The 45,011-nt window shown below is 71.7% G+C and carries 42 protein-coding genes, 2 pseudogenes and 1 riboswitch (1 of these 45 cut by a window edge); of the genes and pseudogenes, 30 read left to right on the top strand and 14 right to left on the bottom strand.

What is annotated here, in order from left to right; genetic code table 11:
* Positions 1-170: 170 nt before the first annotated feature.
* Both ACZ7DL_RS33825 and ACZ7DL_RS33820 read left to right on the top strand, forming a co-directional pair.
* Complete coding sequence (locus ACZ7DL_RS33825) at positions 171-569, top strand: cytochrome c oxidase subunit 4 (protein ID WP_470780111.1); 399 nt, start codon at positions 171-173, stop codon at positions 567-569.
* A 158-nt stretch (positions 570-727) separates the two neighbouring features.
* The gene (locus ACZ7DL_RS33820) at positions 728-1,990 is read left to right on the top strand and encodes a L,D-transpeptidase (RefSeq protein ID WP_470780110.1); all 1,263 of its coding nucleotides are present in this window, start codon (positions 728-730) and stop codon (positions 1,988-1,990) included.
* A gap of 107 nt (positions 1,991-2,097) precedes the next feature.
* On the opposite strand, the gene ACZ7DL_RS33815 is transcribed toward ACZ7DL_RS33820, so the two are convergent.
* On the bottom strand, positions 2,098-2,499 hold the full coding sequence (locus tag ACZ7DL_RS33815) for a response regulator (RefSeq protein ID WP_470780109.1): 402 nt from the start codon (positions 2,497-2,499) through the stop codon (positions 2,098-2,100).
* A gap of 154 nt (positions 2,500-2,653) precedes the next feature.
* Here ACZ7DL_RS33815 and ctaE point away from each other — a divergent pair, with 154 nt between their 5' ends.
* From ctaE to ACZ7DL_RS33780, 7 genes are all read left to right on the top strand, one after another.
* On the top strand, positions 2,654-3,274 hold the full coding sequence (ctaE, locus tag ACZ7DL_RS33810) for an aa3-type cytochrome oxidase subunit III (RefSeq protein ID WP_014672235.1): 621 nt from the start codon (positions 2,654-2,656) through the stop codon (positions 3,272-3,274).
* Positions 3,275-3,336: 62 nt separating this feature from the next.
* A complete protein-coding gene (qcrC, locus tag ACZ7DL_RS33805) occupies positions 3,337-4,149 on the top strand; it encodes a cytochrome bc1 complex diheme cytochrome c subunit (protein ID WP_470780108.1) in 813 nt (270 codons plus the stop codon).
* Positions 4,146-5,204 (top strand): cytochrome bc1 complex Rieske iron-sulfur subunit, encoded by a 1,059-nt coding sequence (gene qcrA, locus ACZ7DL_RS33800; protein ID WP_470780106.1) that lies wholly within the window; start codon positions 4,146-4,148, stop codon positions 5,202-5,204. Before qcrC ends, qcrA begins: the two co-directional genes overlap by 4 nt.
* Entirely contained in the window at positions 5,201-6,838 is a 1,638-nt protein-coding gene (qcrB, locus tag ACZ7DL_RS33795; protein WP_470780104.1) for a cytochrome bc1 complex cytochrome b subunit, read from the top strand. The genes qcrA and qcrB overlap by 4 nt, the downstream gene beginning before the upstream one ends.
* A 119-nt stretch (positions 6,839-6,957) precedes the next feature.
* Positions 6,958-8,022 (top strand): anthranilate phosphoribosyltransferase, encoded by a 1,065-nt coding sequence (trpD, locus tag ACZ7DL_RS33790; protein WP_470780102.1) that lies wholly within the window; start codon positions 6,958-6,960, stop codon positions 8,020-8,022.
* A gap of 74 nt (positions 8,023-8,096) precedes the next feature.
* A riboswitch (SAM riboswitch) is annotated at positions 8,097-8,213 on the top strand.
* A gap of 129 nt (positions 8,214-8,342) precedes the next feature.
* On the top strand, positions 8,343-9,704 hold the full coding sequence (locus ACZ7DL_RS33785; RefSeq protein WP_470780100.1) for an aminotransferase class V-fold PLP-dependent enzyme: 1,362 nt from the start codon (positions 8,343-8,345) through the stop codon (positions 9,702-9,704).
* A gap of 85 nt (positions 9,705-9,789) precedes the next feature.
* Positions 9,790-12,048, top strand: coding sequence for a protein kinase domain-containing protein (locus tag ACZ7DL_RS33780; protein ID WP_470780099.1), 2,259 nt, complete (start codon positions 9,790-9,792; stop codon positions 12,046-12,048).
* On the opposite strand, the gene ACZ7DL_RS33775 is transcribed toward ACZ7DL_RS33780, so the two are convergent.
* Together ACZ7DL_RS33775 and ACZ7DL_RS33770 are read right to left on the bottom strand one after the other, a co-directional pair.
* Positions 12,045-12,326, bottom strand: a complete 282-nt coding sequence (locus tag ACZ7DL_RS33775) for an Lrp/AsnC family transcriptional regulator (RefSeq protein ID WP_361696811.1) — start codon at positions 12,324-12,326, stop codon at positions 12,045-12,047. The genes ACZ7DL_RS33780 and ACZ7DL_RS33775 overlap by 4 nt on opposite strands.
* Positions 12,323-13,117, bottom strand: coding sequence for a rhomboid family intramembrane serine protease (locus ACZ7DL_RS33770; RefSeq protein WP_470780097.1), 795 nt, complete (start codon positions 13,115-13,117; stop codon positions 12,323-12,325). The genes ACZ7DL_RS33775 and ACZ7DL_RS33770 overlap by 4 nt, the downstream gene beginning before the upstream one ends.
* Positions 13,118-13,269: 152 nt before the next feature.
* On the opposite strand from ACZ7DL_RS33770, the gene ACZ7DL_RS33765 reads away from it, so the two are divergent.
* The 5 genes from ACZ7DL_RS33765 (at position 13,270) to ACZ7DL_RS33745 (ending at position 18,605) form a co-directional block, all read left to right on the top strand.
* Positions 13,270-13,509, top strand: a complete 240-nt coding sequence (locus ACZ7DL_RS33765) for a hypothetical protein (protein WP_404069448.1) — start codon at positions 13,270-13,272, stop codon at positions 13,507-13,509.
* Between the two features lie 44 nt (positions 13,510-13,553).
* A complete protein-coding gene (locus ACZ7DL_RS33760) occupies positions 13,554-14,897 on the top strand; it encodes an NYN domain-containing protein (RefSeq protein WP_470780096.1) in 1,344 nt (447 codons plus the stop codon).
* A 212-nt stretch (positions 14,898-15,109) separates the two neighbouring features.
* Positions 15,110-16,141: a C40 family peptidase gene (locus ACZ7DL_RS33755; protein WP_470780095.1), complete on the top strand. Its 1,032-nt coding sequence runs from the start codon at positions 15,110-15,112 to the stop codon at positions 16,139-16,141.
* Positions 16,142-16,379: 238 nt separating this feature from the next.
* The gene (locus ACZ7DL_RS33750) at positions 16,380-17,390 is read left to right on the top strand and encodes a C40 family peptidase (RefSeq protein ID WP_470780093.1); all 1,011 of its coding nucleotides are present in this window, start codon (positions 16,380-16,382) and stop codon (positions 17,388-17,390) included.
* 27 nt (positions 17,391-17,417) lie between these two features.
* On the top strand, positions 17,418-18,605 hold the full coding sequence (locus tag ACZ7DL_RS33745) for a hypothetical protein (protein WP_470780092.1): 1,188 nt from the start codon (positions 17,418-17,420) through the stop codon (positions 18,603-18,605).
* On the opposite strand, the pseudogene ACZ7DL_RS33740 reads toward ACZ7DL_RS33745, so the two are convergent.
* Positions 18,586-18,840, bottom strand: a pseudogene (locus tag ACZ7DL_RS33740) (thioredoxin domain-containing protein); the annotation flags it as partial. The gene ACZ7DL_RS33745 and the pseudogene ACZ7DL_RS33740 sit on opposite strands and share 20 nt — an antisense overlap.
* A gap of 2 nt (positions 18,841-18,842) precedes the next feature.
* On the opposite strand from ACZ7DL_RS33740, the pseudogene ACZ7DL_RS33735 reads away from it, so the two are divergent.
* Positions 18,843-19,985: pseudogene (locus tag ACZ7DL_RS33735) on the top strand (MATE family efflux transporter); the annotation flags it as partial.
* On the opposite strand, the gene ACZ7DL_RS33730 reads toward ACZ7DL_RS33735, so the two are convergent.
* On the bottom strand, positions 19,946-21,181 hold the full coding sequence (locus ACZ7DL_RS33730; RefSeq protein WP_470780091.1) for a glycosyltransferase 87 family protein: 1,236 nt from the start codon (positions 21,179-21,181) through the stop codon (positions 19,946-19,948). The pseudogene ACZ7DL_RS33735 and the gene ACZ7DL_RS33730 overlap by 40 nt on opposite strands.
* Positions 21,182-21,301: 120 nt before the next feature.
* Here ACZ7DL_RS33730 and ACZ7DL_RS33725 point away from each other — a divergent pair, with 120 nt between their 5' ends.
* Positions 21,302-22,444, top strand: coding sequence for a glycosyltransferase family 4 protein (locus ACZ7DL_RS33725; RefSeq protein WP_470780089.1), 1,143 nt, complete (start codon positions 21,302-21,304; stop codon positions 22,442-22,444).
* A gap of 195 nt (positions 22,445-22,639) precedes the next feature.
* Positions 22,640-24,262: a GMC oxidoreductase gene (locus tag ACZ7DL_RS33720; RefSeq protein ID WP_470780116.1), complete on the top strand. Its 1,623-nt coding sequence runs from the start codon at positions 22,640-22,642 to the stop codon at positions 24,260-24,262.
* Between the two features lie 13 nt (positions 24,263-24,275).
* On the opposite strand, the gene ACZ7DL_RS33715 is transcribed toward ACZ7DL_RS33720, so the two are convergent.
* The gene (locus tag ACZ7DL_RS33715; RefSeq protein WP_470780088.1) at positions 24,276-26,072 is read right to left on the bottom strand and encodes an AMP-dependent synthetase/ligase; all 1,797 of its coding nucleotides are present in this window, start codon (positions 26,070-26,072) and stop codon (positions 24,276-24,278) included.
* Between the two features lie 337 nt (positions 26,073-26,409).
* On the opposite strand from ACZ7DL_RS33715, the gene ACZ7DL_RS33710 reads away from it, so the two are divergent.
* The 6 genes from ACZ7DL_RS33710 (at position 26,410) to ACZ7DL_RS33685 (ending at position 31,400) form a co-directional block, all read left to right on the top strand.
* A complete protein-coding gene (locus tag ACZ7DL_RS33710; protein WP_470780115.1) occupies positions 26,410-27,165 on the top strand; it encodes a metallophosphoesterase family protein in 756 nt (251 codons plus the stop codon).
* 120 nt (positions 27,166-27,285) lie between these two features.
* Entirely contained in the window at positions 27,286-27,729 is a 444-nt protein-coding gene (locus ACZ7DL_RS33705; RefSeq protein ID WP_470780086.1) for an SRPBCC family protein, read from the top strand.
* 44 nt (positions 27,730-27,773) lie between these two features.
* On the top strand, positions 27,774-28,946 hold the full coding sequence (locus tag ACZ7DL_RS33700; protein ID WP_470780085.1) for an ArsA family ATPase: 1,173 nt from the start codon (positions 27,774-27,776) through the stop codon (positions 28,944-28,946).
* Between the two features lie 55 nt (positions 28,947-29,001).
* Positions 29,002-29,493: a DUF5304 domain-containing protein gene (locus tag ACZ7DL_RS33695; protein ID WP_470780083.1), complete on the top strand. Its 492-nt coding sequence runs from the start codon at positions 29,002-29,004 to the stop codon at positions 29,491-29,493.
* Between the two features lie 67 nt (positions 29,494-29,560).
* The gene (locus ACZ7DL_RS33690) at positions 29,561-30,514 is read left to right on the top strand and encodes an ROK family glucokinase (protein WP_400134641.1); all 954 of its coding nucleotides are present in this window, start codon (positions 29,561-29,563) and stop codon (positions 30,512-30,514) included.
* A 127-nt stretch (positions 30,515-30,641) separates the two neighbouring features.
* The gene (locus ACZ7DL_RS33685) at positions 30,642-31,400 is read left to right on the top strand and encodes an endonuclease/exonuclease/phosphatase family protein (RefSeq protein ID WP_470780081.1); all 759 of its coding nucleotides are present in this window, start codon (positions 30,642-30,644) and stop codon (positions 31,398-31,400) included.
* Between the two features lie 65 nt (positions 31,401-31,465).
* On the opposite strand, the gene ACZ7DL_RS33680 is transcribed toward ACZ7DL_RS33685, so the two are convergent.
* Together ACZ7DL_RS33680 and ACZ7DL_RS33675 are read right to left on the bottom strand one after the other, a co-directional pair.
* On the bottom strand, positions 31,466-32,065 hold the full coding sequence (locus ACZ7DL_RS33680) for a hypothetical protein (RefSeq protein WP_470780079.1): 600 nt from the start codon (positions 32,063-32,065) through the stop codon (positions 31,466-31,468).
* A complete protein-coding gene (locus tag ACZ7DL_RS33675) occupies positions 32,058-32,837 on the bottom strand; it encodes an alpha/beta hydrolase (RefSeq protein ID WP_470780077.1) in 780 nt (259 codons plus the stop codon). The genes ACZ7DL_RS33680 and ACZ7DL_RS33675 overlap by 8 nt, the downstream gene beginning before the upstream one ends.
* A 102-nt stretch (positions 32,838-32,939) precedes the next feature.
* Here ACZ7DL_RS33675 and ACZ7DL_RS33670 point away from each other — a divergent pair, with 102 nt between their 5' ends.
* The 4 genes from ACZ7DL_RS33670 (at position 32,940) to ACZ7DL_RS33655 (ending at position 36,764) form a co-directional block, all read left to right on the top strand.
* Positions 32,940-33,677: a lysophospholipid acyltransferase family protein gene (locus tag ACZ7DL_RS33670; RefSeq protein ID WP_470780075.1), complete on the top strand. Its 738-nt coding sequence runs from the start codon at positions 32,940-32,942 to the stop codon at positions 33,675-33,677.
* Positions 33,678-33,705: 28 nt separating this feature from the next.
* Complete coding sequence (gene macS / locus ACZ7DL_RS33665) at positions 33,706-34,941, top strand: MacS family sensor histidine kinase (protein ID WP_470780073.1); 1,236 nt, start codon at positions 33,706-33,708, stop codon at positions 34,939-34,941.
* Complete coding sequence (locus tag ACZ7DL_RS33660; RefSeq protein WP_470780072.1) at positions 34,938-35,615, top strand: response regulator; 678 nt, start codon at positions 34,938-34,940, stop codon at positions 35,613-35,615. Before macS ends, ACZ7DL_RS33660 begins: the two co-directional genes overlap by 4 nt.
* A gap of 120 nt (positions 35,616-35,735) precedes the next feature.
* Entirely contained in the window at positions 35,736-36,764 is a 1,029-nt protein-coding gene (locus ACZ7DL_RS33655; RefSeq protein WP_470780071.1) for a 6-phosphofructokinase, read from the top strand.
* A gap of 16 nt (positions 36,765-36,780) precedes the next feature.
* Here the strand turns inward: ACZ7DL_RS33655 and ACZ7DL_RS33650 are convergent, their stop codons facing one another.
* Positions 36,781-38,652 carry an anthranilate synthase family protein gene (locus ACZ7DL_RS33650; RefSeq protein WP_470780069.1) on the bottom strand — a complete coding sequence of 624 codons (1,872 nt, stop codon included), beginning with the start codon at positions 38,650-38,652 and terminating at the stop codon, positions 36,781-36,783.
* Positions 38,653-38,754: 102 nt separating this feature from the next.
* Positions 38,755-38,811 (bottom strand): trp operon leader peptide, encoded by a 57-nt coding sequence (locus tag ACZ7DL_RS33645; protein ID WP_121791294.1) that lies wholly within the window; start codon positions 38,809-38,811, stop codon positions 38,755-38,757.
* 105 nt (positions 38,812-38,916) lie between these two features.
* Between ACZ7DL_RS33645 and ACZ7DL_RS33640 the strand changes: the two genes are divergently transcribed.
* Both ACZ7DL_RS33640 and ACZ7DL_RS33635 read left to right on the top strand, forming a co-directional pair.
* Positions 38,917-40,269, top strand: coding sequence for a class II 3-deoxy-7-phosphoheptulonate synthase (locus tag ACZ7DL_RS33640; protein WP_470780067.1), 1,353 nt, complete (start codon positions 38,917-38,919; stop codon positions 40,267-40,269).
* 118 nt (positions 40,270-40,387) lie between these two features.
* A complete protein-coding gene (locus ACZ7DL_RS33635; protein ID WP_470780066.1) occupies positions 40,388-40,651 on the top strand; it encodes a (2Fe-2S)-binding protein in 264 nt (87 codons plus the stop codon).
* Here the strand turns inward: ACZ7DL_RS33635 and bfr are convergent.
* Complete coding sequence (gene bfr, locus ACZ7DL_RS33630) at positions 40,648-41,127, bottom strand: bacterioferritin (protein WP_470780064.1); 480 nt, start codon at positions 41,125-41,127, stop codon at positions 40,648-40,650. The two genes, ACZ7DL_RS33635 and bfr, sit on opposite strands and share 4 nt — an antisense overlap.
* Positions 41,128-41,305: 178 nt before the next feature.
* Between bfr and ACZ7DL_RS33625 the strand changes: the two genes are divergently transcribed.
* Positions 41,306-41,938 (top strand): sulfite oxidase-like oxidoreductase, encoded by a 633-nt coding sequence (locus ACZ7DL_RS33625; protein WP_470780063.1) that lies wholly within the window; start codon positions 41,306-41,308, stop codon positions 41,936-41,938.
* Between the two features lie 23 nt (positions 41,939-41,961).
* On the opposite strand, the gene ACZ7DL_RS33620 is transcribed toward ACZ7DL_RS33625, so the two are convergent.
* The 3 genes from ACZ7DL_RS33620 to pknB all read right to left on the bottom strand — a co-directional run.
* Positions 41,962-42,510: a DUF4396 domain-containing protein gene (locus ACZ7DL_RS33620; RefSeq protein ID WP_470780113.1), complete on the bottom strand. Its 549-nt coding sequence runs from the start codon at positions 42,508-42,510 to the stop codon at positions 41,962-41,964.
* 75 nt (positions 42,511-42,585) lie between these two features.
* Positions 42,586-43,464 (bottom strand): deoxyribonuclease IV, encoded by an 879-nt coding sequence (locus ACZ7DL_RS33615; protein ID WP_470780061.1) that lies wholly within the window; start codon positions 43,462-43,464, stop codon positions 42,586-42,588.
* A gap of 57 nt (positions 43,465-43,521) precedes the next feature.
* A protein-coding gene (gene pknB, locus ACZ7DL_RS33610) for a Stk1 family PASTA domain-containing Ser/Thr kinase (protein WP_470780059.1) crosses the window boundary here: on the bottom strand, positions 43,522-45,011 show its 3' portion. It continues 439 nt past the right edge of the window; the window shows 1,490 of its 1,929 coding nt (coding positions 440-1,929); its start codon lies beyond the right edge, outside the window; it ends in the stop codon at positions 43,522-43,524.

Genomic DNA, 45,011 nt, shown 5'->3' with positions numbered 1-45,011 from the left:
CTGGAGTGGGCGACGTCCTGCCCGCCGCCGCGGCACAACTTCCTCACCCTGCCGCGGATCCGCAGCGAATCCCCGGCGTTCGACCTGCACCACCCTGAGATCGCCGCGCTCGAGCAGCTCGAGCACGCCGGTCACGGCACCGCCGTCGCGGGCAGCAAGGAGGCCGGCAAGTGAAGATCCAGGGTCGGATGTTCATCTGGCTGAGCGTCTTCATCCTGATCATGGCCATCGTGTATGGCGTGTGGTCGAAGGAGCCGGCCGGTACCACTGCGCTCTTCCTGGCCTTCGGCCTGTCCGTCATGATCGGCTTCTACCTGGGCTTCACCGCCCGGCGGGTCGACGCGGGCGCGCAGGACGACAAGGAGGCCGACGTCGCGGACGACGCGGGCGAGCTGGGCTTCTTCAGCCCGCACAGCTGGCAGCCGCTCGCCCTCGGCACCGGCGGCGCGATGGCCTTCCTCGGTGTCGCGGTCGGCTGGTGGCTGCTCTACTTCGCCGCCCCGATCATCCTGGTCGGCCTGTTCGGCTGGGTGTTCGAGTACTACCACGGTGAGAACCGCACTCAGTAAGGCGCGCTGAACGCACCGGGAGCCCGGGCCCTCCATCAGGGGGGCCCGGGCTCCCGCCTTTTCCGGGGCTTCGGCGGGTCCGTCCGTTGCCGCAGTGTCGTTCCCTCGTAAGGATTACCTGCCGTGCCGGTACGGTCACCGTCTCATAGCGTGATCGTATGAACCACACTCCGCGGACCCGCACCGTCGTCAGCTGCACCCTGCTGGTGACCGCCCTCGGCGCGGGCGTCACCGCTTGCGGTTCGGACGGCAACCCCCTGTCGGCCAGGCCGTACGACGCAGCGGGCCTGATCTCCTTCAACGGCCCCACCGATGCGCAGAAGCGGGCCGACCCGGACAAGCCCCTGGAGGTCACCGCCAAGAGCGGTGAGGGCCGCATCACGGACGTCATCGCCCAGGACTCCACAGGGCGCTATGTGGCGGGCGAACTGGCCGCCGACGGCAGCCGCTGGCACAGCACCTCCCCGCTGGCCGCCAACGCCCACTACACGGTCACGGTGAGCACCGAGGACGAGGACGGCGCACCCGGCCGGAAGGTCCTGGCGTTCGACACCAGGGGGCCCTCCAGCAAGAAGCGGCTGAGCGTCACCTTCGGGCCGAAGTCGGGCACCTACGGCGTCGGACAGCCCATCACGGCCCAACTCGACCACGAGATCAAGGACAAGGCGCAGCGCGCCATCGTGGAACGCGCCCTGCGGGTGGAGTCCACGCCGGCCGTGCCGGGCGCCTGGCACTGGGTGGACAACAAGGAACTCCACTACCGGCCCAAGGAGTACTGGCCCGTGAACGCCACCGTCCAGGTGCACAGCAACCTGGACGGCGTCAAGATCGGCGACCGGCTGTGGGGCGGCAAGTCCAAGCCGCTGAAGCTCACCACGGGCGACAAGGTCGAGGCCGTCACGGACGCCTCGTCGCACCAGATGACGGTCTACAAGAACGGCCAGGAGATCAACGAGATCCCGGTCACCACCGGCAAGCCCGGCTACGAGACCCGCAACGGCGTCAAGGTCGTACTGGCCAAGCAGTACTTCGTACGGATGCGCGGCACCACCGTGGGCATCGCCGAGGGCAGCGCCGACTCCTACGACCTGCCGGTCTACTACGCCACCCGGGTCACCTGGTCCGGCGAGTACGTACACGCCGCCCCCTGGTCCGTGGGCTCGCAGGGGTACGCCAACGTCAGCCACGGCTGCACCGGTATGAGCACGTCCAACGCGGAGTGGTTCTTCGACACCGTCAAGGAGGGCGACATCGTGAAGGTCGTCAACTCCAACGGCAACGACATGGAGCCCTTCGGCAACGGCTTCGGCGACTGGAACGTCGACTGGCAGAAGTGGCGCGAAGGCAGCGCCCTCTTCAACGGCAAACCGGAGGGCCCGGCACCGGGAGACGCCCTGAGGATCCAGCCAGCGGCACTATGAGCGCCCCGAAGGGGCGCGGGGCTGTGTCCGATATGCGGCTGCCGCCGCGTGGACGCGAGAAGGACCCACCGGCCCGCACTCGCCCACGCACCCCGCGCCCCACCCCGTCAGGCGCCCACCAACCGCCTCTGACGAAGCAGAGAAGCCAGCGCGGAGGCAAACTCCACGGGATCCACCGGCAGGGTCACCGCGGCGTCGGCACGGCTCCACGTGGCCAGCCACGCATCCTGCGGCCGCCCCATCAGCAGCAGCACCGGCGGGCAGTTGAACACCTCGTCCTTGATCTGCCGGCACAGCCCCATGCCGCCCATCGGCACGGCCTCGCCGTCCAGCACACAGACGTCGACACCGCCCTTGCCCAGCTCCCGCAGCACCGCATCGGGAGTCGCGCACTCCAGGAACTCCACGAAGGGGACGTCCGGAGCCGGCCGGCGCCCGGCGGCCAGCCGTACTTGCTCGCGGGTGTTGGAGTCGTCGCTGTAGACCAGCACCGTGGCGGTCGGCTGCATTGTTCCTCCGAGACGTCAGCGTCGTACGGACAGGCCCCACAGGGCCGTTTGGGCGGATGCTACTCCCATGAACACCACGTCAACACCGGTCCGGCGGGTGGCAACACTCCGAACGGCACCCCCCGGAGTGAGCGCGAGATAAGCGACCGACATAATGTCGGTCGTGGCGACAGCAACGACAGTAGAAACCGGGCACGCGCACCCGTCGGTCAATCGACCGAACCTCACCAGCGTCGGAACCATCATCTGGCTGAGTTCCGAGCTGATGTTCTTCGCGGCCCTCTTCGCGATGTACTTCACCCTCCGGTCGGTGACCGGACCGGCTCACTGGAAGGAGATGGCGGAGGCACTCAACGTGCCCTTCTCCGCCACGAACACCACGATCCTGGTGCTCTCCTCCCTCACCTGCCAGCTCGGCGTGTTCGCCGCCGAGCGCGGCGATGTGAAGAAGCTCCGTGGCTGGTTCATCCTCACCTTCATCATGGGTGCGATCTTCATCGGCGGTCAGATCTACGAGTACACGGAGCTGGTGAAGAAGGACGGCATCTCGCTGTCCTCCGACCCGTACGGCTCGGTGTTCTACCTGACCACCGGCTTCCACGGCCTGCACGTGACGGGCGGCCTCATCGCCTTCCTGCTGGTCCTCGGCCGTACGTACATGGCCAAGAGGTTCACTCACGAGCAGGCGACCGCCGCCATCGTCGTGTCCTACTACTGGCACTTCGTCGATGTCGTCTGGATCGGCCTCTTCGCCACGATCTACCTGATCAAGTAGCCGGGACCGCTCCCGCACATCCAGAAGCACCGACGCAGAAGATCCTGACACCGGGGTAATCCGTGAAAAAGCTCTCCGCACGACGACGCCATCCGCTGGCGGCGGTCGTCGTCCTACTCCTCGCGCTGGCGGCCACTGGGGGGCTGTACGCCGCGTTCGCACCCGCGGGCAAGGCGCAGGCCGATGAAACCTCCCAGTCCCTGACCATCAAGGAGGGCAAGAAGCTCTACGAGGTCGGCTGCGCCAGCTGCCACGGCACCGGTGGCCAGGGCTCCTCCGACGGCCCGAGCCTCGTCGGCGTGGGCGCCGCGGCCGTCGACTTCCAGGTCAGCACCGGCCGTATGCCCGCCGCCACCTCGCAGGGCGCCCAGGTCCCGCGCAAGAAGAACATCTACACGCAGGCCCAGATCGACCAGCTCGCCGCGTACATCGCCTCCCTGGGCGCCGGCCCGAGCGTGCCGACCAAGGAGCAGTACGGCCCGGACGGCGCGGACATCGCCAAGGGTGGCGAGCTGTTCCGCACCAACTGCGCGCAGTGCCACAACTTCACCGGCAAGGGTGGCGCCCTGACCAAGGGCAAGTACGCGCCGAGCCTGGAGGGTGTCGCTCCGAAGCACATCTACGAGGCCATGCAGACGGGCCCGCAGAACATGCCGTCCTTCCCCGACACCACGATGTCGGAGAAGAACAAGAAGGACATCATCGCGTACCTGAACGCGGTCAACGGCGATGAGACGGTGAACCCGGGTGGCCTGGAGCTGGGCGGCCTCGGGCCGGTCAGTGAGGGTCTGTTCGCCTGGATCTTCGGCCTCGGCGCGCTGATCGCGGTCGCCGTCTGGGTCGCCGCTCGGACCGCAAAGGCCAAGAAGTCATGAGTAGCCAAGACATTCCAGAAGAGAACCTGCCCGCTGAGCAGGACCACGCACACGGCGCGGTAGGGGTCGCGGACGAGGAGAACCCGTTCGCCAACCCGGGGCTGCCCCCGCACGAGCACCGGATCCAGGACATCGACGAGCGGGCCGCCAAGCGGTCCGAGCGCGCGGTCGCCCTGCTGTTCACGGTGTCGATGCTGGCCACCATCGGCTTCATCGTCTCGTACCTGGTCATCCCGAACGACAAGTCGATCTTCGTCTTCCCGATCGGGCACATCAGCGCGATGAACTTCGCGCTCGGTATGACCCTCGGCGTGGCCCTGTTCTGCATCGGCGCGGGAGCGGTCCACTGGGCCCGTACCCTGATGTCCGACGTGGAGGTCGCCGACGACAGGCACCCGATCCAGGCCTCTCCCGAGGTGCGCGCGAAGGTCCACGCGGACTTCCGCCTGGGTGCCAAGGAGTCGGTGATCGGCCGCCGCAAGCTGATCCGCAACACGATGTTCGGCGCGCTGGCCCTGGTGCCGCTCTCCGGCGTCATGCTGCTCGGCGGTCTCGGCCCGGCCCCGGGGACCAAGCTCCGCCACACCATGTGGGCCAAGGGCAAGCGCCTGGTCAACATGAACACGAACCAGCCGCTGCGTCCCGAGGACGTCGCCGTCGGCTCCCTCACCTTCGCCAAGCCGTACGGCCTGGAGGAGCACCAGGAGGAATTCCAGGACGAGATCGCCAAGGCGGCCCTGATGATCGTCCGGCTCCAGCCGGGCAACATCAAGGACAAGCGCGAGCTCGACTGGTCGCACGAGGGCATCGTCGCGTTCTCGAAGATCTGCACCCACGTCGGCTGCCCGATCTCCCTGTACGAGCAGCAGACGCACCACGTGCTGTGCCCGTGCCACCAGTCCACCTTCGACCTCTCCGACGGTGCCCGAGTGATCTTCGGCCCCGCCGGCCACGCCCTGCCGCAGCTGCGCATCGGTGTGGACAGTGAGGGTTACCTCCAGGCGCTCGGCGACTTCGAGGAGCCCGTCGGTCCTGCATTCTGGGAGCGCGGATGAGCACTACACCGAACGAAGCACCCCGCTCTCGCGGGAAGGCCCCGGCCGGCGAGCGCGTCGCCGACTGGGCCGACGGCCGGCTCGGGATCTACTCCCTGGCCAAGGCCAACATGCGCAAGATCTTCCCCGACCACTGGTCGTTCATGTTGGGTGAGGTCTGCCTCTACAGCTTCATCATCATCATCCTGACGGGTGTCTATCTGACGCTGTTCTTCCACCCGTCGATGAACGAGGTGGAGTACCACGGCTCTTACGTCCCGCTCCAGGGACAGCTGATGTCCGAGGCGTTCAACTCGACCCTGCACATCTCCTTCGACGTGCGCGGTGGTCTGCTCATCCGGCAGATCCACCACTGGGCCGCGCTGATCTTCCTCGCCGGCATGTTCGTGCACATGATGCGTGTGTTCTTCACCGGCGCGTTCCGCAAGCCGCGTGAGATCAACTGGCTGTTCGGCTTCCTGCTGTTCGTCCTCGGCATGTTCACCGGCTTCACCGGTTACTCGCTCCCGGACGACCTGCTCTCCGGCACCGGTGTCCGCTTCACCGAGGGCGCGATCCTGTCCGTGCCGATCGTCGGCACGTACATCTCGATGTTCCTCTTCGGCGGCGAGTTCCCCGGCCACGACTTCGTGGCCCGGTTCTACTCGATCCACATCCTGCTGCTGCCGGGCATCATGCTCGGCCTGGTGGTGGGCCACCTGATCCTGGTCTTCTACCACAAGCACACGCAGTTCGCGGGTCCCGGAAAGACCGAGAAGAACGTCGTCGGCATGCCGCTGCTGCCGGTCTACATGGCCAAGGCCGGAGGCTTCTTCTTCCTGGTCTTCGGTGTCATCGCGGCCATCGCGGCGGTCGCCCAGATCAACCCGATCTGGGCCATGGGCCCCTACCGTCCGGACCAGGTGTCCACCGGCGCCCAGCCCGACTGGTACATGGGCTTCGCCGAGGGTCTGGTCCGCTACATGCCGGGCTGGGAGATCAACTTCTGGGGTCACACGCTCGTCCTGGGCGTGTTCATCCCGCTGGTGCTCTTCGGTCTGGTCCTGATGGCGATCGCGGTCTACCCGTTCATCGAGTCCTGGGTCACCGGCGACAAGAGCGAGCACCACATCCTGGACCGCCCGCGCAACGCCCCGACCCGCACCGCGTTCGGTGTGGCCTGGGTGACGGTCTACATGATCGGCCTGGTCGGCGGTGGCAACGACCTCTTCGCCACCCACTTCCACCTGTCGATCAACGCCGTGACCTGGTTCGTCCGGATCTCCTTCTTCGCCGGACCGGTGATCGCGTTCATCGTCACCAAGCGGATCTGCCTGGGTCTCCAGCGCCGCGACCGCGACAAGGTGCTGCACGGCCGCGAGACCGGCATCATCAAGCGGCTGCCGCACGGTGAGTTCATCGAGGTGCACGAGCCGCTCAGCCAGGAGCAGCTGCACACCCTCACGGCTCACCACCAGTACGAGCCGGCCGAGATCGGCCCGGTGGTCGACGAGAACGGTGTCGAGCGCAAGGTGACGGCCTCGGAGAAGCTGCGCGCCAAGCTCTCCAACGCCTACTACGGCGAGGACAACCAGATCCCGAAGCCGACCGTCGAGGAGTACAAGGAGATCACGAGCGGCCACGGCCACCACTGATCCCCGCGTCGCCACGCCACGCCGAAGGGCCCCGTCCGCAAGCCGGACGGGGCCCTTCGCCGTGTCCCGGGCTGGATAGGGTGGGAGCACCCTGTTCTCACGACACCCAGGAGCGGCTGATGAGCGCTGTGACCCCCGCTGGAGGCGACACCGCGGCGGGCCGCTCCTGGCCCGCCCTGCTGAACGGTCTGCTGGACGGCCGGAACCTGTCCGCCGACGACACCGCCTGGGCCATGGACCTGATCATGCGCGGGGAGGCGACCGACGCGCAGATCGCCGGGTTCATGGTGGCGCTGCGGGCCAAGGGCGAGACGGTCGAGGAGATCTCCGGACTCGTCCGCACGATGTACGCGCACGCGAACGTGATCGAGGTGCCCGGCCCGGCCGTCGACATCGTCGGCACCGGCGGCGACGGCGCCAAGACGGTGAACATCTCCACCATGTCCTCGATCGTCGTCGCGGGCACCGGCGCCAAGGTCGTCAAGCACGGCAACCGCGCCGCCTCCTCCGCCTCCGGCTCCTCCGACGTCCTGGAGAAGCTCGGGATCAACCTGAACCTGACCCCGCAGCGGGTCGCGGAGGTCGCCGAGGAAGCCGGCATCACCATCTGCTTCGCGGTGCGCTTCCACCCCTCCCTGCGCCATGTCGCCCCGGCGCGCTCCCAGTTGGGCATCCGGACCACCTTCAACGTGCTCGGCCCGCTGACCAACCCGGCGCGGGTGCGCGCCCAGGCGGTCGGGGTCGCCGACCCGCGCATGGCCCCGATCGTGGCCGGTGTGCTCGCCGAGCGCGGCAACTCCGCGCTGGTCTTCCGCGGTGACGACGGCCTGGACGAGCTGACCGTCACCGCCACCTCCCGGGTGTGGGTGGTCCGGGACGGCAAGGTCACCGAGGAGACCTTCGACCCGCGGGACGTCGGCATCGACCTCGTCCCCGTGGACGCCCTGCGCGGCGCCGACGCGGCCTACAACGCGCAGGTCGCCCGCCGCCTGCTGGACGGCGAGCAGGGGGCCGTACGGGAGGCGGTGCTGCTGAACTCGGCGGCGGCGCTGGTGGCACTCCAGCCGACGGACGCGCCGCTCGCCGAGCAGCTCCGGGCCAGCATGGCGAAGGCCGCGGAGTCGATCGACTCGGGCGCGGCGAGGCGCACGCTGGACCGCTGGGTGGCCGTCAGCAACGCCTGACGTCACCGGGAGTCGTCCCGCGATCCGGACACGGGTTGCGGGACGTCGACCTTTTCACGTACGTTCCTGTACCAGGTCATGAGTGACAGTCATGAGGCCCCGGCCGACTGTCCGGCAACCCTCCGTCCGTGGCGGGGTGCCCCGGGTGAAGACCAGGCCGTCGACAGCAAGGTCCACGGCAAGCGCGGATCCCTCGCAAACCCAGGGGTCCTGGTCGTCGAGGAGTCTTCCGTGAGCAAGCGAATGCGTTAGGGCCGCAGAGCCCCGCCTCCGCACACCCTTCTTCTCTCCTTCTCGTATTCCTGTCACGGGAGTTCGCCATGTCTGTCTCCAGCGTTGCCGCCGACCAGTCCGTTTGTGCCTCTCTGTCCGTTCTGGGACGGGATGTCACCGTCCCGCTGGTCACCGGCGGCGAAGTCACCTACGCCGCCCTCGACTACGCGGCCAGCGCCCCCGCCCTCCAGCGCGTCTGGGACGACGTCGCCGCCTACGCCCCGTACTACGGCAGCGTCCACCGCGGTGCCGGTTACCTCTCCCAGCTCTCCACCGACCTGTTCGAGAACGCCCGCAGGACGGTCGCCGAGTTCCTCGGCTGCCGCCCGGACGACCAGGTCGTCTTCACCCGCTCGACCACCGACTCGCTGAACCTGCTGGCCCGCGCGCTCCCGGCCGACTGCCAGGTCTTCGTCTTCGAGACCGAGCACCACGCCTCCCTGCTGCCCTGGCAGGACGCGCAGGTCGCCTACCTCAACGCCCCGCGCACCCCGCGGCAGGCCGTCGAGACCCTGGAGCGGGCCCTCGCCGACCGGGACCCCCACGGCCCCGCCCTGGTCTGCGTCACCGGCGCCTCCAACGTCACCGGCGAGCTGTGGCCGGTGCGCGAACTGGCCGCCGCCGCGCACGCCCACGGTGCCCGGATCGTGCTGGACGCCGCCCAGCTGGCCCCGCACCACCCCGTCGACATCCGCGACCTGGACGTCGACTGGGTCGCCTTCTCCGGGCACAAGCTGTACGCCCCCTTCGGCTCCGGGGTGCTCGCGGGCCGCGCCGACTGGTTGCGCGCGGCCGAGCCGTACCTCGCGGGCGGCGGTGCCAGCCGCAGGGTCACCCGGCGGCAGGACGGCGGGGTGGACGTGGAGTGGCACGAGAGCGCCGCCCGGCACGAGGCCGGCTCCCCGAACGTCATCGGCGCCTACGCCATCGCCTCCGCGTGCAGGGCCCTCACCGAGGCCGGCTGGGACACCCTCGTCGCCCGCGAACAGCACCTCGTCCGCACGGTCCGCGAGGGCCTGGCCGAGGTCCCCGAGGTGAAGATCCTCTCCCTCTTCGGCGACGACGCCCCGCGCGTCGGCGTCATCTCCTTCGTGGTCGAGGGTTGGAACAGCTCCCACTTCGCCGCCGCCCTCTCCGCCGAGTACGGCATCGGCGTCCGCGACGGACTCTTCTGCGCCCACCCCCTGGTGCGCACCCTGCTCGGCAGCGACCCGCAGACCCAGGGCGAGTGCGGTGCCCCCGAGGCGGCACCGGGGGAGAAGTCCCTCAACGCCATCCGCGTGAGCTTCGGCGCGGGCACCCCCGACGAACACGTCGAGCGCTTCGTCGACGCCGTCGGGGAGCTGGTGCGGGACGGAGCCAAGTGGCAGTACCGCACGGAGGAGGGCCGCTGCGTGCCGGCAGTGTGAGCGGCGCCGCCACACCTGCGCACCCGGCGCCGACGAGGCACGGATAACCTCCCCTTGACGACACGTCGGACAGGGGGAGCACGGAGTGCAGCCGTTGCGCGCAACCGACCCGCGCCACATCGGCCCGTACGCGGTCACGCACAGACTCGGCGCAGGCGGCATGGGCGAGGTCTACCTCGCCGAGTCCCGCACCGGCCTGCGTCTCGCGGTGAAGGTCGTACGGTCCGAGCATGCCGAGGACCGCACCTTCCGTGCGCGCTTCCGCCACGAGGTCCGCGCCGCGCAGACCGTCGGCGGCGCGGGCACGTACACCGCGCGGGTCGTGGACGCCGACACCGAAGCCGAACGGCCCTGGATGGCCACGGAGTTCGTGTCCGGGCCGAATCTTCGGGACGCGGTCCTGGACCACGGCGCGCTGCCCGAGTCCGCGGTCCGGATCCTCGCCGCCGCGCTCGGCGAGGCGCTGGCCGCCATCCATGCCAGGGGCCTGGTCCACCGCGATCTGAAGCCGTCGAACATCCTGCTGGGCCCGGACGGGCCCCGGGTCATCGACTTCGGGATCGTCCGGGCCTTGGAGGCCACCTCGCTGACCCGCACCGGTGCGGTCGTCGGCTCGGTCGGCTACGTCTCGCCGGAGCAGATCCGCAACGGCGGCCAGGTCGGCCCGCCGAGCGACGTCTTCTCCCTCGGCGCGGTCCTCGCCTACGCGGCGGCCGGCCGCGAACCCTTCGGCGAGGGCCAGGACTCGGTGGTGCTGCTGCGCATCCTGACCCGCGACTTCGACCTGTCCGGCGTACCGGAAGCGCTGTGCCCGCTGGTGACGGCCTGTCTGCGCGAGGACCCGCTGGAGCGCCCGGAGCCGGCGGAGGTGGGGGCGATCGCCGGGTTCACCCCCAAGGCCCTGCGCACCGCGGTCCGCCCCGGCTGGTACGGCCCCGCGGCGCAGCCGGGCCGCACCGCCGACGACCGCCCCAGCGGCGTGGAGTACCTGGCTCCCACCCCCGACCCCTCAGCCGCTCCCACGCCGCCGGCGCCCCGCACCCCGCCAGGCGACTCACCCCCCACCACCCCCGCGGACCCCGTCACCCCGGCACCCGGGCCCGCCCCCGTGCCTCCGGCGCCGCACACCTCCGCAGGCGGCCCACCCCTCACAACCCCCGCCCCCGCCGACGCCACCACCCCCTCCAACCGCCTCGGCCCCGTTGCCCCCGGCCGCCGCCGGCTCCTCAAGGCCCTTGCCGGAGGAGCCGTGGCCGTGGCCGGGGTCGGGGCCGGTGCCTGGCTGGTGGAGCAGGGGTACAGCACGGAGAGCAGCGGCAGCAGCTCCGATTCGCCCGTGCGGTCGGGATCCGGCAGGGCCGGGCCCGCGGTGCTGCGCTGGCAGTACGACCTCGGCGGCATCGGCGGCCTGGACGGGGCCTGCTGCGCGCTCTCCCCGGACGGCTCCGTCGTCTACGCCGGCACCTCCGGCGGCGTGCTGCACGCCATCTCCCGGAACGGCTCCAAACGCTGGAAGGTCCGGCTCGGCGACGACGTCTCCACCCCCGTGGCCACCCGGGACGCCGTGTACTGCGTGGTGGGCTTCGAGACCGACGACGTGCGCCGGCTGACCGCGGTGAGTCTGTCCGGCAGCCCGCTGTGGACCCGCGCCCTCGGCGACCGGGCGTACGCCGTCCCGGTCCTGCTCGGCGCGGACGTGCTGGTCTCCGTGGGCGGCACGGACGCGGGCGGACTGCGCCGCTACGCCTCCGACGGCAGCGAGAAGTGGACCGCCAAGACCCCGGCCGGCCCCACCGGCACGCCCCTCGTCACGGCCGAGGTGATCTGCACGGGCAGTTACGGCGATGTCCTGCTGGCGCTGGACGCGCGGGACGGGACGCGGAAGTGGCAGGTGCCCGGGGGCACCGACGTCACGGCCCTCGCCCTCGCGGGCACCACCCTGGTCACGGACTCCGCCGCCGCCCGCCAGGGCTTCCGGGTCACGGACGGCCGGCGCCTGTGGCGCAGGGAGGACGGCTCCGGGGCGCTGACCGCGGGGAACCGTGCGCTGGCCGTCGGGACGGAACAGGGCACCGTGTACGGGGTGCGGGCGGCCGACGGCTCCCGGGCCTGGACCTACGACCTCAAGGGGGCCACGGCCGAGCCGCGGGCGGTGGTGGCGGGCGACACCGTGTACGTGCGTGCGGGCGAGGGGGCCTGGGCGCTGGACCTGAACGGGAAGCGGCGCTGGAGCGCGGCCCTCGGCCACGGCGCGGGCGACGACCAGCACACCCCCGTCGTGCGCGGCGGCCGGCTCTACGTCCCCTCGGGGACCGGCATCGCCGCGGTGGACGTGAGCACCTAGTTGTCGAGGCCGATCGCGAAGGCGGCCTCCAGGTCGTGCTGGGAGTAGGTGCGGAACGCGACGTGCGTGTCCGTGCCCTCCACGCCGGGGATCTTGCTGATCCGGCCCGGGATGACCTCGGCGAGGTCCTCGTGCTGCCGGACCCGGACCATGGCGATCAGGTCGTAGGTGCCGGTGACCGAGAAGACCTCGCTGACGCTGTCGAGCGCGGCGATCTGCTCCGCGATCTCGGGGATCCGGTCCACGCTGGTCTTGATCAGAACGATCGCGGTGATCACGGCTGTTTCTCTCCCTCGGTGACCGGAGCTGGGGCGGCATTCACTCTAGTCGCCCGCCCGTCGCCCACCACCGCCCCTGCGAGGCCGCCCTTCGGGCCCTTCCTCTTGCGGTAGCGCACCCACGCGTAGCCGAACCCGAGACCGAACCCCACCACGTGCGCGAGGTACGCCACCCCGGGCCCGTCGGAGGCGTGCCCGGCCGCCAGCCACTGGAGGGCCGCCCAGAACGGCAGCACGACCCACGCGGGAAATCGCAGCGGCAGGAAGAACAGGAAGGGGAGGAGACTGGTCACACGCGCGCGAGGGAAGAGGAAGAGGAACGCTCCGAGGACCGCCGAGATCGCCCCGGAGGCGCCGACCAGCGACTGCTCGGAGGTGGCGTTGGCAGCCGCGTAGCCGAGCAGGGCGAGACAGCCGCAGCCGACGTAGAACAGGGTGAACTCCACCCGGCCCATCCGTTCCTCGGTCATCGCCCCGAAGACGAAGAGGAAGAGCATGTTGCCGAGCAGATGCACCCAGCTGCCGTGCACGAACAGCGCGGTGGCCGGGGTGAGCGCCGCTCCGGCCGGTCCGTCGAACAGCTCGGCCGGGACCACGCCCCACTGCCGGAAGTACGCCCGCTGCGCGGCCGCCAGGGCCTCCCCGGAGCCGTACCCGGGGACCAGCCCGGAGGCCGGGCCGAGGACGAAGATCAGACTGCACAGGGCGATGAGGCCGTACGTCATGGGCGCCGAGGTCCCCCGGACCGCTCTGAGAGTCCTGCCGGCCGCCGTGCTCCAGCTACTGATCATGACTGAGAGCATGACGTAACGGGACGCAGGCTGACAGACCGCCTCGCCGCCGTGGACGGACGGGCGGCGAGTACCCGCCAGGCCGTAGGGTTACGAGCCACACGCGTCGGGGAGCGGCGCGGACCGACACGAGAAGGAAGCGGACAGTCACGATGACGGTTCCCCTGCCGACGGCCACCACGCGATGGCGCTGCACCCTCTGTGGCAACCTCACCCGGTTCGACGTGACCCGCTCGTCGAAGGTCGTCGAGTACGTCCACCTCGACCTGGCCGGCGAGTCGACGGTGGAGGAGCGCGAGGTGGTCAGTGAGACCATCGAGTCGGTGCGCTGCCGCTGGTGCAACGCGGTGGACCAGGTGGAACTCGTGGACAGGCCGGGCGCCGGCTCCTGAGCGGAGCGGCCCCCGAGGGACATGTGTGTATTGGGGTGTGACGGATGGTGGAGACCGCAGGCGGGGGGCCGGGCGACGGCACCGCTGAGGTGCTTGACCGTCCGCTGCCCGACGGCGTGCGCCGACGGGTCGTACAGATCGTCTCGGACGGCTTCGGCGGGCTGACCGTGGCGGAACTGCCCGCTCAGCTGAGGCAGTACGCCCGCTTCGCACCCAATCGCCGGGCGAAGTTCGCCGGGAACGCGATGGCGGCGGCGCTGGAGACCGATGCGCTGTTCCGGCAGCGGATCGGGGAGAAGTTCAGAGAGGCGCAGCCGGAACTCGCCGGCGCCCTCGACTCCGGCTCCCCGCCCCCGGCCGCGGACCCGCTCGACGTGGCGGCCGCGGCCTACGTACTGCGCCCGGCGGGCTGGGTGAAGCTGGTCACCGCGGCCGGCGAGGAGGCCCAGCGCGCGGACGCCGAGCGGGCCGGCGAGGAGAGCCGGGCCGAGCTGGAGCGGCTGCGCGCGGAGCTGGCGCAGGCCCGCGACCACACCCGCGTCGAGACCGAACGGCTGCGCGCGGAGCTGGAGTCGGCCAAGAAGGAAGCGGAATCGCTGCACCGTAAACTGCGTGCCGCCCTCAGCGACGTCAAGCGGGGCGAGGCCGCGCTGCGCAAGGTGCAGGGTGAGATCGACGCCGTACGCGCCGAGGCGCAGGCGCAGGTGTCGGTCGCGGAGAGTGAGTCCCGGCGGCTCAAGGCCCGCCTGGGCGAGGCCGAGGCCGCGCTGGAGGCCACCCGCCGGGCGGCCCGGGAGGGCCGCAGCGTGGAGGACATGCGGGTGCGGCTGCTGCTCGACACCCTGCTGGACGCGACCCAGGGGCTGCGGCGCGAACTTGCCCTGCCTCCGGTGTCGGTGCGCCCGGCCGAGACCGTGGACGCGGTCGAACCGGGACGAATGACCCCGAAGGACATCGCGGCCCGGGCCCTGTCCGAGAACGACCCGGCCATTCTCGACCAGCTTCTGGCGCTGCCGCAGGCGCATCTGGTCGTCGACGGCTACAACGTGACCAAGACCGGCTATCCGCAGATGCCGCTGGAGAAGCAGCGGCTCAGGCTGCTGGGCCAGCTCTCCGCGCTCGCCGCGCAGACCGGGGCCGAGGTGACGTGTGTCTTCGACGGCGCCGAACTGGCCGCGCCGGTGCTGCTCGCGCCGCCGCGCGGGGTGCGGGTGCTGTTCTCCAAGCCGGGCGTCACGGCCGACGAGCTGATCCGCCAGCTGGTGCGGGCGGAGCCGCCGGGGCGCCCGGTCATCGTCGCCTCCACCGACCGGGAGGTGGCCGACGGGGTCGCCAGGGCCGGTGCCCGACCGGTGGCCTCTGCGGTACTTCTCAAGCGACTGTCCTGAAGGTTCAACGGACATAGTGAATGCCCGAATTGGGCCTATCGTCACGCAACGTAGTGTCAACCGCATCTCACTGCATGTGAGTTGTGTGCAAAGAATGCCTTGCGTGACGGGGTTTTTTGCTGTGAGGATTTGAACTGATCACAGCTGGGTCACTAGGGTCTGGGCTCGAACCTCCGAACGGGTGATCACTCACAAGAAGGAGTTCGTCCTCCGTGGCGTCCCACCGTCGACCCAAGCAGCCGAGTCGCACTCGTGTGACCGTGCTGACCACCGCAGCCGCCGCTGCCGTCGCGCTGAGCGCGAACGCCGCCAACGCCGCCCCCAGCGAGAAGCTGAGCAAGGACGAGGTGAAGGCCAAGGTCGACAAGCTCTACGAGCAGGCCGAGCAGGCGACCGAGAAGTACAACGGCGCCAAGGAGAAGCAGCAGAAGCTGCAGAAGGAAATCTCCACGATCCAGGACAACGTCGCCCGCGGCCAGGAGGAGCTCAACAAGCTCCGCGACGGCCTGGGTTCGCTGGCCACCGCCCAGTACCGCTCCGGCGGCATCGACGCCTCGGTCCAGCTCTTCCTGTCCTCGAACCCGGACGACTACCTCGACAAGGCGTCCACGCTCGACCAGTTGAGCAGCCAGCAGGTCGACGCGCTGAAGAAGATTCAGGACAAACAGCGCGAACTCGCCCAGGAGCGGGCCGAGGCGACGGAGAAGCTCAAGGACCTCTCCGCCACCCGCACCGAACTGGGCAACAAGAAGAAGGAAGTCCAGGGCAAGCTCGCCGCGGCGCAGAAGCTCCTCAACACCCTGACGGCCAAGGAGAAGGCGCAGCTCGCCGAGGAGCAGCAGCGCGCCAACCGCTCCTCCACCGACCGCGTGGACCTGGGCGACGCCCCGCCGGCCTCCGGCCGTGCCCAGGCGGCCTTCTCCGCCGCCCAGAGCAAGATCGGCTCGCCCTACGTCTACGGCGCCTCCGGCCCGTCCTCCTTCGACTGCTCGGGCCTGACCTCCTGGGCCTACGCCCAGGCCGGCGTCTCCATCCCGCGCACCTCCGAGGCGCAGGCGGGCATCGGCACCCGGATCGGCATGAGCGACCTGAAGGTCGGCGACCTGGTCTTCTTCTACGGCGACCTGCACCACGTCGGCCTGTACGCCGGCAACGGCCAGGTGCTGCACGCCCCGCACACCGGTGCCGTGGTCCGCTACGAGTCCATCAACAACATGCCGTTCCAGTTCGGCGTCCGGGTCTGACGCCCTCGTCCCACCCGGGCACGGTGGCGCCCGAACGGGCGAATCACCGAAACCGAAACTGACTCCACGCCCCGCCGGTGACCTGCGTCAGCGGCGGGGCGTCACTGTGTGTTGACTCCGAGGTCTTTGGTCCGGGCCCGTCCGCACGGCTACTGTCTGCCGCGTTTCCCTGGCGCCGGGGTCCCCCCGTCCCCGGGCGCCGGGGAACGGTTCGACGTCCGCCAGCAGAAGGACTGCCGTGGGGTCCCATCGCCGCCTTGCACCGTCCGGGTTCGACCGGGGCGCCGTCGCCCTGTGCGTGCTGTCGGCCGCGGCGGCCGCGCTCGGCGCCGTACCGGCGCACGCGGCCCCGGATGCCGACACCCGCGCCCAGGTGGACCGCCTGTACGAGGAGGCGGAGAGGGCGACCCAGGCGTACGACAAGGCCGACGAGCGGGCCGGCCGGCTGCGCCGGGAGGTCCGGGACGCACAGGACCACATCGCCCGGCAGCAGCTGCGCGTCAACACTCTGCGGGAGCAGCTCGGTTCGCTGGCGGGCGCCCAGTACCGTGCCGGCGGCATCGACCCGGCCGTCGCCCTGCTCTTCTCCGCCGATCCGGACGACTACCTGGACAAGGCGTCCACGCTCGACCGCATCGGCGCCCGGCAGGCCGGTCGGCTCAAGGAGCTGCAGTCCACGCTGCGCGAACTCGCCCAGGAGCGCGCGGAGGCGGCCCGGACCCTCGCCGAGCTGGAGCGCAGCCGCAGGGCCGTGGCCGCCCACAAGCGCACCGTGGAGCGGAAGCTCGCCCGGGCCCGGCAGCTGATCAACGCCCTGCCCGCCGCCGAACGCGCCGCCTACGACCGGGCTTCCCGCGGCAGCCGCACGGACCTGCCCGACCCGGCCGGCGCCGTCGCCGCCGACGTCCGCGCCGCCGCGGCTCTGGCCGCCGCCCGCTCCGCCCTCGGCCGCCCCTACGTGTGGGGCGCCAACGGCCCCTCGGGCTTCGACTGTTCGGGCCTGATGCAGTGGTCGTACGCGCACGCCGGCATCCATCTGCCGCGCACCTCGCAGGAGCAGCGGTTCGCCGGCCGGCAGGTCCCGCTCTCCCAGGCCCGCCCCGGCGACCTGGTCGTCTACCGCTCGGACGCCAGCCACGTGGCGATGTACGTCGGCAACGGTCAGGTCATCCACGCGCCCCACCCCGGGGCTCCGGTGCGCTACGACCCGGTCGGGATGATGCCGGTCTCCTCGGTCACCCGGCCCTGACCGCGCTCCTCCCCGTACGATCGGCAAGTGGCTGGTCGCAGGCGGAGGTGCGGGATCGGGGCCGTAGGGCTCGCGCTGCTGCTGCCCCTTGCCGGGTGCGGCGGGCGGCCGGTGACCGACCGGGCCCGGGCCGAGGTGCAGCAGGTGCTCGACCGGCGCTCGGCGGCGCTGCTCGGCCACGACGAGGCGGCGTACGCGGCGACGGGCGCCCGCACGCAGTACACCCGGCTGCGCGCCCTCCCGCTGGACTCCTGGAGTTACCGGGTCACCGGCCTGCACCGCACGGCCTCCGGCGCCACCGCCGACGCCGAACTGCGCTACCGCGTCGCGGGCTACGACAAGGCCCCGGTCGACGCCCGCCGCACCCTCACCCTCGGTCGCACCACCGACGGCCGGTGGTACGTCACCGCCGACCGGCCCGCCGGGAAGGCCGGGCAGCAGCTGTGGGACCAGGGTGCGGTGACCGCCGTGCGGGGCGCGCACAGCCTGGTGCTGGGCACGGGCGGGTCCGCCGCGGGCCTGAAGCCGTTCGCCCGGCTGGCCGACCGCGCGGTCCCGGCCGTCTCCCGCGCCTGGGACACGGACTGGACCCGCCGGGTCGTCGTCCTCGTCCCGCGGTCCCTGGCGGACATGGCGGGCCTGCTCGGCTCACCCGCCGCCAACTACCGGGGCATCGCCGCCGTCACCACGGGCGAGGCGGGGGGCTCGGGCCGGGCGCCCGCCGACCGGGTGCTGATCAACCCGGAGGCGTACGCCGTCCTCGGTGACGTCGGCAAGCAGGTCGTCCTCACCCATGAGACGACCCATGTCGCCACCCGCGCGCACACCACCGCCGCCACCCCGCTCTGGCTCTCCGAGGGCTACGCAGACTGGATCGGCTATCTCGACACCGGCCGCACGCCCGCCGAGGCCGCCCCGGAACTGGCCCGTGCCGTCCGGGACGGCGAGGTGCCCGACGCGCTGCCCAGCGACGAGGACTTCGGCTTCACCAGCGAGCCCACCGACCTGGCGCGGGCCTACGAGGGCGGCTGGCTGGCCTGCCGGATGATCGCCGAGCAGTGGGGCATGGTCCGGCTCGGCGCCTTCTACCGGGCCGTCGGCGCCCACGGGAAGCGGGCGGGCGCGGTCGAGGAGGCGCTCGGGAAGGTGCTCGGGACGACCCCGGGGGAGTTCACCGCGCGCTGGCGCGCGTACGTCACGACCCAGCTCGGCTGAGCGTGCCGATGGCCTCCCGCAGCCATTCCCGCTCGGCGTTGCCGGTGGCCCGGGCGACCCGCAGCATGCCCTCCCGGAACAGGTCCCCGGCCTCCTCGGCGCCCACCGGCTCGCCCTCCCGGTAGAAGAAGCTGGCCGGAGTCTCCAGGAAGTCGAGACGGCGGCGCAGGACGGCCGCCTGCTCGGCGGGGTCGTCCAGGTGCCGCAGGAAGGCCAGCACCGTGTTGAAGCGGACGGTTCGCCTCGGGGGCGACCGTGCTGGTGGCGCACGCCCGCGGCGCCCGGGACCCGGCCGCCGTACGGGCCGCCGTACGCGGCGGCTGGGCGCTGTGCGCGCTGGTCACGCCCGTGGTCGCGGTCGGCGGCTTCCTGCTGCGCGAGCCGCTCGCCGCGGTGGTCCTCGGCGACGCGGAGGGCACTGCCCTGCACCTGGCCGCCTCCTACCTCGCGATCTCGCTGCCCGGCATGGCCGTCTTCTTCGTCCAGCAGCTCGTCGACGGCGTCCTCAAGGGCGCCGGCGACACCCGCACCCCCATGCGGCTCCGCCTGCTGGCCAACGGGCTGATCCTGCTGTGCGACCCGCTCCTGATCGACCGCTACGGGGTCCGGGGCGCCGCCGCCTCCACCGTGCTGTGCCGGGCCGTGGCCCTCGCCGCCGGCCTCCTCGCGCTGCGCCGCAACACCCTGCTGTGCACGGCCGCCCGGGTCCGCCCCGCCGAAGGGGCCCCGGCCGCCCTGCGCCGCACCTGCGCCACCGGACTGCCCATGTCGGCCGACTTCACCGTGCGGCAGGGCGGCGCCCTGGTCCTGGTGGCGATCGTGGCCCGGCTCGGCGTCACCGCGGTGGCCGCCTACTCGGTCGCCTACAAGGTCCTGTACGTCGCCACCATGGCCTTCTACGCGGTACGGCAGGCCGCCGCCATCCACACCGCCCACACCCGGGGCGCCGGCCAGGACGCCCGCCGGGACATCGGCCGGCATGCGGTGCTCGTCGCCGGGGCCCTGGGCCTCGCGGCCGCCGTGCTGTTCGCCGCCGCGGCCCCCTGGATCATGGCCGCCTTCGGCGCCGGTCCCGAGGTCGCCCGCCAAGGCGTGCTGTTCCTGCGCTGCATCGGCCCCCACCTGCTGCTGATGGCCTCCTTCATCGCGCTCGGCGGAGTCTTCGAGGGCAGCGGGGGAGCGCCCGCGCTGCTCCGGGTCACCCTGCTCGGCACCGCCGTCCAGCTGCCCCTCGCCGCCGCCCTCTCCGGGCTCGGCCTGCCCGGGATCTGCCTGGCGATGGCGCTCGCCATGGCCGTGCAGTGCGCGGCCGTGGCGGTGCTGCTGCGGCGGGCCGGACGTCAGGAGGAGACCGGTGCCTCCGTCGCGCGGGTGGCCTGAGGCGGGAAGGGGGTGGTCGCGACCGGGGGCACGGTCGAGCGCCACAGCCGCCGGGCCGCGGCGAGCGTGGCCGCGGCCAGCAGGCCGTTGCGCACCACCAGCAGCGTGATGCCGTACCCGTCGCTCACCACCACGTGCGAGAAGCCGAGCGGGAACTCCAGGACCGTCACGAAGGAGGCGAGGACGACCAGCAGCGCGGGCGTCCCCATGCGGCTCGCCCGGTACGAGGCACAGACGGCGGCCAGGCCGATCAGCCACACCAGGTACTGCGGGCTGATCACCCGGCTGGTCACCGTGAACAGCAGCACCGCCGTGAAGGCCGCCTCGGCGAGGGTGTGCGGTGCCGGGCGGGTCGCGCGCAGCCGCCACAGCAGCAGCCAGCCGAACGCGGCCCCGGTCAGCGCCAGCGCGGCCGTGCTGACCTGGTCCACGTGCGGGCCCAGGAACTCGATCGACCCGTAGTTGAGCAGCACCTCGCCGTGCCAGCCGAAGTGCCGGCCCACATGGAAGACCAGGGCGCCCAGCGACTCCACCTCGGTGCCCCGGTCCCGCTGGAAGGTCAGGAACGCGAAGGCGCCCGGCATGGACACCGCGAACAGCGCCGCGAGGCCGGCCGCGGTCGCCGCCGCCGACAGCCACGCCCGCCGGGTCGCCGCACCGACCAGCAGCAGCGCCGGCCACACCTTCAGCAGCGCCCCGAGCGCCGTCAGCGCGCCCAGCGCGCGCGGGTGCCGGGCCCCGGCGACCAGCGCCGCCACGGCCACCGCGGTCACCATCACGTCGTAGCGGGCGTACACCGTCGGCCCGAGCAGCGCCACGCCCGCCACCCACACCCAGGCCCCGCGCCGGGACCGGCCGGGGTGCCGGCCCGCGGCCGACAGCAGGGCCAGCACGACGACGTCGGCCAGGCAGGCCAGCACGAAGAAGGCGTGCGTGTACGACAGGAAGGGCAAGGCGGCGGGGGAGAGGATCGCGAGGGCGGCGGCGGGCGGGTACTGCCAGGTCACGTCGTCCAGCGGAAACGTTCCCTGGCGCAGGACCTCGTACCAGCCGCGGTAGATCACCGACACGTCCGAGGTCACGTCCGGGCCCGGGAAGGCGTACACGCGGAAGACGAAGAGCAGCAGCACCGCACGGGTGACGCCCCAGGTCGCGAGCAGCCATGCCAGGGACCGCCCGGCACCCTTCGTCTCCACGTGATCCCCTGCCGTTCGATTCCGTGTCGAGCGACCATGATGTCCTGCGACCCTGTGCGCATGCCACAGACCCGGCCGGGCACGGTGGGCGGGACGGCCCATTCGGTAGGGTCGGCGGCGATGCACAAGACCCTGATCGTCACCAACGACTTCCCGCCCCGGCCGGGCGGCATCCAGGCCTTCCTGCACAACATGGCCCTCCGTCTGGACCCCGGCCGGCTGGTCGTCTACGCCTCCACCTGGAAGCGCGGCCGGGAGGGCGCCGAGGCCACCGCCGCCTTCGACGCCGAGCAGCCCTTCACCGTCGTACGCGACCGTACGACCATGCTGCTGCCCACCCCGCAGGCGACCCGGCGGGCGGTCGGGCTGCTCCGCGAGCACGGCTGCACCTCGGTGTGGTTCGGCGCGGCGGCCCCGCTCGGCCTCATGGCGCCCGCGCTCCGCAAGGCCGGTGCCGAGCGGCTGGTGGCCACCACCCACGGGCACGAGGCCGGCTGGGCCCAGCTGCCCGCCGCCCGGCAGCTGCTGCGCCGGATCGGCGAGTCCACGGACACGATCACCTACCTGGGGGAGTACACCCGCTCCCGGATCGCCACCGCCCTGACCCCGGCCGCGGCCGGCCGCATGGTGCAGCTGCCGCCGGGGGTGGACGAGAAGACCTTCCACCCCGCCTCCGGCGGCGACGAGGTCCGTGCGCGGCTCGGGCTCACCGACCGGCCGGTCGTGGTCTGCGTCTCCCGCCTGGTGCCGCGCAAGGGCCAGGACACGCTGATCCAGGCCATGCCCCGCATCCTCGCCGCCGAGCCGGACGCCGTCCTGCTGATCGTCGGCGGCGGCCCCTACGAGCAGGACCTGCGCCGCCTGGCCCGGGAGACCGGGGTCGCCGGCTCCGTGCGCTTCACCGGCGCCGTGCCCTGGTCCGAGCTGCCCGCGCACTACGGCGCCGGTGACGTCTTCGCCATGCCCTGCCGCACCCGCCGCGGCGGCCTGGACGTGGAGGGCCTCGGCATCGTCTACCTGGAGGCGTCCGCCACCGGGCTGCCGGTCGTCGCGGGCGACTCCGGCGGCGCGCCGGACGCGGTGCTCGACGGCGAGACCGGCTGGGTGGTCCGGGGCGGCGACCCGGCGCAGGCCGCCGACCGCATCACCGCCCTCCTCGGCGACGCCGAGCTGCGCCGCCGCATGGGGGAACGGGGCCGGCAGTGGGTCGAGGAGAAGTGGCGCTGGGACCTGCTGGCGGAGCGTCTGAAAACGCTGCTGTAGTGCAGCGCGGCCCCCGAAGGGGCGCGGGGCTGTGCCGGAGATGCGGCTACCGCCGTGCGGGCACGAGTGACCACACACTGCTCGCAGCCGCCGACGACGATCACACGGTCTCCCGGACGGCGCCCTCGCTTCCCGGCGCCCCCCTTGGCGGAACCGAAAAATCCGCACATGCTGCGCAACATGACAGCAAAACTGATGCAGCGTCAGCTGACAAGGCGTCACATACTCGGCATGGCCGCACTGCAGTCCGCGGCCGCCCTGGGCCTCACCCGCATCGGACTCCAGTCCGCCCGCGCCGCCGAACCCGCCCCCACCGACAACTCCCCGGCGATCGTGGTCGGTTCCGGATACGGCGGCGCGGTCGCCGCCCTCCGCCTCGGCCAGGCCGGCATCCGTACCCTCGTGCTGGAGATGGGCCGGCTGTGGAACACCGCCGGCGGCGACGGCAAGGTGTTCTGCTCCACCGGCGCCCCCGACCAGCGCTCCATGTGGTTCCGCACCCGCACCGAGGCCCCGCTCGCCACCTTCCTCTGGCTGGACCTGGTCAACAAGGCCATCGCCCCCTACCCCGGAGTCCTGGACCGGGTGCACTACGACCACATGTCCGTCTACGTCGGCCGGGGCGTCGGCGGCGGCTCCCTGGTCAACGGCGGCATGGCGGTCACGCCGCCGAGGTCCTACTTCACCGAGCAGTTCCCGGCCGTGGACGCCGACGAGATGTACGGCACCTGGTTCCCGCGCGCCCGCGCCATGCTCGGCGTCAACACCATCGACCCGGCCTGGTTCGAGTCGACCGAGTGGTACCGGTTCACCCGGACCTCCCGGAAGGCCGCCGCCAACGCCGGCCTGCGGACCACCTTCGTGCCGAACGTCTACGACTTCGGCTACATGCGGCGCGAGGCCGCCGGCACCGCGACGAGGTCGGCGCTCGCGGGCGAGGTCATCTACGGCAACAACCACGGCAAGCGCAGCCTCGACCAGACCTACCTGGCCGCCGCCGTCGGCACCGGCAACGTCACGATCCACACCCTGGAGAAGGTCACGTCGATCAGCCGCGCGGGCGACGGATCGTACGTCCTGACCGCCGACCGGATCGACGGCACCGGCGCGGTCGTGGAGAGCCGGCAGTACGGCTGCGCCTACCTGTTCCTCGGCGGCGGCAGCCTCGGCACCACCGAACTCCTCGTCCGCGCCCGGGACACCGGCACCCTGCCCGGCCTGGACTCCGCCGTGGGCGCGGGCTGGGGAACCAACGGCAACACCATGCTCGGCCGCGCCAACCACGTGTGGGACACCGTCGGCGCCGACCAGGCCACCATGCCCGTCATGGGCATCGACGACTGGGCCAACCCCGACAACCCGGTCTTCGCGGAGATCGCCCCGCTGCCCATGGGCTTCGAGCACTGGATCAGCCTGTATCTAGCGATCACCAAGAACCCCGAGCGGGCGTCGTTCTCGTACGACAGCGCGTCCGGCGCGGTGAAGCTGGGCTGGACCGACGCCCAGAGCGCCGTCTCCGTGCGCATGGCCAAGAAGCTCTTCGACCGGATCAACCGGGCCAACGCCACGATCTACCGGTACGACCTGTTCGGCTCGGGCAACAAGGTCTTCGCCGACGACTTCACCTACCACCCGCTCGGCGGCTGTGTGCTGGGCCGGGCGACCGACGACTACGGGCGGGTCAGGGGGTGTTCCCGGCTGTACGTCACCGACGGCTCGCTCGTGCCCGGGTCGATCGGCGTGAACCCCTTCGTCACCATCACCGCCCTCGCCGAACGCACCATGGCGCGGGTCCTCGCCGAGGACACCGCGCCATGAGGCCGCCGGGGGATCACTTGGCGTAGATCGCCTCGATCTCCTCCGCGTAGTCCTTCGCCACCACGTTCCGCTTGAGCTTCAGCGACGGGGTGAGGTGGCCCGACTCCTCGGTGAACTGGGAGGGGAGAATGCGGAACTTCCGCACCGATTCCGCCTTCGACACCGCGGCGTTGCCGTCGTCGACCGCCGCCTGGATCGCAGCGACGAGATCCGGGTCCTCGCGCAGCGACGCCGCGGTGGAACCCGCCGGCTTGCCGTGCTCGGCACACCAGCGGCCCAGGAACTCCTCGTCGACGGTGACCAGCGCACCCACGAACGGCCGCCCGTCGCCCACCACCATGCACTCCGCGACCAGCGCGTGCGCCCGGATCCGGTCCTCGATCACGGCCGGGGCCACGTTCTTGCCGCCCGCCGTGACGATGATCTCCTTCTTCCGGCCGGTGATCTTCAGATAGCCGTCCTCGTCCAGCGTGCCGATGTCACCGGTGTGGAACCAGCCGTCGGCCAGCGCCTCCGCGGTGGCGCCCGGGTTGTTCCAGTACTCCTTGAACAGGTGCTCGCCGTGCAGCAGCACCTCGCCGTCGTCCGCGATCCGCACCACCGAGCCCGGCAGCGGCTGCCCGACCGTGCCGATCTTCTGCCGGTCCCACGGGTTGAACGCGGTCGCCGCGCAGGACTCCGTCAGGCCGTAGCCCTCCAGCACCGTGAAGCCGATGCCCCGGAAGAAGTGCCCGAGCCGCTCGCCCAGCGGGGCACCGCCGGAGATGGCGTACTCGCCCCGGCCGCCCAGGACCGCGCGCAGCTTGCCGTAGACCAGCTTGTCGAAGACCTTGTGCTTGACCTTCAGACCGAACGACGGGCCCGAGGGGCTGTCCAGCGCCTTGCTGTACGCGATCGCGGTGTCCGCCGCCCGGTCGAAGATCGCGCCCTTGCCGTCCGCCTGCGCCTTGGCGCGCGCCGTGTTGTAGACCTTCTCGAAGACGCGCGGGACACCGAGGATCAGCGTCGGCCGGAAGGCGGCCAGCTCGTCGGTCAGGTGCTTGATGTCGGGGACACAGCCGAGCTTGATCGGCGCCATCATCGGCGCGATCTGCACGAGCCGCCCGAAGACATGGGCGAGCGGGAGGAAGAGCAGCACCGAGCACTCACCGGTGCGGAACAGCGGACGCAGCCGCTCCACGATGTTGCCGCACTCGGCGAAGAAGCTGCGGTGGGTGAGCACACAGCCCTTGGGGCGCCCGGTCGTGCCGCTCGTGTACACGATGGTCGCCGGGTCGTCGGCCTTGGCCAGCGAGCAGCGCTCCTCCACCGTCTCGTCCGAGACGTCCTGTCCGAGCCGGCCCAGCTCCGCCACGCCGTCGGCCTCGATCTGCCAGACGTGCTTCAGCGCGGGCAGTGACTCGCGCACCGACTCCACGGCCGCCGCGTGGTTGTCGAGCTCCACGACACACGCGGTCGCGCCCGAGTCGGACAGGATCCACTGCACCTGCTCCGGCGAGCTCGTCTCGTACACCGGCACGGTGACCGCGCCGGCGCTCCAGATCGCGAAGTCCAGGAGGGTCCACTCGTACCGCGTGCGGGACATCAGGCCCACCCGGTCGCCCGGCTGCACGCCGGCCGCGATGAGGCCCTTGGCGGCGGTGCGCACCTCGGCCAGGAACTCTCGCGCGGTCACGTCCTGCCAGACACCGCCCACCTTGCGGGCGACGACGGCGACGTCGGGATGCTGCGCGGCGTTTCTGCGGACGATGTCGGTCAGGTTGCCGTCGGCAGGGACCTCGTACAAAGCCGGAAGGCTGAACTCGCGCAAGACTGCTGCTCCTCTTAGGGCGCCGGCGCCACGACGGTGTGCGATGCGACGGTGCGGTCCAAGGCTCGGGCAGTGCTCGTGGATTCAGATGTTGAAATCCTGAGCACGACTGGACTGCCCGGACGTTACCCGCCGGTATGGCGTCTACGACAGGGGGTCCCGGCGAGATGTTCGCTGCGTCACACACGTGGGCGTTCCTTCGCGCACAGTAGTCCACCGCTGAACCGACAAGCGAGTAGCCGCAGGCCGGGCCGGCACTGTTCACCTACACCGCACACGCCTACGCTTGATCGCCATGGCATCCACACGCACCGGCAGTCGGCGCACCCGCGTCCACGTGGTCAGCGACGTGCACGGCAACGCCCGTGACCTGGCCCGGGCCGGCGAGGGTGCCGACGCCCTCATCTGCCTGGGCGACCTCGTCCTCTTCCTCGACTACGCCGACCACTCGCGCGGCATCTTCCCCGACCTGTTCGGCAAGGAGAACGCCGACCGGATCGTGCAGCTGCGCACCGCCCGCCGCTTCGCGGAGGCCCGCGAGTTCGGCGCCCGGCTGTGGGCCGGGATCGGCGCCGACCGGGCCGCGGCCATCGAGAAGGCGGTCCGCGGGCAGTACGCCGAGCTGTTCGCCGCCTTCCCCTCGCCGACGTACGCCACCTACGGCAATGTCGACATGCCGCAGCTGTGGCCGGAGTACGCCCGGCCCGGCACCACGGTCCTCGACGGCCAGCGGGTGGAGATCGGCGGCCGTGTCTTCGGCTTCGTCGGCGGCGGCCTGCGCACCCCGATGCGCACGCCCTACGAGATCAGCGACGAGGAGTACGCGGCGAAGATCGAGGCCGTCGGCGAGGTGGACGTGCTGTGCACCCACATCCCGCCGGAGGTACCCGAGCTGGTCTACGACACCGTGGCCCGCCGCTTCGAGCGGGGCAGCCGGGCCCTGCTGGACGCCATCCACCGCACCAGACCGCGGTACGCGCTGTTCGGGCACGTGCACCAGCCACTGGCGCGCCGGATGCGGATCGGCGCCACCGAATGCGTCAATGTGGGGCACTTCGCCGGCACCGGCACACCCTGGGCACTCGAATGGTGAGGCTCCGGAGACGGGGTGAAGTCGGCAGGTCGGCGGCGCGGTAGCCTTCACGCTGCACACACGTGCGCAGCCCGGCGCACACAGACCTCAACACGGCCCGCATCTGGAGGAGCCACGGCGATGGCGGAACACACCAGTTCGAGCATCACGATCGAGGCGGCTCCGGCCGACGTCATGGCGGTGATCGCCGACTTCGCGCGCTACCCGGACTGGACCGGCGAGGTGAAGGAGGCGGAGGTCCTCGCCACCGACGAGCAGGGCCGCGCCGAGCGGGTCCGCCTCGTCATGGACGCCGGCGCCATCAAGGACGACCAGACCCTCGCCTACACCTGGACCGGCGACCACGAGGTCTCCTGGACCCTGGTCAAGTCCCAGATGCTCCGCTCCCTGGACGGCTCCTACCTCCTGAAGCCGGCGGGTGCGGGCGCGACGGAGGTCACCTACTCCCTCACGGTCGACGTCAAGATCCCCATGCTCGGCATGATCAAGCGCAAGGCGGAGAAGGTCATCATCGACCGGGCGCTGGCGGGCCTGAAGAAGAGGGTCGAGTCCGGGGAGAAGTAGTCGCTCCCGTTTGCCTCCCGCGCACGGCGGTACCGTTCACCCTCATGCGCACCATCCTGATCACGGGCCCGGGCGGTAGCGGTCGTACGACCGTCGCTGCCGCCACCGCGCTCGCCGCCGCCCGCGAGGGCCACCGCACCCTCCTGCTGAGCGCCGACCGCACGGACACGCCCGGCACGGCGCTGGGCACCGCGACAGGACCGACCCCCACCGAGGTCACCCCGCACCTCACCACCTGGCGGCCCGACGCGGTCGCCCGCTTCCGCGCGGACCTCACCGCCTTCCAGACGCGCGCCGCGAACGTCCTCGACCTCCTCGGCGCGGCCCGCCTGGACGCCGAGGAGGTCACCCCGCTGCCCGGCGCCGAGGAACTGTCCTTCCTGCGTGCGCTGCGGGACGCGGCCCTCTCCGAGCGGTACGACCTCCTCGTCGTCGACCTCCCGCCCCTCCCGCAGGCGCTCGCCCTGCTCGGCCTGCCCGAGGAACTGCGCCGCTATCTGCGCCGCCTGCTCCCGCCCGAGCGGCAGGCCGCCCGCGCCCTGCGCCCGGTCCTCGGCCGGCTGGCCGGCGTGCCCATGCCCGCCGACTGGCTGTACGAGACGGCGGCCCGCTGGGACGTCGAACTGGCCGCCGTGGAGGCCGTCCTCACCGACCGGAACACCGCCGTACGCCTGGTCGCCGAACCCGGCCCGGCCGGCGCCGACGCCGTTCGCACCGCGACCCTCGGCCTCGCCCTGCGCGGCCTGCGCACCGAGGCCCTGATCGCCAACCGGACCCTGCCGGAGACGGCCCCCGACGGCTGGCTGCACGCGCTCCTCGCCCAGCAGCGCAAGACGCTCGCCGACTGGGAGGAGTCGTACGACGTCCACCCCGTCCCGCACCTCGGCCGCGACCCGCACGGCCGCGACGACCTCGACGCCCTCGCCGTGCCCGCCGTCAACCCGGCGCCCGACCCGGTCGAGTGGCCCGTCGCCGACCGGATCGCCGAGGACGGGGTGCTGGTCTGGCACCTCCCGCTGCCCGGCGCGATACGGGAGGAGCTGGACCTCGTCCGGCGCGGCGACGAGCTCCTGATCACGGCCGGTCCCTTCCGCCGGATCGTCCCGCTGCCCTCCGCCCTGCGCCGCTGCACCGTCGCCGGAGCCGGCCTCCGGGACGGCGAACTGCGCATCCGGTTCGCCCCGGACCCGGATCTGTGGCCCGCCGCGGGACGGTGAACGGGTACGCCCGTTCGGGTAACGTCGTAAAGGCGAACCGTAGTCAGGAGCCGTCATGAGCGAAGAGCGCCCCGCACCCGATCCCGTCGCGGAGGAGCCGCCGGGGGCCACCGACGCCGACGCCTGGGCCACGGCCTGCGCCGAGGACCTCGCCGCCGAGCGGGACCGCCGCCGTGCCGAGCACGGCCCGCCGCCGGGCTCGGCGGCCGAGGAACTGAAGAAGCTCGTGGACACGGTGGCCGACAAGCTGGCCGGCCTCCCGTCACCGCTCCTCGGCGGCCTCGCCGGACCCGCCGCCCAGCAGATGGTGCGGCAGGTCGTCCAGCAGGCGAAAGCCGCCGTCGAGCCCGTCATAGACCGCAACCCGGACGTCTTCGACCATCTGGCCGCGGCCGGCGGCGAGCTGCTCGCCGCCTACCGCTCCGCCGTCCAGGCCCAGGAGCGCCGCTGGACCTCCCGCACGGCCGACCCGGCGGACGACGGGCCGGACGGCCGGAGCGACCGGGGCGAGGGCAGCGGTCCGGGGGAGCGCATCGACCTGGACTGAAGCCCTGCGACGGCAGGGCCTCGGGTACGGTTGGCCGTAGCGGGGCTCGACCGAAACTGAGGGATTCATGGGACTCACCATCGGCGTCGACATCGGCGGCACGAAGATCGCGGCCGGCGTGGTCGACGAGGAAGGCAACATCCTCTCGACCTTCAAGGTGCCGACCCCCACCACGCCCGAGGCCATCGTGGACGCCATCGCCTCGGCGGTGGAGGGCGCGCGGGCCGGGCACGAGATCGTCGGCGTGGGTATCGGTGCGGCCGGTTACGTCAACCGGCAGCGCTCCACCGTGTACTTCGCGCCGAACATCGACTGGCGCAACGAGCCGCTCAAGGAAAAGGTCGAGGCCCGCACCGGCCTCCCGGTCGTGGTCGAGAACGACGCCAACGCCGCCGCCTGGGGCGAGTACAAGTTCGGCGCCGGCAAGGGCCACCGCAACGTCATCTGCATCACGCTCGGCACCGGACTCGGCGGCGGCATCATCATCGGCAACAAGCTGCGCCGCGGCCACTTCGGCGTGGCCGCGGAGTTCGGTCACATCCGGATGGTCCCGGACGGCCTGCTGTGTGGCTGCGGCTCGCAGGGCTGCTGGGAGCAGTACGCCTCCGGCCGCGCCCTGGTCCGCTACGCCAAGCAGCGCGCCAATGCCACCCCCGAACGCGCCGAGGTGCTGCTGGCGCTGGGCGACGGCACCCCCGACGGCATCGAGGGCAAGCACATCTCCATGGCCGCCCGCCAGGGCTGCCCGGTCGCCGTGGACTCCTACCGCGAGCTGGCCCGCTGGGCCGGCGCCGGCCTCGCCGACCTGGCCTCCCTCTTCGACCCGTCCGCGTTCATCGTCGGCGGCGGCCTCTCCGACGAGGGCGACCTGGTCCTCGACCCGATCCGCAAGTCCTACAAGCGCTGGCTGGTCGGCGGCAACTGGCGTCCGGTGGCCGACGTGATCGCGGCCCAGCTCGGCAACAAGGCGGGCATGGTGGGCGCGGCGGACCTGGCCCGCGAGCCCGACCCGATCATGTGACGTTCACTTTTTGAGCCGCGGCTACTCCGTCTGCCCAGGGGCGCGGGGACCTGCGCGACCGGCCGCAACGCACCGGCAGTCGCGCACGGACCTCGCGCCCCCAGTCGTCGGGCGTACATTGATCCACATGGCGTTGCTTCCCAACTCCACGACAGAGCCCGACGGTTCGGCCCTCATCCGTGTCCTGAGCTACAACATCCGCTCGACGCGCGACGACACAGCCGCCCTCGCCAGAGTGATCACCGCCTGCGCCCCGGATCTGGTCCTGATCCAGGAGGCCCCCCGCTTCTTCCGCTGGCGCAAGAAACTGGCCCGCCTCGCCGCGGCCTCCGGCCAGGTCGTCCTCACCGGCGGAGCCACCGCCGCGGGCCCCGCGATCCTGTGCGGTCTCCGCGCCACCGTCGAGCGCACCGAGGACGTCCTCCTCCCCCTCACCCCCGGCCTGCACAGACGCGGCCTCGCCACGGCAGTGGTCCGCTTCGGCGGCGCCCGCCTCGGCGTCGTCAGCTGCCACCTCAGCCTCCAGCGGGACGAGCGCTACGCCCAGGGCGGCATGCTCCTCGACCGCCTCGCCGACCTGGGCGTGGAACACGCCGTCGCGGGCGGCGACCTCAACGAGCGCCCCGACGGCCGCACCTTCCGCCGCCTCGCCGAGAACCTCCAGGACTGCCGCACGACCGCCCCCTGGGGCGGCGAGTTCACCTCCACCCCCGCCGACCCCCACCAGCGCATCGACGCGATCTTCGCCACCCGGGGCATCGAGGTGCTCGGCTGTGGCGTCCCCCTGGACCAGCCGGGCGTCACCCGCGCCGACCTGGCCGCGGCCACGGACCACCTCCCGGTGCTGGCCGCCCTCCGCGTCCCGGCCGCCCGAACGGCGACATGAACGAAGGGTGACCGGGCCGGCTCCTGCACCGAGTCCACGGCCTGGCCCGGTGCCCCTGTCCGGCGTCAGACCACCGCCCCGCGCCCCGGGTCGTCGTCCTCCCCGTCGTCCGTCCGCATGCGCATCACCAGCGTCGCGAAACCGCCGAGGAAGCCGCCGATACCGAGGGTGGTCAGCCACCAGGTCATGTCCCAGCCGAGCAGCACCGCCAGCAGAAGCAGGATCGGGCCGCCGACGACCCCCAGCCAGGCGAACCTGGCGGTGGTGTCCGCGGACGGCAGCGGCGGCGGCTCCGGCGGCACGAAGTGGCCCTCGTCGTCCTCGTCGAAGTCGTCGTCGGACGGCTCGGGCGTGGTGAAGTCCCGCGGGCCGACCCCGGGCGCGAAGGACACCGAGCCGCCCAGCGGCCGGACCGGCTGCCGGCCCGCGGCGTCGCCCGTGTCGGTACACGGCTCGCTCTCCGCCTCCTTCTCCAGGAGCGCGCGGTCCTCCACCGACTTGAACGGCCGGCTGCCGGGCGGGTCCGGCGGCTCCTCGCCGTACCCGGCGACGATGGCCCGCCAGGCGGCGTCCTCGTCGAACGGCACCTCCTGCTTGTCCGGCTCGCGGTGCCCGCGGTCCTCACGGCCCTCGCGGTCCTCACGGTCGGAGTCGTGCTCAGCCAACTGCGGCCGTCCCTTCCTTGCCGACACTGGGTGCGAGCCGGCCGATGAAGGCGAGGCTCTCCTCGAAGACCCGGTCCGCATCCTTGTCCAACGTCGCCACGTGGTAGCTGTGTTCCAGCACGATCTCCGTGACGTCGGTGGACGACACCCGGCTCAGCACGCGCGCCGAGTCGGCCGCCGGGACGACATGGTCCTGGGCGCTGCGCACCAGCAGCAACGGCTGGGTGACCTGGGGAAGCTCGCCGTCCAGCCGGCGCAGGAACATCCGCAGCGAGTGCGCCGCGTGCAGCGGCACCCGGTCGTAGCCCAGCTCCGCCGCGCCCTCCTTGGCGATGTCGCTGGCGATGCCCCTCGTCGTCCGTACGAGATGCCGGGCCACCGGAAGGGCGTACGCCGACAGGCCGTGCACCTTGTTCGCCGGGTTGACGACCACCGCGCCGGTGACCCGCTCGCCGTGCCGGGCCGCGAGCCGCAGGGCCAGCGCCCCGCCCATCGACAGGCCGGCGACGAACACCCGGGAGCAGCGCTCGGTGAGCATCCGCAGCTCGCGGTCCACCTCCGCGTACCAGTCCTGCCAGACCGTGAGCAGCATGTCCTCCCAGCGCGTGCCATGGCCGGGCAGCAGCGGCAGGGACACGGTCAGGCCGTGGGCCGCGTGATGCTCCGCCCAGGGGCGCAGCGACTGGGGCGAGCCGGTGAAGCCGTGGCAGAGGAGAACCCCCACCTCCCCGCCCTCACGGCGGTACGGCTCGGCTCCGGGGAGAACGGGCATGGGGTTCACCGTACGCGACCGCACTGACACCGACCAGGGTCGTCGGGCCCATTGACGGTCCTCCGGGTTAAGGTCTGTCCGACGGAAACAGGAGGCACACGGGTGTTGTACGGCACGATGAAGGTCGCCATCGGCGGGCCGCTGAAGGTTGCCTTCAGACCGTGGGTGGAGGGTCTGGAGAACATCCCGGCCGAGGGCCCCGCCATTCTGGCCAGCAATCACCTGTCCTTCTCGGACTCGTTCTTCCTGCCCGTCATGCTGGACCGCAAGGTCACCTTCATCGCCAAGGCCGAGTACTTCACCACCCCCGGCGTGAAGGGCCGCCTCACCGCGGCCTTCTTCAAGGGCGTCGGCCAGCTGCCGGTGGACCGTTCCGGGGCGCGCGGCGCCGGTGAGGCGGCGATCAAGAGCGGTATAGAGGTGCTGCGGCGCGGCGAGCTGTTCGGCATCTACCCGGAGGGCACCCGCTCGCCCGACGGACGGCTGTACCGGGGCAAGCCCGGCGGCCTCGCGCGCGTGGCGCTCGCCACCGGCGCGCCGGTCATCCCGGTCGCCATGATCGACACGGAGAAGATCCAGCCGCCCGGCAAGGTCATGCCGAAGCTGATGCGGCCCGGCATCCGCATCGGCAAGCCCATGGACTTCAGCCGCTACCAGGGCATGGAGCACGACCGGTTCGTGCTGCGCGCCCTGACCGACGAGGTCATGTACGAGATCATGAAGCTCTCCGGCCAGGAGTACGTCGACATCTACGCCACCGCCGCCAAGCGGCAGATGGCAGAGGCGGCGAAGGCGGCCAGGGAAGCGGAGAAGGCCGGGAAGAAGCAGGCCGAGTCCTAGCCAGGGGGATCGGGGGGGACCGGGGGACATGCCCAAGCGCGAGCGCGTCGTACGGATGTCGGTCGAGCTGCCGCTGTGGCGCGCGCTCGCCGGCTACCGCGTCATGACCATGCTGTACGCGATCGGTCTGTGCGCCACCGCGTACGACCACTTCGTCCGGCCCTGGGTCGCCGTCGTCTACTACGCGGTGCTGGCCGTGTGGACCCTCGCCACCCTGCCCAAGGTCTCCGGCGCGGCGAGCTGCACCCGGCGCTTCCTGATCATGGACCTGGCCGTCGCGCTGGCCGGCATCCTGCTCACGCCGGTCGCCGACAGCCACGAGCGGATCGCGGGCGGCGGGCCCACCCTGCCGTCGATATGGACCGCCGGCGCGGTGCTGGCCTTCGCCATCAAGGGCGGCTGGCGCTGGGCGGCCGTCGCCTCCACGGCCGTGGCCGCCGTCAACCTGATCGAGCGCGGCCACCCCGCCCGGGACACCGTGCACAACGTGATCCTCGTCTGGGTCGCCTCCATCGCCATCGGCTACGTCGTGGAGGTGGCCCGCGCCTCCGAGCGCACCCTCGCCCGTGCGCTGGAGATCGAGGCCGCGACCCGGGAGCGGGAGCGGCTGGCCCGGGACATCCACGACAGCGTGCTCCAGGTGCTGGCGATGGTGAAGCGCCGGGGCACGGCCCTCGGCGGCGAGGCGGCCGAACTGGGCCGGATGGCCGGGGAGCAGGAGGTGGCCCTGCGCACGCTGGTGTCGGGCGGCCTGGTGCCGGTGTCCCGGGTCTCGGAGGACCTGGCCGCCGGAGCCGTCGTGCGGGCCGTCGAGGAGCCGGTCGAGGACGCGGTGGCCGGCCCGGTCGACCTGCGCCCCCTGCTCGCCCGCTACGCGTGCGCCCGGGTCAGCCTGGCCGAACCCGGCGCCCCGGTGCCGCTGCCGCCGGACGCGGCCCGCGAGGTGGCCGCCGCCGTGGGGGCCGCCCTGGACAACGTGCGCAGGCACGCCGGGGAGGAGGCGCGCGCCTGGATCCTGCTGGAGGACGAGCCGGAGGAGATCGTCGTCACCGTCCGCGACGACGGCCCCGGCATCCCCGAGGGCCGGCTGGCGCAGGCCGAGGGCGAGGGCCGGCTCGGGGTGGCCCTGTCCATCCGGGGCCGGCTGCGGGATCTCGGCGGCAGCGCCGAGATCGTGTCCGTCCCCGGGCAGGGCACGGAAGTCGAACTGAAGGTACCGAAGGGCGCCGTGCGGGCGCGGCGGAAGAAGGCGGAGCAGCGATGACACAGCAGCAGGACCCGATCAAGGTCATGGTGGTGGACGACCACCCCATGTGGCGTGACGCGGTCGCGCGTGACCTGGCCGAGTCCGGCTTCGAGGTGGTGGCCACCGCCGGCGACGGCGAGCAGGCGGTCCGGCGCGCCAAGGCCGCCGCTCCCGACGTCCTCGTGCTGGACCTCAACCTGCCCGCCAAGCCCGGTGTCCAGGTGTGCAAGGAACTGGTCGGCCACAACCCGGCGTTGCGCGTCCTCGTCCTGTCGGCGAGCGGTGAGCACGCGGACGTGCTGGAGGCCGTGAAATCCGGTGCGACCGGTTACCTGCTGAAGTCGGCCTCCACCGAGGAACTGCTGGACGCGGTGCGCCGCACGGCCGTCGGCGACCCGGTGTTCACCCCGGGCCTGGCCGGCCTGGTCCTGGGTGAGTACCGCCGCCTGGCCTCCGAGCCCGCGCCGGCACCCGACGCCGACGAGCCGGGCGCGCCCCGGCTGACGGACCGGGAGACGGAGGTGCTGCGGCTCGTGGCCAAGGGCCTGAGCTACAAGCAGATCGCCGAACGCCTCGTCATCTCCCACCGCACGGTCCAGAACCACGTCCAGAACACCCTGGGCAAGCTCCAGCTGCACAACAGGGTGGAGCTGGTCCGGTACGCCATCGAGCGCGGACTCGACGAGGAGTAGGACGCCCGGAGCACGCGCATCCGGACATGCACCGGAATCACCCTCCCGCCTCTCCCGAAGTGACCTGAATCACCATTAGCGTGACTCCGCGTCAGGTAACCGCGGCGAAGGGACATTTCCATGCGGGTAGGAGTACTGACCGGAGGCGGCGACTGCCCCGGACTCAACGCCGTCATCCGGGGCGTCGTCCGCAAGGGCGTGCAGGAGTACGGCTATGACTTCGTCGGCTTCCGGGACGGCTGGCGGGGTCCGCTCGAGAACGACACGATCCGGCTCGACATCCCCGCGGTGCGCGGCATCCTGCCCCGCGGCGGCACCATCCTCGGCTCCTCGCGGACCAACCCCCTGAAGGTGGACGACGGCATCCGCCGCATCAAGGAGAATCTGGCCAAGCAGGAGGTCGAGGCCCTCATCGCGATCGGCGGCGAGGACACCCTCGGGGTCGCGGCGTGCCTGTCCGACGAGTACGGGGTGCCCTGCGTCGGCGTGCCGAAGACCATCGACAACGACCTGTCCGCCACCGACTACACCTTCGGCTTCGACACCGCCGTCAACATCGCCACCGAGGCCATCGACCGCCTGCACACCACCGCCGAGTCCCATATGCGGGTCCTGGTCGTGGAGGTGATGGGCCGGCACGCCGGCTGGATCGCACTGCACTCCGGCCTCGCCGGCGGCGCCAACGTCATCCTCATCCCCGAGCAGCGCTTCGACGTCGAGCAGGTCTGCACCTGGGTGACCTCCCGCTTCCGGGCGTCGTACGCGCCGATCGTGGTCGTCGCCGAGGGCGCCATGCCGAAGGACGGCGACATGGTCCTCAAGGACCGGTCGCTGGACTCCTTCGGGCATGTCCGGCTCTCCGGAGTCGGCGAGTGGCTGGCCAAGGAGATCGAGAAGCGCACCGGCAAGGAGGCCCGCACCACGGTCCTCGGGCACGTCCAGCGCGGCGGCACGCCCAGCGCCTTCGACCGCTGGCTCGCCACCCGCTTCGGGCTGCACGCCATCGACTGCGTCCACGACGGCGACTACGGCAAGATGGTCGCCCTGCGCGCCACCGACATCGTCCGCGTCCCCCTGGCCGAGGCCACGGCCAAGCTCAAGACGGTCGAACCGGAGCTGTACCAGGAGGTCGGGGTCTTCTTCGGCTGACGGCAGCCCCCGAGGGTCACACGGTCGTGCGGCGCAGCAGGCCCACCAGCTCCCGTACGACCGCGGCCCCGTTCAGCGTCAGGACCGACTCCGGGTGGAACTGCACCCCGCAGAACCCGGGGCCCCTGAGCGCGTGCACCTCCCCGTTCGCCGCGCGGCTCACCTCGACGCCGTGCGCCGCCAGCTCCCGGGCGGCCTTCTCGTCGCAGCGGGCCACGAAGCTGTTGTAGAAGCCGACGGTCTCCGGCCGCCCGAACAGGTCGATCGTGGTCTGCGCCCCCTGGTACGGCACCTGCTTGCGCACGATCTCCAGGCCCAGCTCGGCCGCGATCAGCTCGTGGCCCAGGCAGACGCCGAGCACGCCGTACCGGTGTTCCCTGATCACCGTGGCGGTCAGCTCCCGCAGGATCCGCATCTTCGGGTCGGCGAGGTCCCCCGGGTCGCCCGGACCGGGCCCCAGTACGACCGGCCCCTCGTGCGCGCGCACCTCCTCCCGCAGCCCCGGCTCGTCGTACCGCCGGACGGTCACCTCCAGGCCGCTCGAGCGCAGCACGTGCGCCAGCATCGCCGTGAACGTGTCCTCGCCGTCCACGACGAGGGCGTGACCCGCCAGGATCTCGGACCGCTCCTGCATCCGCAGCCAGAACGGCGCGAGCCCGGCCCGGCGCCCGTCCAGCGCCTCCCGGACCCGGGGGTCGTCGGCCAGCCGGGGCCGCTCCCGCTCCGCCCGCGGCCCGGACGGCCGTACCCCGAGGGCGGTCAGCACGCCCGCCGCCTTCGCGTGGGTCTCCGCGACCTCGCCCGCCGGGTCGGAGCCGCGCACCAGCGTCGCCCCGACCGGGACGCGCAGCCGGCCGTCGGCAAAGATGTCGGCGGTGCGGATCAGGATGGGGGAGTCGAGGGTCTGCGTGCCCCCGGAGTCCCGCCCGAGCAGGGCGAGCGCACCGGCGTAGTACCCGCGCGCCACGCCGTCCCGGCCGAGGGGCTCGTGCCGCTCGATCACCCGGCACGCGTTCTGCACCGGCGACCCGGTCACCGTCGCCGCGAACATCGTCTCCCGCAGCACCTCCCGTACGTCCAGGGAGGACTTCCCGCGCAGCTCGTACTCGGTGTGCGCGAGGTGCGCCATCTCCTTCAGCCGCGGACCGACGACGACCCCGCCCATGTCGCCGACGGTGCACATCATCTTCAGCTCCTCGTCCACGACCATGGACAGCTCCTCGATCTCCTTGCCGTCGGCGAGGAAGGAGAGCAGGTGCTCCGGGGTCGGGCCCTCGGCCGGATAGCGGTAGGTGCCGCTGATCGGGTTCATCACCACGGTTCCGCCGCTCATCCGGACGTGCACCTCCGGACTCGCCCCCACCAGCGTCCGGTCGCCGGTGTGCACCACGAACGTCCAGTACGCGCCCCGCTCGCCCTCCAGCAGCCGCCGGAACAGCGCGAGCGCGTCCGCGCGGCCGAAGCCGGGGATCTCACCCTCGTACGTGCGCCGGATCACGAAGTTCGCGCCCTCGCCCCGGCCGATCTCCTCGCGCAGCACCCGCCCGACGATCTCGGCGTACTCCTCGTCCCCGACGTCGAAGCCCCCGCCCGCGACCCGCACCTCGTGCGCGGGCAGCCCGGACAGCGCCTCGGCGAGCGGGATCTCGTACGACTCCTCGGGGGTGAGCACCAGCAGCGGTGTGCCGTCGTCGCGGACGTCGAAGCCGCGCTCGCGGATCTGCCGGAACGGGATGAGGGCGAGCCCCTCGTCGGGCAGGTCGGCGAGCCGGTCACGGCTGGTCACCGGGCCGAGCAGCACCTCCACCAGTTGCTCGTCGCGGCCCGGGGTGCGGCGGCGGAGCAGGGCGAAGGGGCGGGGGTCACGAAGCAGGTCCTTCAGATCCACGGGTACGGGCTCCTTCTCGATCTTCTGACGGAGAGGAACGACCCGGAGAAACGCCGAAGGCCGCCCCTCGGGCGGCCTTCGCGAAGTTCTGTGTACGCGCGATCAGCGGGCCGCCGGAGAAGCGGTCCACCACCAGTTCTGGATCGACGGCGCGAACATGGAGGGAACCCTACCGCAGCCGGCCGGTGTCCAGGGGGTAATCACTCCGTCTCACCCTTCGAGCCAGAGGAAAATCCCGACCCATGACCCCGTAATGTGTACGAGGTGACCGTGAACGCTAAGACCAGCCCGAGCGCTGGCAACACCTGGCGAAACCTGCCCGCGGCGCAGCAGCCCGAGTACCCCGACACCGAGGCTCTGCGCGCAGTGATCGCGGACCTCGAGTCGTATCCGCCGCTCGTCTTCGCGGGCGAGTGCGACCAGCTGCGCGCCCGGATGGCGGCCGTCGCCAAGGGAGAGGCGTTCCTCCTCCAGGGCGGCGACTGCGCCGAGGCATTCGACGCGGTGTCCGCCGACCACATCCGCAACAAGCTGAAGACGCTGCTCCAGATGGGTGCCGTCCTGACCTACGCGGCCTCCGTGCCCGTGGTCAAGGTCGGCCGGATCGCGGGGCAGTACTCCAAGCCCCGCTCCAAGCCGACCGAGACCCGCGACGGCGTGACGCTCCCGACCTACCGGGGCGACTCCGTCAACGGCTTCGACTTCACCGAAGAGGCCCGCATCCCGGACCCCGAGCGGCTGAAGCGCATGTACCACGCGTCGGCGTCCACGCTGAACCTGGTGCGCGCCTTCACCACCGGTGGTTACGCGGACCTGCGCCAGGTGCACGCCTGGAACCAGGACTTCGTGAAGACCTCGCCGTCGGGCCAGCGCTACGAGCAGCTCGCGCGCGAGATCGACAACGCGCTGAACTTCATGCGGGCCTGCGGCACGGATCCGGAGGAGTTCAAGACGGTCGAGTTCTTCTCCTCGCACGAGGCGCTGCTGCTGGACTACGAGTCCGCCCTGACCCGGGTCGACTCCCGCACCGGCAAGCTGTACGACGTCTCCGCGCACATGGTGTGGATCGGTGAGCGCACCCGGCAGCTGGACCACGCGCACATCGAGTTCGCCTCGCGGATCCGCAACCCGATCGGCATCAAGCTCGGCCCGACCACCACGGCCGAGGAGGCGCTCCAGTACATCGACCGGCTCGACCCCGAGCGGGAGCCGGGCCGGCTGACCTTCATCGTCCGCATGGGCGCCGACAAGATCCGGGACAAGCTTCCCGAGCTGGTCGAGAAGGTCACGGCGTCCGGTGCGACGGTGGCCTGGGTGACCGACCCGATGCACGGCAACACCTTCGAGGCGGCCTCCGGGCACAAGACCCGCCGCTTCGACGACGTGCTGGACGAGGTCAAGGGCTTCTTCGAGGTCCACAAGGCGCTCGGCACCCATCCGGGCGGCATCCACGTGGAGCTGACCGGCGACGACGTCACCGAGTGCGTGGGCGGCGGCGACGAGATCTTCGTGGACGACCTGCACCAGCGCTACGAGACGGCCTGCGACCCGCGGCTGAACCGCAGCCAGTCGCTGGACCTGGCGTTCCTCGTGGCCGAGATGTACAGGGACCAGTGACGGCTTCGCCCGTTACACCGGCCTGAGTGGGGCGCGGATCACACCCGATCCGCGCCCCCGCCACTTTTGCGCTCACCGGACCATGGGTAAGGTTAGGTTTGCCTCACCGAGAAACGGGATGGCAGCAAGCGAGCGATCCCGTCGGGAGGTGAGCCGGGTGTACGTCTGCAGTTGCTTCGGCATCACCGAGCGGCAAGTGGTGCAGCACGCGGAGAACGGCGCCTGCACCCCGCGGCAGATCGCCTCCGCCTGCAAGGCCGGCACCGACTGCGGATCGTGTGTCCGCCGGATCCAGGCCATCCTCGGCCGGGGCGCCTGCCCCCGCCGCGAGCTGGCCGACCAGGGCAAGCCCGTCCTCGCGGAGATCCCCGAAGCCGCCTAGCCCTCCGGCTGCTCGATCAGCTGGGCGAGGTAGAGCGCCTCGCCGAGCTTCTCCACCAGCTCCAGCTGTGTGTCGAGGTAGTCGATGTGGTGCTCCTCGTCGGCGAGGATGTCCTCGAAGATGTTCGCGGACGTGATGTCACCCTTCTCGCGCATCACCTTGATGCCCCGCCTGAGCCGGTCGATCGCCTCCACCTCGATCTCCCGGTCCGCCTCGAACATCTCCCGGACGGTCTGTCCCACCCGGACATGGCCCAGCCGCTGGTAGTTCGGCAGCCCGTCGAGGAACAGGATCCGGTCGGTGAGCACCTCGGCGTGCTTCATCTCGTCGAACGACTCGTGCCGCGTGTACTTCGCGAGCTTCGTCCAGCCGTTGTTCTCCTGCATCTTCGCGTGCAGGAAGTACTGGTTGATCGCGGTCAGCTCGCCGGTGAGCTGCTCGTTGAGGAACTCGATGACCTCGGGGTCGCCCTGCATCGCAGCGGCTCCTTCCACACGGAGGGAACGGGTGAGGGTGTGCGGCCGCATGATTGCACCGGCGGGAAAGATCGTCCAGTAAGTGCGTACTTAGTAAGTACGCACTGAGTTGTTGGTAGTTGTCCGTTTCAAGTGTGGGTGGTCAAGGGCACTGCCCGAGGTCTGTCAGGATGGATACATGGGTCATCCGGTGGAGCGAGAGTCTGGGGCGGGGGCAGGGTTCGAGCTTCCGCCGGGTCAGCGGCTCCAGCGCGGCTGGCCGGTCACGCACTACGGGCCGGTGCCGAAGTTCCGGCCCGAGCGCTGGGAGTTCCGCGTCTTCGGCGCCACCGCCGACGGGGACAAGCGCACCTGGAGCCACGAGGAGTTCACGGCGCTGCCGTACACCACCGTGGTGGCCGATCTGCACTGCGTGACGAAGTTCAGCATGGTCGGTGCGGAGTGGGGCGGCGTCCCGGCCCGCGCGATCCTGGACCTGGCCCCGCCGGCACCGGACGTCACCCATGTGATGGTCTGGGCGGAGTACGGCTTCAGCTCGAATCTGCGCCTCGCCGACTTCGCCTCCGACCGCGCGATCTTCGCCACCCACAAGGACGGTGAGCTCCTCACCGCCGAGCACGGCTTCCCGGTCCGCCTGATCGTGCCCCATCTGTACGCCTGGAAGGGCCCCAAGTGGGTCCGGGGTGTGGAGTACATGACCGCCGACCGCCGCGGCTTCTGGGAGGAGCGCGGCTACCACAACATCGGCGACCCCTGGAAGGAGCAGCGCTACTCCTACCAGGAAGGGCCCGGGGACGGCCCCGAGCTCTGATCCCGGCTGCGCGGTGGTGCTGCTCAGTGGTGGTACCGGTGCACCACCGCGTGTCCCTTGCCCCGGCCGATCATCCACTTGTTGACCGGCGTGGTCGCCACGAAGGCGATCACGAGCGAGATCGCCAGCGAGATCCAGAACAGCGGCTTGCCGAGGGTCGCGTCCATCGCGGACGGCCAGACGAGGATCACGCCGTTGTCGATCAGTTCCATCACGGCGATGGACAGGGTGTCGGCGGCCAGCGCCACCCGGAAGGCGGTACGGAAGTCCACACCGGCGCGCAGGATCCCGCGCAGGGTCAGCGAGTAACCGAAGACGAAGGCGAGGATGATCGCCAGCGTCATCGTGGGCAGGTTGCCCCAGCCGAGGGCCGTGCCCAGGATCATGCCGAGCACCTCGCCGATGGCGCAGCCGGTGAGGCAGTGCAGGGTGGCCTGAGCGGCCGCCGCCCAGGTGGTGGCGGGGGCGTGGCCGTGGTGCTGGTGGTGCCCGTGGTGGCCGTGCGGGTGCTGCCCGTGCTGGTGCTGCTCGTGCTGGTGGTGTTCGTGGCTGACGTGCGCCGAGTGCTCCATGGTTTCCCCCATGCCGAGTGACGGTTCCTGCGACTCACAGGAACCGTATACCCCCCTGGGGTATTCCTCGACGGGTCATGAAGCCCGGAGTTTCTTCAGCCGCTCCACATCCGCCGCGTGCCCCTCCTTGCCGCCGGGCGTCTCTATGATCAGCGGAACGCCCGCCGTCGCGGGGTGGGTCATCAGGGCGCGGAAAGGGTCCTCGCCGATGTGACCGGCGCCGATGTTCTCGTGCCGGTCCTTGTGCGCGCCGACCACGTCCTTGGAGTCGTTGGCGTGGATCAGCTTCAGCCGGCCCTCGCCGACCGTGTCCACCAGCAGGTCCAGGGTCCGGTGCATACCGCTCGGCCCGGTCAGGTCGTGCCCGGCGGCGAAGATGTGGCAGGTGTCCAGGCACACCCCCAGCTTCGGGTGGGCGTCCAGCGCCTCGAAGTACGGCCCGAAGTCCCAGGTGCGCGAGCACAGCGAGGCGCCCTGCCCGGCGGTCGACTCCAGCAGCAGGAACGGGTCGTCGTCGTGGGTCAGCTCGTCCAGCAGCGGCAGCAGGTGCTCCCGTACCTGCTTCAGCGCCACCTCCCGCGCCCGCCCGCCGGTCGCGCTCCCGGTGTGCACGACCACGCCCAGCGCGCCGATCTCCCGCCCGCGGCGCAGCGAGTGCCGCAGCGACTCCACCGACCGCTCCACGGTCGCCTCGGTGTGCGAGCCGAAGTTGATCAGGTACGGGGCGTGGACGTACGCCGGGATCGACTCCTCGGCGCACGCCGCGCGGAACGCCTCGTCCTGCCGCGGGTTCCCGGCGGGCGTGGCCCAGCCGCGCGGGTTGGCGACGAAGACCTGAACGGTCTCGGCCTTCAGATCACGGGCGTACGACAGCCCGACGGAGTGCAGGCCGCCGGCCACGGGCACATGGCCGCCGACGGGGTTGCGGGGGAGGGGGGACTGATCGGGACTCACCCGTTCAGGGTGTCACGCCCGCCCCCGCGCCCGGACCGCTGTCCCCGGTGACTCCGGTCACCGGATGGTGATCGTGATCGTCGACCCCTTCGGCGCCGTCTCGCCGCCGTCCACCGACTGCTTCTTCACGGTGTCGCCGAACAGCCCGAGCAGGCCGCGGTCCTCCTCGACCTCGAAGCCCGCGCCCTCCAGGGCCTCGTGGGCGTCGTCCACGCTGTCACCGACCACGTCCGGGACCTCGACCATCTCCGGGCCCTTGGACAGCGTCAGCGTCACCGTGTCACCCTCGGCGGCCTGGCGGCCGTCGCCCGGGCTCTGCGCGGCGACCTCGCCCTTGTCGTACTCGGAGTTGATCCGCCCGGCGGCGACCTTCACCTTGAGCCCGGCGTCCGTCAGCTCCTGCCTGGCGCTCTCCAGGTCGTCGCCGGTGACGTCCGGGACGGCGATCGGGCTGCCCTTGCTGACGATCAACGCGATCGCCGAGCCCGCGTGCCGCTTGGTGCCCGCGTCCGGCGACGTACCGATCACCGAACCCCGGGCGACGTCCGCGCTGAACTCGCGGGTCACCATGCCCGGCTCCAGGCCGTCCGCCTTCAGGCGCGCCTGCGCCTTCGCGAGGGGCTGGCCCTTCACGTTCGGCACGTTCACCGTCTCCGGCCCGAGCGACACGGTCAGCGTCACCGAGTCGTGGTCCCGGATCCGCGCGCCGGGCGCCGGGTCGCTGCCGATCACCGTGCCGCGCTCGACGGTGTCGCTGTACGCGCGCTTGACCTGCCCGACGTCCAGCCCGGCGGACTCGAGCCGTTCCTTCGCCTGCGCCTCGGTCTGCGTCAGCAGCGGCGGCACCTTGGTGAACTGGCCGGAGTTGATGTACCAGACCCCGGCGCCCACACCGAACACCAGCAGCACGGCCGCGATCAGCGCCAGCACCGCGCGCGGCGGCCGGGCCGGGCCCCGGCGGCGGGGCGGCACCGGCGGGCTCTGGAAGCGGGCGGTGCGGTCGATCCCGTCCGCGGCGGCGTCCTCGCCGACCGGCAGTGGCCGGGGCACAGTCAGCGCGCGCGGGATCACGCTGGTGCGGTCCTCGGCGTTGTCGTGCTCCGGGGCCAGCGCCTGTGGCGGCAGTGCGTCCAGCTGCTCGTCGGTCAGCGGCCGGCGGCCCTCGCGCACCTGCGCCAGCAGCGCCACGGCGTCGTGCGGCCGGACGTCCGGATTGCGGGCGGTGGCCGACGCGACCAGTTCGTCCAGCTCGTACGGCAGCCCCGGCACGAGCGCCGAGGGCGGCGGCACGTCCTCGTGGAGGTGCTTGTAGAGCACCTGGGCCGGGGAGTCCCCGGAGTGCGGCTTCGTGCCCGTCAGCATCTCGTAGAGGACCACACCGCACGCGTACACGTCGACGCGCGGGTCGGTGGTGCCCTGCTCGATCTGCTCGGGCGCGAGATAGGAGACGGTCCCGAGTACGGCGCCCGTCGTGCTGGTCACCGTGTCCACGGAGCGCACCAGCCCGAAGTCGGCCACCTTGACCCGGCCGTCGTCGCCTATCAGCA

The sequence above is a fragment of the Streptomyces sp. NPDC036984 genome (assembly GCF_055607665.1).
This window is presented reverse-complemented; position numbering and strand designations above follow the sequence as displayed.

What these genes read in the sequence shown, in the direction of transcription:
- ACZ7DL_RS33820 (WP_470780110.1), top strand. Translation starts at nt 728, where the DNA reads ATGAACCACACTCCGCGGACCCGCACCGTCGTCAGCTGCACCCTGCTG.
- ACZ7DL_RS33815 (WP_470780109.1), bottom strand. Translation starts at nt 2,499, where the DNA reads ATGCAGCCGACCGCCACGGTGCTGGTCTACAGCGACGACTCCAACACC.
- ctaE (WP_014672235.1), top strand. Translation starts at nt 2,654, where the DNA reads ATGTCGGTCGTGGCGACAGCAACGACAGTAGAAACCGGGCACGCGCAC.
- qcrA (WP_470780106.1), top strand. Translation starts at nt 4,146, where the DNA reads ATGAGTAGCCAAGACATTCCAGAAGAGAACCTGCCCGCTGAGCAGGAC.
- qcrB (WP_470780104.1), top strand. Translation starts at nt 5,201, where the DNA reads ATGAGCACTACACCGAACGAAGCACCCCGCTCTCGCGGGAAGGCCCCG.
- trpD (WP_470780102.1), top strand. Translation starts at nt 6,958, where the DNA reads ATGAGCGCTGTGACCCCCGCTGGAGGCGACACCGCGGCGGGCCGCTCC.
- ACZ7DL_RS33785 (WP_470780100.1), top strand. Translation starts at nt 8,343, where the DNA reads ATGTCTGTCTCCAGCGTTGCCGCCGACCAGTCCGTTTGTGCCTCTCTG.
- ACZ7DL_RS33770 (WP_470780097.1), bottom strand. Translation starts at nt 13,117, where the DNA reads ATGATCAGTAGCTGGAGCACGGCGGCCGGCAGGACTCTCAGAGCGGTC.
- ACZ7DL_RS33765 (WP_404069448.1), top strand. Translation starts at nt 13,270, where the DNA reads ATGACGGTTCCCCTGCCGACGGCCACCACGCGATGGCGCTGCACCCTC.
- ACZ7DL_RS33760 (WP_470780096.1), top strand. Translation starts at nt 13,554, where the DNA reads ATGGTGGAGACCGCAGGCGGGGGGCCGGGCGACGGCACCGCTGAGGTG.
- ACZ7DL_RS33725 (WP_470780089.1), top strand. Translation starts at nt 21,302, where the DNA reads ATGCACAAGACCCTGATCGTCACCAACGACTTCCCGCCCCGGCCGGGC.
- ACZ7DL_RS33720 (WP_470780116.1), top strand. Translation starts at nt 22,640, where the DNA reads ATGCAGCGTCAGCTGACAAGGCGTCACATACTCGGCATGGCCGCACTG.
- ACZ7DL_RS33705 (WP_470780086.1), top strand. Translation starts at nt 27,286, where the DNA reads ATGGCGGAACACACCAGTTCGAGCATCACGATCGAGGCGGCTCCGGCC.
- ACZ7DL_RS33700 (WP_470780085.1), top strand. Translation starts at nt 27,774, where the DNA reads ATGCGCACCATCCTGATCACGGGCCCGGGCGGTAGCGGTCGTACGACC.
- ACZ7DL_RS33695 (WP_470780083.1), top strand. Translation starts at nt 29,002, where the DNA reads ATGAGCGAAGAGCGCCCCGCACCCGATCCCGTCGCGGAGGAGCCGCCG.
- ACZ7DL_RS33690 (WP_400134641.1), top strand. Translation starts at nt 29,561, where the DNA reads ATGGGACTCACCATCGGCGTCGACATCGGCGGCACGAAGATCGCGGCC.
- ACZ7DL_RS33685 (WP_470780081.1), top strand. Translation starts at nt 30,642, where the DNA reads ATGGCGTTGCTTCCCAACTCCACGACAGAGCCCGACGGTTCGGCCCTC.
- ACZ7DL_RS33675 (WP_470780077.1), bottom strand. Translation starts at nt 32,837, where the DNA reads ATGCCCGTTCTCCCCGGAGCCGAGCCGTACCGCCGTGAGGGCGGGGAG.
- macS (WP_470780073.1), top strand. Translation starts at nt 33,706, where the DNA reads ATGCCCAAGCGCGAGCGCGTCGTACGGATGTCGGTCGAGCTGCCGCTG.
- ACZ7DL_RS33660 (WP_470780072.1), top strand. Translation starts at nt 34,938, where the DNA reads ATGACACAGCAGCAGGACCCGATCAAGGTCATGGTGGTGGACGACCAC.
- ACZ7DL_RS33655 (WP_470780071.1), top strand. Translation starts at nt 35,736, where the DNA reads ATGCGGGTAGGAGTACTGACCGGAGGCGGCGACTGCCCCGGACTCAAC.
- ACZ7DL_RS33635 (WP_470780066.1), top strand. Translation starts at nt 40,388, where the DNA reads ATGGCAGCAAGCGAGCGATCCCGTCGGGAGGTGAGCCGGGTGTACGTC.
- bfr (WP_470780064.1), bottom strand. Translation starts at nt 41,127, where the DNA reads ATGCAGGGCGACCCCGAGGTCATCGAGTTCCTCAACGAGCAGCTCACC.
- ACZ7DL_RS33625 (WP_470780063.1), top strand. Translation starts at nt 41,306, where the DNA reads ATGGGTCATCCGGTGGAGCGAGAGTCTGGGGCGGGGGCAGGGTTCGAG.
- ACZ7DL_RS33620 (WP_470780113.1), bottom strand. Translation starts at nt 42,510, where the DNA reads ATGGAGCACTCGGCGCACGTCAGCCACGAACACCACCAGCACGAGCAG.